The 57,671-nt window shown below is 40.9% G+C and carries 54 protein-coding genes (2 of these 54 cut by a window edge); 33 read left to right on the forward strand and 21 right to left on the reverse strand.

The window, feature by feature from the left end; translation table 11 throughout:
* Positions 1-537: the 3' portion of an exodeoxyribonuclease V subunit alpha gene (gene recD / locus EHQ64_RS17065; protein WP_135651006.1), read on the forward strand. It extends 1,242 nt beyond the left edge of the window; 537 of the gene's 1,779 nt are visible here — the last part of the coding sequence; the start codon falls outside the window, past its left edge; it ends in the stop codon at positions 535-537.
* Between the two features lie 72 nt (positions 538-609).
* Positions 610-1,200 (forward strand): hypothetical protein, encoded by a 591-nt coding sequence (locus EHQ64_RS17070; protein ID WP_135651007.1) that lies wholly within the window; start codon positions 610-612, stop codon positions 1,198-1,200.
* A gap of 11 nt (positions 1,201-1,211) precedes the next feature.
* Here the strand turns inward: EHQ64_RS17070 and EHQ64_RS17075 are convergent, their stop codons facing one another.
* The gene (locus tag EHQ64_RS17075; RefSeq protein WP_135651008.1) at positions 1,212-4,052 is read right to left on the reverse strand and encodes an adenylate/guanylate cyclase domain-containing protein; all 2,841 of its coding nucleotides are present in this window, start codon (positions 4,050-4,052) and stop codon (positions 1,212-1,214) included.
* Between the two features lie 69 nt (positions 4,053-4,121).
* A complete protein-coding gene (locus tag EHQ64_RS17080; RefSeq protein WP_135651009.1) occupies positions 4,122-4,598 on the reverse strand; it encodes an STAS domain-containing protein in 477 nt (158 codons plus the stop codon).
* A gap of 105 nt (positions 4,599-4,703) precedes the next feature.
* Here EHQ64_RS17080 and EHQ64_RS17085 point away from each other — a divergent pair, with 105 nt between their 5' ends.
* The 9 genes from EHQ64_RS17085 to EHQ64_RS17125 all read left to right on the forward strand — a co-directional run bounded on the left by EHQ64_RS17085 (position 4,704) and on the right by EHQ64_RS17125 (position 14,487).
* Complete coding sequence (locus tag EHQ64_RS17085; RefSeq protein ID WP_135651010.1) at positions 4,704-6,590, forward strand: polysaccharide biosynthesis protein; 1,887 nt, start codon at positions 4,704-4,706, stop codon at positions 6,588-6,590.
* Positions 6,583-7,059 (forward strand): ClpXP protease specificity-enhancing factor SspB, encoded by a 477-nt coding sequence (locus EHQ64_RS17090; RefSeq protein ID WP_135651234.1) that lies wholly within the window; start codon positions 6,583-6,585, stop codon positions 7,057-7,059. The genes EHQ64_RS17085 and EHQ64_RS17090 overlap by 8 nt, the downstream gene beginning before the upstream one ends.
* Positions 7,056-8,663 (forward strand): NCS2 family permease, encoded by a 1,608-nt coding sequence (locus EHQ64_RS17095; protein ID WP_135651011.1) that lies wholly within the window; start codon positions 7,056-7,058, stop codon positions 8,661-8,663. The genes EHQ64_RS17090 and EHQ64_RS17095 overlap by 4 nt, the downstream gene beginning before the upstream one ends.
* A gap of 81 nt (positions 8,664-8,744) precedes the next feature.
* Positions 8,745-9,650 carry a protease HtpX gene (htpX, locus tag EHQ64_RS17100; RefSeq protein ID WP_135651012.1) on the forward strand — a complete coding sequence of 302 codons (906 nt, stop codon included), beginning with the start codon at positions 8,745-8,747 and terminating at the stop codon, positions 9,648-9,650.
* A 103-nt stretch (positions 9,651-9,753) separates the two neighbouring features.
* On the forward strand, positions 9,754-10,287 hold the full coding sequence (locus EHQ64_RS17105) for an adenine phosphoribosyltransferase (protein WP_135651013.1): 534 nt from the start codon (positions 9,754-9,756) through the stop codon (positions 10,285-10,287).
* A gap of 7 nt (positions 10,288-10,294) precedes the next feature.
* Positions 10,295-11,755: a S1C family serine protease gene (locus EHQ64_RS17110; protein WP_135651014.1), complete on the forward strand. Its 1,461-nt coding sequence runs from the start codon at positions 10,295-10,297 to the stop codon at positions 11,753-11,755.
* 3 nt (positions 11,756-11,758) lie between these two features.
* Positions 11,759-13,282, forward strand: a complete 1,524-nt coding sequence (locus EHQ64_RS17115; protein WP_135651015.1) for a S1C family serine protease — start codon at positions 11,759-11,761, stop codon at positions 13,280-13,282.
* 297 nt (positions 13,283-13,579) lie between these two features.
* Entirely contained in the window at positions 13,580-13,933 is a 354-nt protein-coding gene (locus tag EHQ64_RS17120) for an LB_289 family protein (protein ID WP_135651016.1), read from the forward strand.
* A gap of 65 nt (positions 13,934-13,998) precedes the next feature.
* The gene (locus EHQ64_RS17125) at positions 13,999-14,487 is read left to right on the forward strand and encodes a DUF4269 domain-containing protein (RefSeq protein ID WP_135651017.1); all 489 of its coding nucleotides are present in this window, start codon (positions 13,999-14,001) and stop codon (positions 14,485-14,487) included.
* Positions 14,488-14,530: 43 nt separating this feature from the next.
* Here EHQ64_RS17125 and EHQ64_RS17130 read toward each other — a convergent pair whose 3' ends face one another.
* From EHQ64_RS17130 to EHQ64_RS17145, 4 genes are all read right to left on the reverse strand, one after another.
* A complete protein-coding gene (locus EHQ64_RS17130) occupies positions 14,531-14,788 on the reverse strand; it encodes an RNA recognition motif domain-containing protein (RefSeq protein ID WP_135651018.1) in 258 nt (85 codons plus the stop codon).
* A gap of 297 nt (positions 14,789-15,085) precedes the next feature.
* Positions 15,086-16,294 (reverse strand): AZOBR_p60025 family cell surface glycopolymer formation protein, encoded by a 1,209-nt coding sequence (locus EHQ64_RS17135; protein ID WP_135651019.1) that lies wholly within the window; start codon positions 16,292-16,294, stop codon positions 15,086-15,088.
* 1 nt (position 16,295) lies between these two features.
* Positions 16,296-17,888, reverse strand: a complete 1,593-nt coding sequence (locus tag EHQ64_RS17140; RefSeq protein WP_135651020.1) for a hypothetical protein — start codon at positions 17,886-17,888, stop codon at positions 16,296-16,298.
* Positions 17,885-18,283: a Fur family transcriptional regulator gene (locus EHQ64_RS17145; RefSeq protein WP_135651021.1), complete on the reverse strand. Its 399-nt coding sequence runs from the start codon at positions 18,281-18,283 to the stop codon at positions 17,885-17,887. The genes EHQ64_RS17140 and EHQ64_RS17145 overlap by 4 nt, the downstream gene beginning before the upstream one ends.
* 164 nt (positions 18,284-18,447) lie before the next feature.
* On the opposite strand from EHQ64_RS17145, the gene EHQ64_RS17150 reads away from it, so the two are divergent.
* Positions 18,448-19,152, forward strand: a complete 705-nt coding sequence (locus EHQ64_RS17150; RefSeq protein ID WP_135651022.1) for a leucine-rich repeat domain-containing protein — start codon at positions 18,448-18,450, stop codon at positions 19,150-19,152.
* A 1-nt stretch (position 19,153) separates the two neighbouring features.
* Here EHQ64_RS17150 and EHQ64_RS17155 read toward each other — a convergent pair whose 3' ends face one another.
* Entirely contained in the window at positions 19,154-19,837 is a 684-nt protein-coding gene (locus tag EHQ64_RS17155) for a hypothetical protein (protein WP_246048824.1), read from the reverse strand.
* A 191-nt stretch (positions 19,838-20,028) separates the two neighbouring features.
* On the opposite strand from EHQ64_RS17155, the gene EHQ64_RS17160 reads away from it, so the two are divergent.
* Positions 20,029-21,639, forward strand: a complete 1,611-nt coding sequence (locus EHQ64_RS17160; protein ID WP_135651024.1) for a peptidase M30 — start codon at positions 20,029-20,031, stop codon at positions 21,637-21,639.
* Here the strand turns inward: EHQ64_RS17160 and EHQ64_RS17165 are convergent.
* From EHQ64_RS17165 to queA, 4 genes are all read right to left on the reverse strand, one after another.
* Complete coding sequence (locus EHQ64_RS17165) at positions 21,636-21,944, reverse strand: YbaB/EbfC family nucleoid-associated protein (protein WP_135651025.1); 309 nt, start codon at positions 21,942-21,944, stop codon at positions 21,636-21,638. The genes EHQ64_RS17160 and EHQ64_RS17165 overlap by 4 nt on opposite strands.
* Positions 21,945-22,038: 94 nt before the next feature.
* Positions 22,039-22,269 carry a hypothetical protein gene (locus EHQ64_RS17170; RefSeq protein ID WP_135651026.1) on the reverse strand — a complete coding sequence of 77 codons (231 nt, stop codon included), beginning with the start codon at positions 22,267-22,269 and terminating at the stop codon, positions 22,039-22,041.
* A gap of 88 nt (positions 22,270-22,357) precedes the next feature.
* Positions 22,358-23,977, reverse strand: coding sequence for a S16 family serine protease (locus tag EHQ64_RS17175; protein ID WP_135651235.1), 1,620 nt, complete (start codon positions 23,975-23,977; stop codon positions 22,358-22,360).
* A 45-nt stretch (positions 23,978-24,022) separates the two neighbouring features.
* Positions 24,023-25,084 carry a tRNA preQ1(34) S-adenosylmethionine ribosyltransferase-isomerase QueA gene (gene queA, locus EHQ64_RS17180; protein WP_135651027.1) on the reverse strand — a complete coding sequence of 354 codons (1,062 nt, stop codon included), beginning with the start codon at positions 25,082-25,084 and terminating at the stop codon, positions 24,023-24,025.
* 138 nt (positions 25,085-25,222) lie between these two features.
* Here queA and EHQ64_RS17185 point away from each other — a divergent pair, with 138 nt between their 5' ends.
* From EHQ64_RS17185 to EHQ64_RS17225, 9 genes are all read left to right on the forward strand, one after another.
* A complete protein-coding gene (locus EHQ64_RS17185; protein WP_135651028.1) occupies positions 25,223-26,533 on the forward strand; it encodes a glycosyltransferase family 87 protein in 1,311 nt (436 codons plus the stop codon).
* A 15-nt stretch (positions 26,534-26,548) separates the two neighbouring features.
* Positions 26,549-27,676, forward strand: a complete 1,128-nt coding sequence (locus EHQ64_RS17190) for a glycosyltransferase family 4 protein (protein WP_135651029.1) — start codon at positions 26,549-26,551, stop codon at positions 27,674-27,676.
* A gap of 15 nt (positions 27,677-27,691) precedes the next feature.
* Positions 27,692-28,300, forward strand: a complete 609-nt coding sequence (locus tag EHQ64_RS17195; RefSeq protein WP_135651030.1) for an LIC20162 family protein — start codon at positions 27,692-27,694, stop codon at positions 28,298-28,300.
* Positions 28,301-29,686: a hypothetical protein gene (locus tag EHQ64_RS17200; RefSeq protein WP_135651031.1), complete on the forward strand. Its 1,386-nt coding sequence runs from the start codon at positions 28,301-28,303 to the stop codon at positions 29,684-29,686. It begins immediately after the preceding gene.
* An 89-nt stretch (positions 29,687-29,775) separates the two neighbouring features.
* The gene (locus tag EHQ64_RS17205) at positions 29,776-31,284 is read left to right on the forward strand and encodes an MBOAT family O-acyltransferase (protein WP_135651032.1); all 1,509 of its coding nucleotides are present in this window, start codon (positions 29,776-29,778) and stop codon (positions 31,282-31,284) included.
* A 7-nt stretch (positions 31,285-31,291) separates the two neighbouring features.
* Positions 31,292-32,452: an SGNH/GDSL hydrolase family protein gene (locus EHQ64_RS17210; protein ID WP_135651033.1), complete on the forward strand. Its 1,161-nt coding sequence runs from the start codon at positions 31,292-31,294 to the stop codon at positions 32,450-32,452.
* Between the two features lie 2 nt (positions 32,453-32,454).
* A complete protein-coding gene (locus EHQ64_RS17215) occupies positions 32,455-33,852 on the forward strand; it encodes an MBOAT family O-acyltransferase (protein ID WP_135651034.1) in 1,398 nt (465 codons plus the stop codon).
* Positions 33,853-33,854: 2 nt separating this feature from the next.
* A complete protein-coding gene (locus EHQ64_RS17220) occupies positions 33,855-34,925 on the forward strand; it encodes a DUF1574 family protein (RefSeq protein WP_135651035.1) in 1,071 nt (356 codons plus the stop codon).
* Entirely contained in the window at positions 34,922-35,254 is a 333-nt protein-coding gene (locus EHQ64_RS17225; protein WP_135651036.1) for a nucleotide pyrophosphohydrolase, read from the forward strand. The genes EHQ64_RS17220 and EHQ64_RS17225 overlap by 4 nt, the downstream gene beginning before the upstream one ends.
* Before the next feature lie 2 nt (positions 35,255-35,256).
* Here the strand turns inward: EHQ64_RS17225 and EHQ64_RS17230 are convergent, their stop codons facing one another.
* A complete protein-coding gene (locus tag EHQ64_RS17230) occupies positions 35,257-35,655 on the reverse strand; it encodes an ExbD/TolR family protein (RefSeq protein ID WP_135651037.1) in 399 nt (132 codons plus the stop codon).
* Positions 35,656-35,658: 3 nt separating this feature from the next.
* Entirely contained in the window at positions 35,659-36,135 is a 477-nt protein-coding gene (locus EHQ64_RS17235) for a MotA/TolQ/ExbB proton channel family protein (protein WP_135651038.1), read from the reverse strand.
* A 96-nt stretch (positions 36,136-36,231) separates the two neighbouring features.
* Here EHQ64_RS17235 and EHQ64_RS17240 point away from each other — a divergent pair, with 96 nt between their 5' ends.
* The 3 genes from EHQ64_RS17240 (at position 36,232) to EHQ64_RS17250 (ending at position 40,564) form a co-directional block, all read left to right on the forward strand.
* Positions 36,232-36,978 (forward strand): ubiquinone/menaquinone biosynthesis methyltransferase, encoded by a 747-nt coding sequence (locus EHQ64_RS17240; RefSeq protein ID WP_135651039.1) that lies wholly within the window; start codon positions 36,232-36,234, stop codon positions 36,976-36,978.
* A gap of 58 nt (positions 36,979-37,036) precedes the next feature.
* Positions 37,037-39,127, forward strand: a complete 2,091-nt coding sequence (locus EHQ64_RS17245) for an LruC domain-containing protein (protein WP_135651040.1) — start codon at positions 37,037-37,039, stop codon at positions 39,125-39,127.
* 75 nt (positions 39,128-39,202) lie between these two features.
* Complete coding sequence (locus tag EHQ64_RS17250; protein ID WP_135651041.1) at positions 39,203-40,564, forward strand: PrsW family glutamic-type intramembrane protease; 1,362 nt, start codon at positions 39,203-39,205, stop codon at positions 40,562-40,564.
* Here the strand turns inward: EHQ64_RS17250 and EHQ64_RS17255 are convergent.
* From EHQ64_RS17255 to EHQ64_RS17290, 8 genes are all read right to left on the reverse strand, one after another.
* Positions 40,547-41,221, reverse strand: a complete 675-nt coding sequence (locus tag EHQ64_RS17255; RefSeq protein WP_135651042.1) for an HAD family hydrolase — start codon at positions 41,219-41,221, stop codon at positions 40,547-40,549. The two genes, EHQ64_RS17250 and EHQ64_RS17255, sit on opposite strands and share 18 nt — an antisense overlap.
* An 8-nt stretch (positions 41,222-41,229) precedes the next feature.
* Entirely contained in the window at positions 41,230-43,218 is a 1,989-nt protein-coding gene (locus EHQ64_RS17260; RefSeq protein WP_246048825.1) for a hypothetical protein, read from the reverse strand.
* A gap of 133 nt (positions 43,219-43,351) precedes the next feature.
* Entirely contained in the window at positions 43,352-43,801 is a 450-nt protein-coding gene (locus EHQ64_RS17265; protein WP_135651043.1) for a TraR/DksA family transcriptional regulator, read from the reverse strand.
* 12 nt (positions 43,802-43,813) lie between these two features.
* Positions 43,814-43,966: a 50S ribosomal protein L33 gene (rpmG, locus tag EHQ64_RS17270; RefSeq protein ID WP_010514486.1), complete on the reverse strand. Its 153-nt coding sequence runs from the start codon at positions 43,964-43,966 to the stop codon at positions 43,814-43,816.
* 139 nt (positions 43,967-44,105) lie between these two features.
* Positions 44,106-45,056 (reverse strand): bile acid:sodium symporter family protein, encoded by a 951-nt coding sequence (locus tag EHQ64_RS17275; protein ID WP_135651044.1) that lies wholly within the window; start codon positions 45,054-45,056, stop codon positions 44,106-44,108.
* A gap of 5 nt (positions 45,057-45,061) precedes the next feature.
* Complete coding sequence (locus tag EHQ64_RS17280) at positions 45,062-46,207, reverse strand: aminotransferase class V-fold PLP-dependent enzyme (protein WP_135651045.1); 1,146 nt, start codon at positions 46,205-46,207, stop codon at positions 45,062-45,064.
* 89 nt (positions 46,208-46,296) lie between these two features.
* Positions 46,297-47,031 (reverse strand): ferritin-like domain-containing protein, encoded by a 735-nt coding sequence (locus tag EHQ64_RS17285; RefSeq protein ID WP_135651046.1) that lies wholly within the window; start codon positions 47,029-47,031, stop codon positions 46,297-46,299.
* 66 nt (positions 47,032-47,097) lie between these two features.
* Positions 47,098-47,727, reverse strand: coding sequence for a lysoplasmalogenase (locus EHQ64_RS17290; RefSeq protein WP_135651047.1), 630 nt, complete (start codon positions 47,725-47,727; stop codon positions 47,098-47,100).
* Between the two features lie 104 nt (positions 47,728-47,831).
* Here EHQ64_RS17290 and EHQ64_RS17295 point away from each other — a divergent pair, with 104 nt between their 5' ends.
* The 8 genes from EHQ64_RS17295 to EHQ64_RS17330 all read left to right on the forward strand — a co-directional run.
* Entirely contained in the window at positions 47,832-48,824 is a 993-nt protein-coding gene (locus EHQ64_RS17295) for a TerC family protein (RefSeq protein ID WP_135651048.1), read from the forward strand.
* A 12-nt stretch (positions 48,825-48,836) separates the two neighbouring features.
* A complete protein-coding gene (locus EHQ64_RS17300) occupies positions 48,837-50,714 on the forward strand; it encodes a methylmalonyl-CoA mutase family protein (protein ID WP_135651049.1) in 1,878 nt (625 codons plus the stop codon).
* Positions 50,711-52,888 (forward strand): methylmalonyl-CoA mutase, encoded by a 2,178-nt coding sequence (scpA, locus tag EHQ64_RS17305; RefSeq protein ID WP_135651050.1) that lies wholly within the window; start codon positions 50,711-50,713, stop codon positions 52,886-52,888. The genes EHQ64_RS17300 and scpA overlap by 4 nt, the downstream gene beginning before the upstream one ends.
* 7 nt (positions 52,889-52,895) lie before the next feature.
* Entirely contained in the window at positions 52,896-53,930 is a 1,035-nt protein-coding gene (meaB, locus tag EHQ64_RS17310) for a methylmalonyl Co-A mutase-associated GTPase MeaB (RefSeq protein WP_135651051.1), read from the forward strand.
* A gap of 240 nt (positions 53,931-54,170) precedes the next feature.
* A complete protein-coding gene (locus tag EHQ64_RS17315) occupies positions 54,171-54,551 on the forward strand; it encodes an LIC20211 family lipoprotein (protein WP_135651052.1) in 381 nt (126 codons plus the stop codon).
* Between the two features lie 12 nt (positions 54,552-54,563).
* A complete protein-coding gene (locus EHQ64_RS17320) occupies positions 54,564-54,971 on the forward strand; it encodes a hypothetical protein (RefSeq protein ID WP_135651053.1) in 408 nt (135 codons plus the stop codon).
* Complete coding sequence (locus EHQ64_RS17325; RefSeq protein WP_135651054.1) at positions 54,968-55,309, forward strand: hypothetical protein; 342 nt, start codon at positions 54,968-54,970, stop codon at positions 55,307-55,309. The genes EHQ64_RS17320 and EHQ64_RS17325 overlap by 4 nt, the downstream gene beginning before the upstream one ends.
* On the forward strand, positions 55,306-57,671 hold the 5' portion of the coding sequence (locus tag EHQ64_RS17330; RefSeq protein WP_135651055.1) for a TonB-dependent receptor plug domain-containing protein. It continues 172 nt past the right edge of the window; only the first 2,366 of its 2,538 coding nucleotides appear in the window; the start codon lies at positions 55,306-55,308; the stop codon falls past the right edge of the window. Before EHQ64_RS17325 ends, EHQ64_RS17330 begins: the two co-directional genes overlap by 4 nt.

Genomic DNA, 57,671 nt, shown 5'->3' on the forward strand with positions numbered 1-57,671 from the left:
CTTACGATCCTTAGAAACGGGATCTACGGTAGCGAATTCATAAATAAAGAATTAACCGAACTTGTTCTTTCCCAAAAGAAAGGAAATCTGGTACAAATCGGTTCTAGAGTATATTTTCCAGGGCTTCCAATACTTATCACCAAAAACGATCGAGTAAGAGGAGTGTATAACGGAGATACTGGTCTTGTGTTGGAACTCCAAACCCCGAATGGAAATACTGAACTTCGGGCATTATTTTTTATAGATGGTGAGATCCGAGACTTTGCATTGGACACACTTCCTCCCCATGAACCGGCATTTGCAATTACCGTCCACAAATCGCAAGGATCGGAATACGATTCTGTATTCATCGTATACCCTCCCGACCCTTCTGAAAAAAACTCGGAAGAGATCTCTCTAGAATTATTTCGTAAGGAAATCTTATATACTGCGATCACCCGGGCGAAACGATCCGTTGTTCTGATCTCTGAAGAAAAACTATTAGAGTATTCTCTTCAGAATCGTTTCGAAAGGATCACCGGGTTTACTCTGGATTGATTTTTTTATAAATATTTAATTGTAAACTGTCCGTATCTCCATCGAATATACCTTCTATTCAAAAGAGGTATTATGGATTTTGCGTTTGGCGCTTCTCAAGAGGAAAAATCGGATCAGGTTCTACAAGAGGAAAGCAAAGTTTATTTTCCCATTCCTACTACAAAATTAATCCTTCTGATCCTTGGTACACTAGGTTTTTATACGATCTATTGGTTCTATAAGAATTGGAAATATATAAAAGTCCGAGAATCAGACCGATCGATTATGCCTTTTTGGAGAGGAGTATTTGCGATCTTTTTTACCCATAGGCTTTTCGGAGATATTGAAAGGGAAGCAAGTAAGCAAGGATTGTTGAAAGATTGGAACGCGGAAACAAATGCAACTATTTATGTTATCGTTGCGATTGTGGGAAGGATCATTGATCGTATTTCCTGGCGTTTCCCGGAAAATAAAATATTAAGCATTGCATCTATAGTGTTTTTGATCTTCACTATTTTTCCAATTCATTCGGTACAAAGAACGATCAACGAGTTGAATAAGAACTATTTCGAAGAAGTAAAACCTAAATTTCACCCATTCGAAATAGCAATCATTGTCATTGGTTCTATTTTTTGGCTCTTAATAGCGATTGGACTCTTTCTGCCAGAAGTTCCAGCCGAATAAATATACTTCAATTACTTATGAGTTCTAGTATAAACTCCGTCCCAATCTACAGGTGGCGGAGTTTTTTTGTATTCATTACATCTTTCTACTAGAGCCTGGACCGCCTTATCGTCGGAGCCTTTCGCTTTTTCGGATTCTTTGAACTTTTTGATCGCGGCTTCCCATTTTCTATCCACGTAAAGAGCAAGCCCTTCTTCATACAGACCTGTGATCTCCTTTTTGGTAGAATGTACTCCTTTCAATTCGGAAATTGCCTCGTATAAAATTACTGGTTCATTCTTTCCCTTAACTCTTACTAGATCTAGTTTTCTTGTAAAAATATAATCTTTGATCTCTGAGTGTACCGCGTCGGAAACCAATATAGAAACTCCGTAATCTTTTCCTGCCGCTTCCAAACGAGCCGCTAAATTTACAGTGTCCCCCATCATTGTATAAGAAGCTAAGGCGTCCGTTCCCATGAATCCAACTTTTGCAAGACCGGTATTCAAACCGATACGGATCTGCATATCCCTTGCCTCAGGAATATAACGATGAGCTTTCTTCCAACCGGATCTTAATTCTTCTAATTTTGCCAACATTTTGATAGAAGCTCTTGTAGCTTTCAAACAATGGCCTTCTACGTCTACAGGGGCATTAAAGATCCCTACGATCGCATCCCCAATGTATTTATCCAAAACACCGTCATGTTCTTTCAAGATCAGGGTCATCGCGGAAAGATATTCGTTCAGAAGTTCCGCAAGTTCGACAGAACTTAATTTTTCACTAATATTAGAAAATCCTGCTACGTCTGAGAAGAATGCAGTTACCCTTTTTTCGGTACCGCGTTTGAGGGCCGCAAGATCCTTCATTGCCTCTCCGATCACGACAGGATCGATCATACTTCCTAGGATACCCTTGATCTTCTCCCTTTCTCGTAATCCTGTCACCATCGTATTTAATGCGATGGAAAGATTTCCGAATTCGTCACTGCCTCCAGGCTCGAACTCTACGTTCAAATCTCCTCTTCCTACTTGTTCTGCGTTCCGGATCAAACGTTTGATCTTTTGGACCACAAATCCTGAGATGAATACCGCTAAGAAGATAGAAAATCCGCAGATCCCAAGCGCGGATAGAACGGCTCTGTCCCTATTTCTACGGATAGATTCCAAACCTTCGGTTCTATCCACAACGGTTCGGATCACTCCTGAAAAATTGGAGGCAAGCACAACTGTAGGAAGATCATCCAAAGTTTCGGACAATAAAGGAGCAGAGTCCAATTTCCATAAGATCTGCTCAGCTTCGGTTCTACTATTTCCTATGATCCCATCCGGAAATAGAGCTTTCAATTTTGCTGTCGGAGTTTCGCTCTCTCCTGAATAGATCCATTCTCTTAACGAATTCCAACGTTTATGAAATACTTCTTTTCCTTCTTCCGATTGTACGGATCGACTATAATCGGAACCGTCCGGTCTGAACCTGAGTAAGATCTGGTCTTCCAATGCGGAATCACGGATGGAACCGAATGATTCTACTTCCAGTTCCTCCTCTTCTTTTGGAGGATTGTTCCTTAAATAGGTTGCGTATAATAGATTTCTTTTACGTACAAGTGCTGCATATTTAGCATACTGTGACTTGAACTCTTTATCTTTAAAAGGAGGGACAGGCGGTTTTTTCTCTCTCAATTCTTTGAGCCTGGCTTCTAAGATAGGAGGTATTTTAGAAAGTTCTGATATGATTTCCAGTTCTTCTTTTAAATATCCGTTCCAGGCACCAAGAGTAATCCTTCTGGACTCTAATAATTTGGCTCTTTCGGTAGATGCAGGATTTCTAAAATGAGGAGAATATAATGCCTGCAATTCCAATCCATTTTGTTGGAAAGAGCTGGGTTGGATCTCTGCAAGCACTCCTCCACTTTCGAGTAGAGAACTTAAAGCGGATTTTAATCCTTCTTCCAAATTCTCTTCCATTGGAGTTTGGTTTAATGTGGATTCTGAATCGAAAATTTTAGTATCTAAAGTAGGCTCGGAAGCTTCTCCCGGAATGATACCGGAAACTGGAAATGTCTGGATCCTAAATCTGCCAGTATCTAATCCTAATTCTTTGATCTTCCTCTTTCTTGAATCGGCTAGTATAGAAACAATTGCCTCGTCCAAATCCGATCTAAGCTTTCTTGCGAGTAATGATTTTTTGCGTAATTCTTCTTCAGAGGCGGAGATCTCTGTTTGGTCAGGCTTCTCTTGATTTTCTTTTAATTCGGCAATACGTTTTCGGATGAGGCCCGCTTCTCTATCTATAAATACGAATTTTTTAGCCATTCCTTGGAGTTTGGCGAATTCTTTATCACTAACTGCTTCTTCTCCTCCTTGTTGGAGTTGAGAGCGAATATTTTTTTCTAATACTTGGATATCGTCTTTGGATAAATACGCCGAATAATAAGTATCCAATGTTTTACGGATCTTATTCTGCCCCAAGGCACCGAACAAACTTGTCTTGATCCCGAAAAAGGAGACCTTATTCTCCTGAACCACAGTTTTAGTCGTTTTATATTTTTTTAATGCTTCCGTCTGTTTGCTGACCCTGTCCCTAAATTCCTCGATCCGGATCAAACTCTGAGAAATATTATCTAATTCCAGAACGAGAGAAGAGATATATTTTCTAGAAATCGCGGCTTCTCTATCGTAACTTTCGGTTAGGATCTCTGTTTGTTGTCGAACGTAAATTATGGAAAGAATGAGGATCGTCAAAACGATCAAACTTCCGGTGAACCATGCGAGTTTTGCTCGTATTCCGGAATAAAAAAGCCTCGGAATGATAAGAGATAGATCTAATAATTTTTGTCCGAAAGCCGGTCTTTCAGAAGACTGTATGCCCATTTAGAAACAGCACCAGCCAGATTTCTTCCTGGCAAGCATATAAAAGAAGGAAATTTATTTCCGAACGTGTTAGAAAAGTTTCTCGTAACTCGCGGTTCTATAGTCTGCGGTCAGGTAGAAAGTATGAGAACATTCAGGACAGCGATAGTTTCCTTTTCCCTGCACTCTTAAAATTTGCAAACAAGCAGGACAAGCCGCAGTACTCTCGTTAGGTTCCGAAAAATGTTCCGAACTTTGACCGGAGACTAAATAAAATTTAGCTTCTTCTCTAGTCTTAAAATACGGGATCTTTTCCCGAAGGCCCAGACGATTCCAATCCCCGATCAAAGTTTCAGATAATCCGCAAGCTGCATATTGGGAACTAGGGTGGGAAAGAGAAGAATTTTTGAGAGAGAGCAAACCCTTCTCGTCCCAAACCTGGAGGTCTCTCGCGTCCAAAAGAATTTTATGAGGTTCGATGCGGAGAAGTGGATCCGTTTTATCTCGAAATGTATTTCCGAGTAGAGAATCCAATTTGCCTTGTAGATTGACGATCAATTCTTTCACGAAAAATAAAGGCCCTATAAAGTTTCAAATGCGATCGGCTTTTTAAGCAACCGAAAAAACTCAAAAAGATTGGACTTTTCCTCTTTCCGGCATTTTTTTTACTTAATGGGTCAATGGAATCGTCGAAGCCTTCTTTTCCCTTTGGATTTGAGCTTCATGGTTCTGTCCTATTTTTTGGCCCACCTGATCCGTTTTGAATCTACCGCTTTCTTACTGGAGCCTAACGACTTTCTAATCTCCCTACTCATCGTAGTGAGTTGCCGGTCCCTAGTATTTCTATTTTCGAATATTTACAGATCGATCTGGGCGTACGCTTCCATCCATGATCTGGTCGAAATCATCAAAACTACGATCCTTTCTTCCCTGATCTCCAATACTGCACTTCTATTTTATAACGGATTCGAACATCTTTCTAGGATGATCCCTGTCTTAGATACTCTTCTACTTCTTGGATTTTTATGCATTCGTAGCCTTTCTTGGAGATTAGTTCGGGACCAGTACATTCTGCGCAAAAAACAAGGAGAAGGAATTCCTACACTCATTCTTGGAGCGGGAAAGACCGGGGCCACACTTCTGACGGAACTCAGAAGGCATAACGATCTCAATCTTCTACCCTTAGGACTTTTGGACGATGACGAGTCTAAATTGGGCGCTCATATCCAAGGAGTTCCTGTACTCGGAAAAATAGACCAGGCAGAATCTTTGATCCGTTCTATGCAGATCAAAAAGGTGCTCATCGCATTCAGTAATCCGGATGGGAAACTGATCGGAAAACTTATCAAAAGTTTTGAATCGGAGAATGTGGATTTCAAGATCCTACCTTCCCTCGGATCCTTATTCTTTGATCCGCCAAAAGTACAACAGCTCAGGGAAATCCGGGTAGAAGACGTATTGGGTCGCCCAGTCGTAGACTTGGAAATCGAATCCATCCGATCCTATATCGCAGGAAAAACAGTACTCATCACTGGTGCAGGCGGCTCTATTGGAAGCGAACTTTGCAGACAAATTGCAGTTTTTCATCCCGCAAAAATGATCCTACTCGACTCTGCAGAAACCCCACTGTACGAAATCGACTATGAACTCAGAAAAGTTTTTAAAGAAAGCGGGATCCAATTCAGAGCAGTGATCGCGGATATTAAAAATCCTTCCAGGATCCGTTCGGTTTTCGAAACGGATCGTCCACAAGTAGTCTTCCATTCTGCTGCGTACAAACATGTTCCGATGATGGAGATCAATCCTTCGGAAGCCGTTTTAAATAATGTACTCGGAACTAAAAACTTAGCCGATATCTCCGTAATTTATGGTGCGGAACGTTTTGTTTTAATTTCAACAGACAAGGCAGTCAATCCTGTGAACATCATGGGTGCTTCCAAAAGAGTCGCTGAATTATATTTACAAGCGATCTCTCCGGAAACAAAAACCAAGTTCATCACTGTCAGATTCGGGAACGTTTTAGGCTCCAGCGGTTCTGTAATTCCTAGATTTAGAGAACAGATCAGTAACGGAGGTCCAGTCACTGTCACTCATCCGGACATCATTCGCTACTTCATGACGATCCCGGAAGCAACTCAATTGGTATTACAAGCTTCTGCAATGGGTGAGAAGGAGGAGATCTTTCTTTTAGACATGGGAGAACCGATCCGGATCGTCCATCTTGCAGAAGATATGATCCGACTCTCCGGTTTCAGACCATACACTGATATTCCGATCGTGTTTACAGGCCTTCGTCCAGGAGAAAAACTCTTCGAAGAACTGTTGTTAGATCTAGAAGGGATCAAAAAAACACATCATCCTAAAATCAGGATTGCAGCTCCTTTAGAGGACAGAGATCCTAGCAGCTTTCAGGCAAGATTTAATTCCTTATTGGAAGCCGCAAAATTAGATCGAGAAGATGAGATCTTCTCTTCTTTCAAAACTTTAGTTCCTGAATATAAAATGCATAAAGAGTATATTAGCGAAGAAACTTCGCGTAAGATGAAAAATGATGGATAGTCCGAATTTAGAAGATATACAAGCACTTCGTGAATTCAAAAAACAACTTTTCTCCGTGTATTGGGAAAGGTTCGGGACCTTTTATGTACACGCAATGCCTCATCCGGATCTAAAGATCGGAAAAAGAGGACTCGTGGGAGAAGAACCCGAATCAGGTATCATCTTAGTCATCGGACCTAGAGCCGCAAGAGATATCAGAATAGAAGAAGAATGGGTATATGCCGAACTCCAATTCGGATACACATGGGAAGAAGTCTTCCTACCTTGGGACGCAATTTTCAGATACTTTGATAAGTCCCAACAAACAGTCACCCAAATGAGAATTTATTTAGGTAAACCGGACATCCCTTCTCAAAAAGAAGAGGTGGCATCGGAAACCAAGGAAGAAGTTTCGGATCCAGGATCCAAATCTTCAAAACGAAAAGATAATGTAATCCAAGTAGACTTCGGGAGTAAAACAAAGAAATGAGCAAATACAAATGGTTTGTTGCCGGAGATCTAGACGGATTTTTCGGCTTAATGATCGATAACCTGATCCAAATATTGGTTCTGGTCGCTTTATGCATCGGATTCTGCGGAATGCCTCAGGACTTCGTATTCAGAGTAGTCATCCCTGGTGCCGCAATCTCACTTTTAGTTGGAAATCTTTTTTATGCATGGCAGGCAAGACAACTTGCAATCGCGGAAAATAGAAGCGATGTGACTGCGCTTCCTTACGGGATCAATACTGTTTCCTTGTTTGCATTCATCTTCTTCGTAATGTTCCCTGTTTATCAAAAAACAAACAGTTATAAAGCGGCTTGGTCTATAGGACTTCTTGCGAGTTTTCTTTCCGGTTTGATCGAATTTTTCGGAGCATTTATAGCGGAGAAGATCCGAAAGGCAACTCCAAGAGCAGCACTTCTCTCCGCATTAGCAGGGATCGCACTTACGTTTATTTCAATGGATTTTTTAGTGCGCACATTCTTAAATCCATTAGTCGCATTCGTCCCATTCGGAATTATTCTACTACAATATTTTGGGAGAGTGGTATTCCCATTCAAGATCCCTGGCGGGCTTATCTCCGTGATCGTAGGGACCTTACTCGCATGGTATCTTCCTCATTTTACCGGAAAACAAATGATGGATCCAGCAGTATTAAACTCATCTATTGATTTCGGATTTTATTTCCCGGTCTGGAGTGGATCCGAATTATTCGAGGCTTGGAGCCAGATCGGAATTAAGGAATATTTATCCGTAATTCTCCCGATGGGAATTTTTAATGTGATCGGTTCCCTGCAAAATATAGAATCCGCAGAAGCAGCTGGAGATAAATTTAATACACGCAATTCACTCATGATGAATGGTGTGGGAACGATCGTTGGTTCTCTTTTCGGATCTCCCTTCCCTACTACGATCTATATAGGACACCCTGGATGGAAAGCACTCGGAGCAAGATCCGGTTACTCTAGCCTAAACGGAATCTTCATGACGCTGATCGCATTTTTCGGTTTAGTCAGTTTTGTTTGTGCTTTAATCCCTGTAGAAGCTGGAATGGCGATCGTACTTTGGATCGGGATCGTGATCGGTGCCCAAGCATTCGAAGCAACTCCTACTAGACATGCACCTGCAGTAGTGATCGGACTTCTTCCCGCACTTGCAGGTTGGGGAGTACTTCTCATTCAGAGTGCGTTCAATTATGCTGCTCCAATCCTATCAAAAGCGATCGAAGGAACGGAAGCAGCTTCTAGGACCCAAAATATTTGGTTGTCCACAGTTCCTTTGGATCAACCGATCTTTCCATATTCACTTGGAGGATTACTCAGTTTATCCCAAGGATTTTTACTTTCTTCCATGGTTTGGGCAGCAATCGCAACTTTTGTGATTGATCGTGATTTCAAAAAAGCGATTATCGCGAGTTTAATTGGTGCAATTCTTGCCGGAACAGGATTTATACATTCCTATTCTTTGGCCGGAAACGCAATTTTGAACTCTTTTCAGCTAAACTTGGGTCCGTTTGTATGGGCATATTTATTACTTTCGGGACTTTTTCTGTTAGCTTCTTTCTTAAAGAAGGAACCTAGGGCGGTCTAACACTTACCGGTTATTAGAAGACCGGGAAACCTAGGAAATTCCTGAGGTTTAAAAAACTTCTAAGAGGAGAATTTTTCGCCTATGGCGCTTTTTCGAAGATTTGGGTTATTCGCACTCACCAATATTGCGGTAATCTTTACGATCTCGTTGATCATCCGTTATTCAGGACTAGAGGCTTATCTAACCAGATCCGGAATTTCTTATCCTGGTATGCTTCTACTCTTCACAATTTGGGGTATGGGAGGAGCGTTTATCTCTCTTCTACTTTCCAAGTTTATGGTGAAGGCGTCTATGGGAGTCAAAGTGATTGACCCCAGAAATGCTTCAGGATGGCAAAGAGATCTATTATCTAGAGTGCAAAGGCTTTCTAGTGCCGCAGGACTTCCGATGCCGGAAGTAGGATATTATGAATCTCCAGAGATCAACGCATTCGCAACAGGACCGAGCAGAAATAGCGCATTAGTTGCAGTTTCCACAGGCCTATTGAATGGAATGGACAGTGCGGAATTGGATGGAGTACTCGGACACGAACTTTCTCACGTTGCAAACGGAGACATGGTAACCATGACCCTAGTGCAAGGTGTAGTGAACTCTTTCGTTTTCTTCTTCTCCTGGATCGTAAGTAAGATCATCGTTTCTCAGATGAGTCGCGATAGAGATTCCGGTGGGAACTTCTGGATGGAGTTCATGATCCGCCAATTACTAGTAGTCGTATTCGGACTTTTAGGCTCTATCGTAGTAGCATATGTGTCTAGAGCGAGAGAATTCCGTGCAGACGCAGGTGGTGCTAAACTTGCCGGAAGACAGAGTATGATCTCTGCTTTGGAAAGATTGAAAGTCGCATTCAACCGAGATCCGGTGGATCAAAGAGGAGAAGCGATCGCTGCTCTAAAAATTTCCAACAGAGCCGGAGGACTTGCTTCCTTATTTGCAACCCACCCTCCTTTAGAAGAAAGAATTGCCGCTCTCAGAGCGAAAGCATATTGATCTAACCTGAAAATCGCGACCCTCATTCGAGGGTCGCCCTTTAACTCGCTTGAAAAAAGAATTGTTTGTTCCCTTCCGGAAAATGGAATTGGACTTCGAGCCCATGTCCATAGTCAAAAGCAAAATTCGCACGATCCCGGATTATCCCCGTAAAGGAATCCTATTCAGAGATATCACTTCCCTATTATTAGATCCGGAAGGCCTTGCACTTACCATCGGTACCTTTGTAGATAGATATACAGGCAAAGGGATCACCAAAGTAGCAGGGATAGAAGCAAGAGGATTCATTATCGGAGCCCCTCTCGCCTTCCAATTAGGAGTAGGATTTATCCCTATCCGAAAAAAAGGAAAACTACCTTCCGAAACTGTCTCACAAGAGTACGATTTGGAATATGGTAAAGACGTGATCGAAGTACATAAAGACTCCGTCGTCCCGGGAGATAGGATCCTTCTAATGGACGATCTAATTGCAACAGGAGGGACCATGATCGCTGCAGTTCAATTATTGCAAAAATTGGGTGCAGAAGTTCCGGAAGCGGGAGTCATCATTGATTTACCGGATCTAGGTGGGGCAGCAAGAATGAATAAAGATTTAGGTGTGAACGTATTCTCTATTTGCGAATTCGAAGGACATTAAATCTTCCATGCGGATCCTGAAATCGTTTCTATTCGTACTAGTCCTTTCTATAGTTTCCCCGATCCTTTCGGAAGAAAGAAGCGATTTCGATCATGTAAGAAAAGCAGTCGTTCAGATCAAAGTTTATTCCCAAGCATTTAGTGCATTCAACCCTTGGGCGACCGATGGTGTCCGTGCAAGTTCAGGTACCGGATTTCTGATCGGGAATAAAAGAATATTAACGAATGCTCACGTAGTTTCCAACGCAAAATACGTCCAAGTCCAAAGATACAATCAAACAGAATGGTATCGAGTAAAGATCCTACATGTAGCGCATGATTGTGATCTTGCGGTTTTAGAAGCGGAAGATCCTGAATTTTATAAGGACTCCACGGAACTAAGCCTGGGAGAGATCCCTGAACTAAATTCTTCCCTGATCGTTGTAGGATATCCTATCGGAGGAAACAAAGTCTCCGTAACTAGAGGTATCGTTTCCAGAAAGGAACAATCCAAATACGAACATTCTTCCGTGGATAGTCATCTAGTCCTACAAGTAGACGCTGCGATCAACCCCGGAAACTCTGGCGGACCAGCAATCCAAAATAATAAGGTCGTGGGAGTTGCATTCCAGGTCGCCACTAAGGGAGAAAATATAGGTTACCTAATCCCCACTAAGGTTATCCAACATTTTCTAAAAGATATAGAAGATGGAAAATACGACGGATACGTAGAACTCGGAATAGCAACATTCAATTCTTTTAATCCTGCACTTAGAAAAGCGAAAGGTATTCCAGACGGACTGGAAGGAGTATTCGTAACCAGAATTTTACCGAACGGATCCGCAGACGGATACCTCCAAGAAGGAGATTATTTGACTGAAATCGACGGTTTAGCGATCGGTCGCAACGGCACGATCACCTTAGACAAAGACGCTAGGGTAGATTTTACCGAAACAGTGGATGATAAGTACGCAGGAGAACCGATCCGATTCAAGGTATTCCGAAAAGGCAAGATTGTCGATGTGCAATTCAAAGCCAAAAGAATGCCCGATTTCGATTTTATGCGAAACAGATACGATTCTCCTTTCGATTATTCCATGATCGGAGGTCTTTTATTCCAGGAAATGACTAGGGACCTATTAGGCGCCTGGAGTAGAAATGGAAATACTTCCGGGGGAAGCCAGTTCTTATACAGATACGATTATTTTATAGAAGATGGGATCGGAAGGACAAAAAAGGCGGATGTGGTTTTATATAGAAAACTCGCTCATCCGGTAAATTCTTCCTCAGATTATTTCCTGAACCTAGTTTTGGAATCGGTAAACGGAGAACCTGTAAACAGTCTTTCTGACCTTAAAAAGATACTTTCAGGATCCAAAAATAAATTCCTAAAATTAAAATTTTTGAATATAGATCTTCCATTGATCTTGGACCGAGACGAGGCCCAGAAAGCGGATATTCAGATCAGAAGCACCTACGGTTTGGAGTAATACGTGAAGTTTAGGATCATTTTTTCGATTTTCATTCTTACCGTTTTTTCTTCCGGACTTTCCGCAAAAAAAACAAAGCCTAAGACTTCTGCTTCTAACGAATTAGCCTCTACTGCGAAAACGGAAGAAGAATACAAAAAGAGTATCGTTCAAGTCAAGATCTCCTACCAAGAACCTGATTATTTCAATCCTTGGAAAAAGAAAAACCCGAAAGTCCGAAGAGGAGTTGGGATCGTGGTTCAGGGAGAAAAGATCCTAATACCTGCACATCTACTCACCCACTCTACTCTCATCGAAGTCAAAAAATATTCTTCTTACTCAGAGACCAAAGCGACCGTTTTTAGATCGGACGCCGAATCAGATCTTGCGCTTCTGAAAGTGGAAGAAGAGAATTTTTATAAGGATCTAAGCCCTTTCGAATTCCAAAACGAGATCAATTATCCGAAACAAGTATCCATTTACCAATTGGACAATTCTGGTTCCATACAATCCGCTACGGGCGCTCTCATCAGTATGGATCTGGATCAATATCCCCAAGGAATGGTGGAACTTCCTGTTTTGGATGTAAACTCCACGGAAACATTGAATGGGAACGGGGAAGTCCTATTAGAAAACGGTAAAGTAAGCGGTATACTATTCGAGTTTTCCGGAGACAAAAATTCGGGCAGAGCGATCCCTTCTTTTTTGATTCGAAAATTTTTGGGAGCATTTGGTAAAACCGAGATCCCTTTCAAAGGATTTCGTTACAGACCGATCATAGACAAGGCTACCAAAGACTTCTATTCTATCAAAACGAAAGACCAAGGAATTTTGGTCGCTGAGATCCTTCCGGACAGCTCCGCAGACGGAGTATTAAAGATCGGTGATGTGATCCTGGAATTCGGAGGAAAAAAAATAGACTCCAAAGGATATTTCCAGCATCCAAAATACGGGAAACAGGTCCTGTCCTATATTGCACATATAGGGGACGAATTCGATTTTCAGATCGGTAAAAAAATTCCCTTAAAAATCTTGCGCGACGGGAACCAGATGGATATCGACCTTCCTTTAAAGCAGTTCCCTTATTCTTCGATCCGTATCCCTCACAGAAATTCAAATTCTAGATCCGAATATTATTTCGACGGCGGGTTCCTATTCGTAGAACTGTCGGAAGGATATCTATTGGAATGGGGAAAAGACTGGAGATCCAAGGTAGATCGAAAACTTCTTTATACATTCGATTACGATAAGTTCAGCACGGGCGATAAGAAAGAAGGTAGATTCGTTCTTCTCTCCCAAGTCATCCCTGACGAATCCAACCAAGGATATCATGAGGTTTCCGGAAGGCTCGTAAATCAGGTAAACGGTAAAGATGTCCGTTCGGTCAAAGATATCTCAAACGAAATTAAGGAATCCAAATCCAGGTATATTACGATTTTATTAGATGATGGGATCGAAGTAGTTTTGGATAAGGAAAACCTGAATTCTGCAAACCTTAGGATCCAAAAAGAATATAGGATCCCCGCTTCTTCCATGGGGCCTAAATAATTTAAGGACCATTTCCTTCTAATTTTTACAAACGATCGTCCAAAAATAAGGCCTAAATCGGATTTCTTCGGAAAGAATTTTCAATTGGAACAGGTCTAATTCTATAGAATAGAAAGTTTGGCCTGATTTTCAGGGTTTAACCGGTTTCCGGAACAGATTTTCTGAGAATCAAACCGAAACTTCCGCCAGATCGACAGCATTTACCGATATTTCTTACTCTATTTTCCTAGGGTTTTTTCTTTGCCCGAAAGCTGGGTTCGAAAATATGGCAGGTATAGCCGATAAGAGAGGGTTCTTATGAAACGGACCGAATTGGAGAGACGAGAAAGAGATCTCCGCAAAGCGCAAAAAAAACAAGAAGCCCTGGATAACCGTTCCGGAAGTGGAAATAGCGTCGGCGATTTTATCGACCAGCTTTCCGGATTATTCCGTTACGACGTTACTGAGATTTTTAATACGAAGGACGATATCAATATTCTTGAAGTTTTGGAAGAGATGCAGGCGATCCTGCCTCAGAAAAAATGGGATGATGTTCTGAAAAAAGCGATTAAGAAGACCGGTGTAGTTGAAAAAGAAAGAGCTTACAAAGAACTGCAAGAACTCCTAACTTTCGAGGAGAACGAAGAAGCAGAGGAAGAAGTAGGAGTTTAATTTAACTCCTACCAAAGGTAAGAGATTAGTCCCCTCTTACCTTTTACTCCATTATTTGATTCCTTATGTCGAATCGATTCTCGGACTGTCTTATCCTTTTAGAAAATCACAATATACTTTCTATCCTTGCTGAATTCTCTCCCGAATTCGTTGGATCCATTCCGATTCGAGTGGATCTACCTGGGTCCGATATAGATATCATCTGCGAGTCCAAACCTTCTTTACCTGAGGTTTTGAGATCTTTTTCTAAATATCCGGATTTCCATATCTCTGAGAAAGTTCTGGGAGGAATTTCTTCCCTCATTTGCAGATTCAAATTAGATACCGAAAAATTAGAGATCGTAGCTCAACGGGTCCCTAGTAAACGACAAGTCGCGTATCTTCATATGATCATAGAAGAAAGGATCCTTTTGCAAAAAGGGGAAAACTTTCGAGTTTCAGTATTGGAACTTAAGAAAAAGGGAAAAACGACGGAAGAGGCTTTTGCGGAACTTTTGAATTTAGAAGGGAATCCGTATTCCGCTTTGCTAAAGTACGGAAGAACTGGTGTTTAGGAAATGAAAGGAACTCGGGGAAGTTCATTCCCCGAGATTCATTTTAATGTCTTCTAGGCTTGTTGAAAGTCTGAGGTTTTGCGATATCGATATTCAAAGTTCTACCTTTGAATTCAGTACCGTTTAGGCTGTTTTTTGCGTTTTCAGCCTGCTCCTCACTTGCCATTTCTACGAAGCCGAATCCTTTACCTTCAATGATTTTTGCGTAAGAAACTTCTCCATAATTAGAGAATAATTCACTGATCTCCTGTTGGCGAACGGAGTAATTAAGATTTCCTACAAAGAGTTTGCGATTCTGCATGCTTTCCTCGAACTAAAAATTTAGGCAGCTTCCGACTCGCAAACGGGAGACCAATTCGCCTTCCATTAAGACCTTTTAAACTCTCTAAGAACAGCGGGATTGATTTGAACGATCGTTAAATTCGCGTTGCATGGATCCTGAGGGAAGCGAGCGAGGAATTTGACCGATCCAATTACTATGACACGTGCGGATTTCTGAACAGCGGACCTACAATAAGACCATTCTAATTCTTTTATAAGAAGAATCAAGTCTAAGAAAATTTTTACAGTCTCGTTTGAGAAAAAACGTCCGACTCGATTACCAAATTATATGACGAAGTGGTTTCGATACGAAGGCCAATTTTATCAAAAATGAAACTAGAATTAGACCTCCGAGAACCCAATAAGGGGAGCTAGGAAGGGTTTCGTCTTCTTTTTCCCATAAAAGTAGTAAAGGAACACTTAAAGTAAACATTCTGGAAACGTTCTCGTAAGTCGCCCAATAGAGAACGTAGCCCCCGACATAAACAGTCAATAAAAGAATTCCAAACCCTAATCTAAAGGCCAGGCCCTTCTTCCAGTCCCCTTTGAATACCAAGTATGTCCCGTATAGGAGTAATAGAACTAAAGGAAATCTGGAAAACTTTTTAATCAAAAGGATCAGGTTCCATTCTCCCGAGGCCAAAACCTGTTTTAACTCTCCATAATAGCCGAATAGGCCTCCGAAAGGATCGAAAAAATTGCCTAAACTTCCAGGACTCCATTCCGGGAATTGGGTCCTTAAATACAGGCTCCAAGCTGTAGGGAGGATCAAAGAAGAAGCTACCCAAACGCTATTTCGGAACTCCTTTTTGTATAGGGTTTCTAGGCCCAAGGGGAAAAGGAAAAAGAAGGCCTGTTCCTTAGTGAGTATGGAAATCCCTGCAAGAATGGAGAAGAGTAAGTACCTCTGGCGGAAAAAGGCCCAATATGCTCCTACAACCAAGCCCATCATGACTGTGTCGGAGACGAGTAGTATATAACTCCCCAATGCAAAAGGAGAAAGTAGATAGAATGCACTTAGGTATTTTTGTGAGTCGGGCAACAGATCTCGGACTCCAAGATATGAGAGATATAGAATTCCTAGATTCAAAATATACATCCCAAAAATCGTTCCGTACGTTCCGAACCAACCGAAAGGTGAAGTTAAAAGAGGATATCCGATCCTAGGCGCTCGGAAGCTAGTCTCAAAACCCTTTGGCCAATCCAAACTAAACCCGGATAACATTCTAGAATAATAATAGAAGATCTGCCCGTCGTATCCGGCTCCTAGGTTCCCCTCTTCCCCCAAAAATACGATTGCGCCTTTGGGAGTTTCTTCCTTGTTTTGGTCTGCAAATTCCTTTCCGAAATTCACCTGAGAACTCGGATGCCAGGCGTATTTTTTCCAAACTGAGGCGGAAGAAAAAGAATATAAGAATACGAATAGAACCGTAACTATTTTCAGATTTCCTAAAATGTCCCTGAAAGAGGATAATAATTTAGACATCTTATTTCTCGGCCAAAACTTCTAAGATCCAATCAGAATATAGGTCGGAGGATTTTTCAGAGGCCTGATAAGTCAAATGATGAGGATCCAAAAAAGACTGAATGTCTCTGAACTCAGGAATTGCATTCTTAAATGTATAATTTTTCTGACCGAGTTTTTCCAAATAAGAAATATATCCTTTATACCAAGGGCTTTCTTCGTATACGGATCTTTCTATAGGATTCTCCGGAGAATTTACGATCATTACTTTGATTCCCTTGGATTCTAGATACTCTACTCCCTTCTTTAAATAATCCAGTTCGGACCAAAGGAAAAATTGGGGAGAGGATGCGAGTTTGATCTTCGCCATTCTAAGAGTAACTAATCTAGACATCTTGGAACTTTCTCCCTTATATCCGTAGATCCTCTCGGTATAATCCTTTACGTAAGCATCATCATCCATTTGAGAAAGTCTAGAATCGTCTATACCGGATATTCTAAGATAAGATATATTCTTTCGAATTTCTTTTCTGCAAAAATTTTGGGAAAGCCTGATCCCGTAGATCTCTTCCGTCCCAAAAATCCTAGAGTCCACTTGTAGGGAGGAAATTTTTTTATCCGTAGCAATTCTAAGTTTTGTTTGTTCCGGTTTTTCAGGTACGTCAAATCGGATCGTATGCCATCCGGACTTTGCAAAAGTTTTATCGAAAAGGATCGGCTTTCCTTCTCCCCAAACTCTTAGAGTAGTTCCTTTTTCTTGAAAGAATACGCTCTCTTCGAAGACACCATTCTTTAATTCACAACGAATACTGAATTCCGGTTTCGCCCACCCTCTTAAATAGATACCTTCTTCGGGTTGGATCCCAGTATAATAATGGTAGGATCTCCCACTTCTTAAATGATTTTCGATCCAAGCATCCATAGGGTCATACAGAAAACTTCTATAACGTACGACTAAGAATAAGGACCTGGAGAGTAAGGATAAAACGGTGGATTTTCCTATTTTAAGTACTTCGGAAAATTTTTCCCTTAGATACAAAGCAGGATAGATCATCCTGTTTTGATGCCTCGTTTTAGCGGAAACATCCGCCAAAGCCGCCTCGGAATATTTTAGATCCTGGAAGTTGATGATCGATTTTTCCTGATAGAGTTCGTTTCGTCTGTATTGTTCTAATCTTTTCTCGCTCTCTTCTTCATTGATCAAAAAATCCAATTGCAGGTCCGCAGGATTTAAAACGAAAAATACAAGCTTAGGATTCTTAGAGGCAATATCTTCCTTATAAAAATAAAAATCGGAAGGGGTTAAGGCAGGATGGGAATAAAATTCCGTTCTGATCGATCCCGGGGCTTTTTTTAGATTTTCGTTCATTCTTTCCGGAAGGGAAGAATAAAGAGCAACACTACTCCCTACGATCAATGTTCCTTTTTCTTCCGGAGAAAATTGGATCCTTCTTCTTTTCTCCAAAAAATTGAACCAAGGAGATGTGTCCCATTCCAATTCATTCGGAAATCCAAAGAGCAAATTGTCTAGAACAACTCGATCAAAAAAAGCGAATATTGAAATGAATAATAGGCTTAGATAAACGATTTTAAATTTCGGATTTTTTTCTTTCATTTTTGTGATGTATTACACTCGGAACAAACGCCGTATAAAATTATTTCATGAGAATCTAAAGTGAAACCTTTAGGTAAATTTTCCATTGGGAATGGGCAAATACCCACATCGAACACCCGGTCACATACTTTGCAATGGAAATGATGATGATGATCTAAATGACTGATCTCGAAACGGGAAGATTCTCCGGGTAATTGGATCTCATGGATATGTCCTGATTCCAAAAGATGGTTCACTGAACGATATACCGTTGCGATCCCGATATTCTGTATGGACTTTTTGGATATATCGTGGATTTCCTTTACGGAAAGAGGACCTTTTGCGTCACGGATCACTCTTAGGATCTCGCCCTTTTGTTTGGTATTTCGCGAGGCGGATTTTTTATCTTCTTCCATCCGGTAATCCGAGGGATTTAAAAACCTTTCCGTTCGGATCGGCTTCGAATAGATCTTGCGCCGGGTATGAGGCATATGTCAACCCGATTCTAATCGGATCCTTCTTCCGGTCCAATCCGGATTTTTAGCTTTCTTCCCAATACTAAGCCGGTATGTTTGATCTTATGAGGAAATTTTTTCCGATCCTCTTGCTTATATGGAGTTGTGCCGAACAGACACATCTCATTTCTGTACGAAATCCGGAAGGACAAATATTAGGAAAATATCCGAAAGAAACTAGATGGATCGGTTTCCCGGATACTCCGATTTGGAATGATCTTCGCGAATTCAATCAACTAGAAATCTTGGAAATAAACTCCAAAAACTTAAAGTCCTTAGAAGGGATCCCTAACCTTCCGAAATTGAGATACATACTTTTATCAGGATCTTCCGTGAGAGATCTTTCTTCCTTAAATCGTTTTTCAAAATTGGACAGTTTGATCCTGAATCAAACGGAACTTACTGATCAAGACCTAGAAAAATATTTATATTGGGACAGGCTAACGAGGTTAGAACTTACGGATTCCAAGATCTCTCATTTGGGATTTTTAGGATCAGGTTGCAGCGTGCGACATTTACAATTAAAAAGAACGAAAATAACAGACCTAAAGCCCTTAGCTAATTGTAGAAATCTGATGGAATTATATCTGGGCGATACTCAGGTAAAAGATCTCAGTCCCTTGTACAGATTAACGAATTTAGTACACCTTCAATTGGATGGATCAGAAGTGTCTGCTAAGGAAATTTCGGACTTTAGAAAGATCCAACCTTACGTTAAAATTATGCCTGGATTACGAAAGATCCTAGACTCTGAAACGGGATTAGACTAAATTATAAAGCTAAAGGCCTTGCTTCTCCAGGATTGGTGTATAAGATCATGTCCCCCGGTTCTGCAGGATGAGTCTTTTCAGACTTTATTTCTCCCGTGGTTTCCACGGTTTTTAAGGAACTAAGTTCTACTTTTTGTCCATTCTGCTTTTCTAATATTGCTTTGGCGCCCTTTCTAACCCTAGACAAACGTATTCCCCAAATACTAGTGATCTGTGGATCCGCTTTCAAAATAATTGCGGAGATCTGAGAAATAGAAGCGGATCTTGACTTTCTAAATCTGATCCCTTCCTCTTCTCCCTCCGGTCCAGGAGTTAATCTTATTTCCTCAGGACCTGATTTCCATATTAGAAATTCGAAATGATCGCATTCATATGCTCTAGTTAAAGTCCAACGATCTCCTGGGTTCTTGCTTGTGAACATTCTGCATAATTTAGGACGGAATCTAAAAAATTTTCCTGTTTCGTCTAATTCCAATTTTCCTTCGAATCTTGTTTCTTCCCAATTTTTAGATTCTGTCACTGTCAATTGGCTGATCAACATTTCCTTCTTATTAGAATTGTTTAAATAGATTTGTCTGATATAAAATCCAACGGGGATTTTTTGGATCTCTGAAAAATATTCCCCGCTCTGAGGAATAGAATCGAATGCAGGAATTTCAGGACCTGTTGAGGGATTTCTATTCAAAGGAGAAGGACGAAATCCGCAATTACATCCTAACGAAAAAAGTATGATAAAATAAAAATTTTTGGAAAAAAATTTCCAAATAATCTGCGTCACTTTAAGCAATGATTCTTGCTCCTAAAAGACCTAGGCTAATTATTGACCTTAATAAAAAGGAGCCGGCAGTAAAGCTAGTTTCCTTTTTGGAAGAGATCATGAAGGTTCCGACCGGAGATTATTTTTCGAAGTTCCTTTCAAAACCGCTGGGTTTATCCTTCCGTATCCTCTTCTTCTCCCTTCATTTGTCATTTATCTCTAGTTGTGTGAGTTCCAACGCATTCGGAACAGAAGATAATCCCGAACCTAATCTAAATGATATACTTTCATTAGCTAAAGTATCTAGCTCTTGCGACGGTAATGGTACTTTCTGGATTCGTAATTTAGTTAAAAACAGTTCTAATTGTGTGCAGACTCATAAGGTTGCTTCCGGAGCTCATGTAAATATTTATGCAACTTCCGGTTTAGAATCCGCTCTAGACTATCAATTTGTAGCTCAAGAGTTCGATACTAAAATTTATCCCAAATTAGGAGAGGCTTTCGGTTATTCGGACGATCTAGACGGGGATGGTAAAGTAGCAGTGATCGTCTCCGATATCCATGACGGTAGCAAAGCAGGTTCGTCTTTTGTAGCCGGATTCTTTGATCCTGTGGATTATTTTCCAGATAACTCCGATTATGCGGTCCGTTCTAATTATTCCAACATAGTATATATGGACGGAGTGGAGTTATTAACCGTTCGTAATTCCGACCTTTCTCAAGGAAAACCTGATACATTTCTAGCTACATTAGCCCATGAATATCAACATTTGATCCGTTTTCAATATGAAGCCAGGATCATGGCCCAAGGAGGAGGCAGGGACGAGGCTTGGATCAACGAAGGAACAAGCGAAGTTGCTGCGGATATCGCGGGTTATTCTCCACAGATCAATCGGATCAATTGTTATAGAGGTAGGAATTCCAACTCTTGCTCTAGAGGCGCGAATGGAAATAGTGTATTCGGTAGTTCCAAATTCAACTCTTTGGTAGATTATGCTTTCGCGTATTCTTTTATAAAATATATATATGTCGTTTCCGGGAATGACGCAGCTTCCAGAAATTCCTTATTTAGAGCGGGAGTCCAAGGGCCGAAAGGATACAGGGCATCCGATGCAAACGGATTATTTCAATTATTTAAAACGAATGCGGCTAACTATCAAAACGCATCCCAAGAAATTAAGAATGCAATCGGAACCGATCCTAACGAGATCTTTTTGAAAATGTATCCTGCGTTCTTATGGCAATCTTTAGGAGATGTTTCTCCAGAGTTTGCTCAACTAGGAACGGATACTAACGGGTCTTCCCAATTTTTGCAGGAAATTTCTAAGACTATTCAACATTTCCCTTTCCCAGCTTCAGGGAACGAAGGAGATGTTCTTAGAAAACTATATGATCCTTTAAGAATTCCAGAGATCACTCCTATGGGACAATTGGTACCTGGGCAGATCCAATTCGTAAAAGCGGATCGTTCCAATACGAATTCAATCTCCAAAATGGTATTATTAAAAAAGAATTTGGATGGGGCTTTATACTCTCTGCAAATCAACGCGGATACGAGAAGATCCGGTGATGTTTCGATCTCTTTAGGAATTGCAGAGAATGATGACGAAGGTCAGGAAGCGATAGTTCTTCCGGAATCGGACGATTCTCGTCCGGTATGCCCTCATGAATTTTTTAAATTATCCAGAAGCCGGACGAAACAGAAAATTTTTCAGGAATATAAACCTTAAGGCATTCCTGAAAGTAGCCCTTTAAATTCTCCCATTCTTTCTTCCGCTACTTTCTGTGCAGCTTCCATAGATTGGTTCACGGCTTGTTTTATACTTTTTTGAAGTAATTTTTTGTCGTTCTTAGCAAGTAAAGAATCTTCTATTTTGATTTCCTGAACGACTTGTTTTCCATCCGTTATGCAGACCACTAATTCGTTCTTGGATTTTCCTTCGAAGGACATAGCCTCCAATTCTTTCTCCAGACGTTTCATTCGAACCCGCATCTGGTTCATTTGTTTTAGATTATCTAAACTTTTACCGAACATCTCTAACTCCTAGGATTTCAAATATGCCAATTGATAGGATTTTCGAAACGGACGCCCGAGCAAGAAATAAAGAAAGGAATATTTGTTTTGGAAATTAAACTAGGCTTGGACCGGTTTCTGCGGTTCTTTCCGGAAGGTCCCGGATCTGTTCGGAACTTGGCTCCCAGGAAAATTGGTCCTGGATCAGTTCTCTTAAAACCGGCTCGTCCGTAACGAAACCTCCGGTTTTCACGGGGGCAATCCCCAAACTGAATAAAAATCCAAGGCTTGCCACAATAGTGACTAACAAAGAAGACTCGATGTTTATGTTTGCCTTAGGCTTCATGACTCTATATAGAGTATCGGCCGTTTTGGGGGAGACTGATTAGAGGAAATCTGAGAAAAAAGACAGGTTTTCTTAATTTAGAATCGACCTAGTTCTCTTCCCCGTCCCTTTTTCGATCTATTCTCTCCTCGATGATCCGAAAAAGTGTCCCGTTCGGATATTTACCCGATTTAGAGATCTTTCCCGCCGAGATCCCAAAAATATCCGGGATCAGATCCTCTACATGAGAACAGGAGAAGATCTGAAAATTCCCTTTTTTCATCATCTCCCGGATTTCCCTCGGAAGATTCAAATCCCTCATATTATCTTTTGGAATATAGATCTTGTATTTTTCCCGAGTAGATCCTGTAAGTCGGATCACATCGAACCAGGCCTGGATCTTAGTATTTACCGACCCGACAGGAAGAATATCACCGTACTGGGAGAGGGCTCCAGTCACTGCAATATTGCAAGGGATCTCTAATCCGGATAGTGCGGAAAGAAGAGCGAGTAATTCCGCGCAACTTGCAGAATCTCCATCAATCGGAGAACTATTCTGTTCGAATAGAATAGACGCGTCCAAACCGAATGATTGGGTATGAGAAAACATTCCTTTGATATAAGCTTGTAGGATGAAAACTCCCTTATCATGCAAACTTCCGGAAAGATTCACTTCCCTTTCTATATTGATCAGATTTCCGGAACCTAAAGAAACCCTTGCGGACACTTGATTCACTTGTCCGAAATCCAATAGAGAGGATTGTAATAGAATTACCGAAAGCCCGTTGATCCTCCCTGTTTTTTTCCCTTTGAGGGGAACCGAGATCAGACCTTCTTTAATATTCTCAATATATTTTCTTTTATGGATCGCTGTCCTTTTTTGGATCAGTGCCGGGCCAGCTTCTATTTCCGCACGACTAACGGATTTTTTACCTTTATTATTAAATGCTAATATTTCTCTAACAAAGGATCTAAGTTCAGAAAGATGTAGAGAAAGTCTATTTTGACTATCATTCCATCTTAGCGCGAGTTCCAATAAAGAGTCGAGTGCGGCCTGATCCAAAGGAGGATATCCGGGTTTCTCCCAGGATTTGACTAATCCAGAAAAAACGGGAAGCCATGATTTTTCCAAACTGATCTCATACGGCATATGGATCTTAAAATCAAAACCACCGTAAAAGTCTGCATCGATCTGAGAGATTGAATCCACTTCTGTTTCTTCTCCGACGAGTATAAGCCTAAATCTAGATCCGATACTCGGATGGAATCGGTTGATATTCGTAGAATCGGAGCCTTCCGGAAGTGATAAAAAATCTATCTTACCTGTGAGAAGTACACCTTTTAAAAAATAATATAAGTCCGGATCTTCTACAAACGGTTTGATAGGGAGGAGTAATAATCCTCCGTTAGCCTCGGAAATTTTGCCGGGCCTGTATTTATTTTCAAAAGGAAATCCGGCGAGAGATAATAACGTAGGATTCGGTTCTGCGACTACAGGTTGGTTCTTTACAAGTTCTTCTAGATATTGACCAAATTGAAGAAGATTAGATTCTATCTCTGGGCCAGTGATTAGGATATGTCGGAAAAGTCCCGGATTTTCAAGTGCTTGTCTAAAAGTCCTTACCTCTTCCTTATGAAATACTAGAAAGTCCGGCAAGCCGTTCAGTTTTGCAGGCTTGGCTGCTTTAAATCTAATTTCTGTTTGAGAAGGAAGAACCTTGCGTAACACCTTTCCCATTCTGCTTAGAGCCTGAGAATTTCACAATTAAATAAGTTAGGTAGAATCCGGATCCGGATCTAAAATTAGCATCGAATCTCCGTAAGAAAAAAATCTAAATTTTCTATCTATGGCGTATTTATATGCATTTAGGATTTTTTGTTTTTCTGCAAAAGCGCTCACGAGCAGAAGAAGACTACTCTGAGGAAGATGGAAATTCGTAATCAAACCATCGCAGCTCAAGATTGAATCTTCCGGTTGTAGGAACAAATTCGTATTTCCGCTTCCTGCTTTAAATTTTTCGATATCCGGATCGTAAGAAGATTCCAAAGCTCTTAATGTAGTAGTTCCAACAGAGATGATCCTACTTTTACCTTGTTTGGCGGAGTTTAGAATTTGAGCGGTCTCTTCCGGAATATAGTATTCTTCTTCATGTAGTTTTTTATTCGAAAAATGATCCTGGCTCAAAGATTGGAATGTTCCGTAACCTACTTTTAATTCTAACTCTAAAAACCCGATCCCAATTGTTTTTAGTTTGTCCAATAATTCCGGAGTGAAATGTAAACCTGCGGTGGGAGCTGCAACAGAACCTAAATTTTTAGAATATACGGTTTGATATCGTAAATCGTCTTCGGATGTACTTTCTCTTTTGAAATAAGGAGGGATCGGAGTATTACCGATCAGTTCGAATTTGTTCTCATCCAATTCCGATCCTGATCTAAGGATCGTGAATTCTTCTTCTTTATCTAAAACCGAAAATCCGAATGTCCCGGTCTTTTCATCTAAAAGTCTGTCCCCGATTTTTAACTTCTTAGAATTTCTAATTAAGGTCTTCCAAATGCCGGGACTAGTTTCGGAGAGAAACATCGCCTCATGTCTTCTCTCTGTTTTAGAGAGTAAAAACACTCTTCGTTTGGAAACTCTTGTGGCATTTGCAACTAATAGGTCTCCGGGTTTTAGATACTCCAGGATCCTTGCAAACTCAGGCTCTTCTTTTAGGAATTCGGATTTCCTCCCTAATACGAGTAATCTACTTCGATCTCTTTGAGCTGCCGGAAATTTTGCGATCTGTTCCTCGGGAAGATCGAAATCAAAATCGGATAGATCCTGGAATTCCATTCTTCCAAAGAATACGATCCGAATTATTCGGGAATCGATTTTTAATCGGTTGGAATTCCTACTAAGAATGAAGGGCCGTCTTGGAGGGCATCGGAATTATTTCTTGGCTTTTTGAGGCAGAAGTAAAAGAGTACCTGAATGCGGATCGACCTAAAAAAGTCCGGCCCTATCTTCATATTTATCCTATTTTTAGGGATCCTTTTTGCAAACGGATTCAGCCGGACCGGCCAATCCTCCGATTTTTCAGACTATTACGAGGCTTCTCGCAATTTCAAATTAGGAAAGGACCTATATAGTTTGGATGCACTTTCCGAGGTAGTCAAAGACTTCGAAAGCGGCAAACTTAAGATAGATCAGATCTTCGATCCTGAAGTTTTTTTTAGGATCAAAGCAAAAGTGGAGAATGTAGGATCTTATATTTATCCTCCTACTTTTGCATTCCTGCTTATTCCAATCTCCCATTTCGAATTTGAAACTGCGTCTGCGATCTTTTTTACGATCAATTTTTTTGCACTGATCGGAAGTTTATTCCTGATTGGGAGACTTTTAGGAAAAGAGAAGGCCTTTCTTTTCCTTTCAGCAGTTTTACTTCTATGCTTAAGGTTTGTCGAGAATCATCAGAACAATAACCAAGTAGGATTTTTATTATTATTCCTGATCTTGATCTCTATTTCCGTTCAAAAAGACTGGTTGTCCGGTTTAGTTTTGTCGTTAGCGATCGTTATCAAGATCACACCCGCAGCTTTCTTATTTTATTTTTTATATAAAAAGAGACCAATGGTCATCCTTTATACGATCTTATTTGCGATGGGATGGATCGCTCTTCCTGCTCTATACGATCCTGAGTTTACATGGAAGATGAATCAAACTTGGTATGATCTAGTTTTAGACAAGTATATGAAATCTCCGGCATTAAGAGCTTGGAAGAATAACCAAAGTTTAAATTCTACGTTATCCAAGTATTTCCTGCCCTACTCGGATCTACTCAATCAAGGAAGATTTGGAATGCCTTTTATTAGCCTGACAGTAAATCAGGTTAAGGCAATTTCTGCGATCTTGAGTTTAGGGATCGCTGGCCCTTATTTATATAAAGTTTATAAAGGTGCATCCGAAGGTTTCGTTCTATCCGGACTATTTTTCTTTTCCATAATATTCAGTGGTATCTCCTGGATCCACGCTTTTGTTTTCCTATTATTTCCTACGGCGTTTGCTCTCTCTAAACTTTGGCCAAAAGAAGAAGAGCCTTTTGTCCAATGGAATTTATGGAAGGAAAAGTTTTTGGAGCATAGGTCTTCTACGATCTTTGTTCTAGTTTCGTTTTTAGTGCTTATTATGAACAGAAGTTTCATCGGGAATATTGCGGAAGAAGCAATTCTAATGTTTTCATTCTTACTTTATACTTCTTTAATACAATATTTCAGCCTATTCCGTTCAGATCGAGCAGTATAAACCTTCTGAAATGCCATGCTAAAAAAAGAAAATCTAAAATATAAACCCAGGGTCGCAGTAGACGCAAGACCTCTGTCCTACGGGATCACAGGAAATTCCAGATACTTAGCAGAGGTATTGCAAAGATTATTGAGGTCTGATTCCCCTCTTGAATATTATCTGTATTCCAATAAACCGATCCATCCGGTATTCCATCATTTAATACGTCTTGCTCCTACTTTTATACCGAATAAGTTACCCGGATTTTTATGGCTGAATTTTATAATGCCTTCGATCATAAAAAAACATAGGATCGATCTCTTTTGGGGTACTTTACAATTACTTCCCGCATTCGGAGTAAAAGTTCCTACATTAGTCAACTACCACGATCTTAATTTTAGATCCGCTCCGGAGACAATGACATCCGCTAATTATTGGCAACATAAGATACTATCTCCGATCACATTAAAAAAAGCGGATAAAGTCCTATGCCTTTCCCAAAATACGAAACGTGATATTATTGATTTTTTACCAGACCTGGAACCGAAATTAGAAATCGTATATCCTGGAGTGCAAGGTTTCGGATCAGTATCTGCGCCAGAAAAGATACTCCCGAAAAATTTCCTATTCTCTGTAGGAACATTAGAGCCTAGAAAAAATCTAAGTACTCTTGTAGACGCATATCTTTCCCTGAAGAAAGAAGAACCTAATTTTCCTTTTCCTCTAGTTTTAGCCGGAAGGCTTGGCTGGAAATCGGAAGGACTCACAGCTCTTTTGAAAGCTGGCGAGTTGGAAAAAGACGGTGTATATTTTATAGAAAATCCTGCGGATCCGCAACTTGGCTGGCTTTATAAGAATTGTTCCTACTTCGTGTTTCCTTCCTTACACGAAGGTTTTGGTTTACCTCTACTGGAAGCGATCCGAGAGAATAAACCTTGTATTGTTTCGGATATTCCGGTATTTCACGAGGTTCTAGACGAACTTACTGATTCTTTTGTTTCACCCAAGAATACGGAAGAATGGAAAAACGCACTTTCCTTGGCAGGTAAAAAAGGGATCTATGGCAGAAAGCCAAGCAATCATACTTGGTCCTGGGATTCTACAGCAAAACTAGTCGAAGACTCACTCGTAGAACTTTGGAAATCAAGAAAGAAAAATCCTTAATCCTGTAAGATGTATATGGACCGTCCTAAAAAAGAATCCGTTTGGTGGAGTTGGGAGATTTCTCAGCCAGAAACTAAAAAAAGAAAAACTTCCAAAAGTAAATTAAAAATAAATTATATACCTCCGGTATTGGCCTTACTTTTGTACGGGGTCTTTTTAGCCTATCTGCTCCCTTTTAGAGCTACCGTTTCCGGATGGATCTTTAAATTTGTGGAACTCCTACAGATCACAAAAGTGCTAAAACTTTCCCTTCTCACGGACAAAAGGCTCTACGATTATACCGCTTTATTCATAGTTTCTTATATAGCTTTTGCATTTTTTCTCGATCTAGTTAGATTTTTGAAAAAGAACTTATTCCAGATCTTTGTTACGGAAGAAAGCAGATTGATCGTAACAAAATGGGGATTTTTAGGCAAGGAAACGATCCGTTGGAATCCCGATCAAACAGGCTTACAGATCCATCATAAGACAGGATGGATCCGCTCTATTTTAGGGCTCGAAAAACTTTCTTTTCGGATCCATATTACGGAAACTGAAAATTCGATCCTTGCAGAATCCCCTTATTTTTTTTCAAGATCCAATAGCCCATTTTTATCCTCAGTTTTTAGATCTATTGAATCCTAAATGCTGAAACGCAGCTTAGAAAGCCTAGAGTTTTTAAAAAAGATCGAGAATGTTTTTCGATCTCCTTCAATTTGGATCGGCTTTCTATTTCTTTCCATTCTGAGTGTAGCACTTTTTCTTTTCGATCTTAGATTCTTATCCAGGCATTACGATTGGGATTCTATAGTATATACACATAATATAGTTACGAATAGATATTGGAAGGTATTCTTTAATCCCCATCATATAGGCTTTGAAAGTACGGGATTATTGTATTTAAAGTTTTGGTATTGGTTCCATGGTCAAGACTCCGCGATGTTCGGATTAAGACTCCGAGTTTTAATAGTCGCGACTCTTTTTATATTCGTTCTCATGTTAGCTTATTGGAGATTGTATAAGGATCTTTTAGGAGCGGTCCTCTTGGGGATCGCCGTGCATTGCTCCCAAGGATTTTGGTTTTACGCACAACATAATGATACTCCTCTGATCCATTCCTGTTTTACTGCGGGACTATTCTTATTATGTGTTTGGAATTCTAAAAACGGTTGGTCTCCCGGAAAGTTATATATCGCCGGGTTCTTACAGATCTGGAATGTCTACTACCATCAATCAGATACGATTTTTTTGACATTCGTGCCTGTTTCCATATTTTTAGCGAGTAGATGGAGAGGAAAAGGTTTTGAATTTTCTTATAAACTTAAGCTCATATTCATCTATCTTTTTTCCGTAATATTCATACTTACGGTTTCCTATCTTTACATAGGATTTATTATTTTAGATAGAAATTTGACAGCTCCTCCTGAAAGTGAAAAAAATTTCGCGAATTGGCTATTCTTATACGCATCCCAAGAGAAATGGGGAGCGGCTCCTGGGCCTAAAAACTATATTATGAATTTTTATAGAGGGATCGGAGATGCGTTCCTGAATTTCGAAGGAGTAAAGAACGGTTTAAGGATCAATGCGAATGAATTCACTTCTTTTAGGAGTTTTCCTTACAATTTGAATCTTGGGTTTTGGATCGGGATCTTATTTTTGACATTCATAAATATTAGAAAACTTTGGAATTCCTACAAGATCGAATTGATCCTTTTATTTTTTTGGCTGATCCCCTCCTTCGTATTTTACACTTGGTGGGAAGGTTATTTTTTCGAGTTTTGGGTATCTTCAGTGATCGGGCTCTTGATCTTCGCTTTTATAGTTTTACGTTCCATTGAGTTCGAAAATTTCAAATTCGGAATACGCTCCATCTCACATATAATTTTATTCTCTTATGCCTGCTTACTTTTCCTAGTGAATTTCACTTATTCCACTTTTCCCAGATCGGAAAGATCCAAGGCTAGTTTTATTGAAGGGATAGAAGATAAATACCAAGCGATTACACCCGAGCCTGTATATAAAAACGAGTGAGTTTTAGGCGCTTCCATCCTACCTAATAAAACGCTTGTGGGTTTCTCTCACTCCAAAAAACTGCACAGGAGTCGAGGATAAGCTAACGAATGCTGTTTAATTCAGCCCATTTTCTAGTATTTTTGCCGATCGTTTTGATCCTTGCGAAAATCCTAAAGGGAACATATCAAAAAGTTTTCCTTCTTCTTGCCAGTCTCTACTTTTATAATGCCTGGCACCCTGCTTCCATCAATTGTAGCGAGTTAAGAACATCTACTTGGTACGAAAATTGGATCGATCTTTCTTTCTGTAATTATAATATTAATCTCTACATCATCATACTGGTCGTATCGATGATCGTGGACTACGTCGCCGGAAGGTTGATGAGTAAGGAAGGAATTACTGAGAGTTTCAGAAAGCTCTGCTTAGTCGCCTCCCTCATCACAAACTTAGGGATCTTGGCCTATTTCAAATATACCAATTTCCTATTGGAAGTATTCGCAGACGTTTATAATAGTCTGATCTTAGGCCAAGAAGTCAAGATAGAACATTTGAAGATCATCTTGCCTGTCGGGATATCGTTCTATACGTTCCAATCCATGAGTTATACGATAGATGTGTATCGTAGGAATTTAGAGGCTCGCAAATCCTTCTTAGATTTCGCATTATATGTTTCATTCTTCCCTCAATTAGTTGCAGGGCCTATCGTTCGTGCTCATACTTTTTTCAGGGATTTGGATGATACTCCTAGAGTCACTGCAAAGGATGTGGAACTTGCATTTGCTCAGATCATCATGGGATTTACTCGTAAGATCGTCTTTGCAGATAACCTAGCCAAGGTCGTAGATTTCACATTCAATAATTATAAAATTTTAAACCCTGTAGAAATTTGGGTCGGAGCAATGGCGTTCGGCTGGCAGATCTATTTCGACTTCGCAGGATATACTGATATTGCAATCGGAACTGCGAGATTATTCGGCTATAAATTCGATCCGAACTTCAATTTCCCGATGGTCGCAAGAAATATCGCAGACCATTGGTCCCGTTGGCATATTTCCTTCTCCACTTGGATCCGAGATTATATTTATATTCCTCTCGGAGGTTCTAGGGTCGGAGTCTTAAAAGGATACAGAAACCTTTTCATTACCTGGCTATTCGCTGGAATATGGCATGGAGCAGCTTATCATTTCGTAAGCTGGGGACTTTGGCAAGGAGTGATGCTCGGGATCCATAGAGAATATTCCAAGACAAAACTTGCCATTTGGTTGAATGAAAAAGGCGGATTAAGCTACGACATAGGCGCAAGGGTGTTCACAATGTTCTGCCTATCCTTCGGATTTATCATGTTCCGAGCAAAAACCATGAAAGCTGCATGGGCAATGATGAAATCCCTTGTATTCGTAGTTCCAGGATGGATTTATTCAGTTAAATCTTTCGTAAATTACGATTACGGAATACTTCTAGTGATCTGTTTTATCCTATCCTATTATTTTTCCAGAAACCCGTTAGAAACAATCGTGGAGAATAAAAGAAAGTTCGGCTTATTCTTCTTAGGAAATATTTTCGTTATTCTGTTCTTCGGAGCAGGAGGTCAAAACTTCCTGTACTTCGATTTCTGAGGTCAAAGTGAATCCATATATTAGTTTGATACGCCAGAAAAACTTTTGGATCCCGGTCCTTGTATTGGTCCTATTCGACCTTTGTCTCCAAACCGGAGTATACAGGCCTTATCTCAAAAAAGGATCCTTCGCAGCAAACGTTATCCGAAATACAGATTATATCCTGGAGAAAAAACCGGAATTCGAACCGACTATTCTCGTTTTAGGGACGTCTGTAGCTCACCAAGGTCTTTCCTTAAAAACTTTAAACGAGACCTTGGAGCCTTACGGAGAAAAAGTCCAATCTATCGCGATGGAAGGGACCGAGCTTGTAGTACAAGATTCTCTTGTTCGAAATCTTCTCCCAAAATTTCCAAAAGTACATACGGTCCTTCATATTTTAGAAATTTCTACTCCTTGGGTAGATCAAGAAGAACTTCAGATCCACACACTTGCGATGCTTGGAGAATTGGACAGAAGACTAGCTTTCAAACTGATCTATGAATTCAATTACGATGTCCATTATGATGATCTAGGATATTTGGCGTTCAAGAGTATTGCATATAGAAGAGATATCCGTGACTTTATCTTAGATCCTTCCAAACGTTTGAAAGATATAGGAAGAAGAAAGAAGGAACCGAAACTTACTCCTTGGCCTCATGAAAATACGAATCTCCCTAGTATCAGTATGTTCCCGGATGTGAAGGACATCAAGTCCTGTCTTAAGATCACAAATCCAGGCAACGGAAATCCTGCACCTGCTGGCTCGGATCAATTCCATAAAAAAGCGATTTGGGACACATGTGGTCTCGGGGACAAGACCCCGATCAAAGTGGAAAGAACCAAACAAGTAACGAATTATTTTCATAGATTAAAAATTCTTCATAATGATATCCGCCAAGTGGGACTTGAAAACGGGCAGAAGATAAAAATTATCGGAGTGATCGCTCCTTATAGCGAGATCATTAAGAATTGGAGAAGCCCGGATAGAAATCGTATCTGGGAAGAAGAGATCCGTAAAATTGATCCGGAAACTCCTGTGTTAGATTATCAGGCAAGTTTAGACGGAGAAAACAACGGGGATTATTATTACGATCTAATCCATTTGAATAAGGCGGGGATGGATAAATTCTCCGCAATATTCTCTAAAGACCTTCCATCCATTTTAGGGCTCGATCGGAAAAAATAAAGATGATCTTTACCTCCACTTTATTTTTCGTATTCTTCCTGATCGTTTACGTTCTCTATTGGTCTTGGGAAAGTCGCAAGTATAGAGAATGGATCTTGATGATCGCTTCTCTCGTATTCTACGCTTCCTGGAACCCACCCTTTCTCTTACATTTGTTGGGAATCGTTCTAGTAAATTATCTTTTTCTAAAACCCCTCGCAAGAACTAAGAGTAAAAAATTACTTCTAATCATCGTTTTGATCGACCTGATCAATCTAGGGATCTTCAAGTATTTTTATTTCGTTTCGGATAATCTTTTCTACGTAACTCATTGGTCATTATTCGATACGAGCACATTCTCTTTTAGGATCATACTTCCTCTTGCGATCAGCTTTTATACATTCCAAGTAATGGCTTTCGTGATCGACGTTTACAGAGGAAAGGTGGACGAGATCCCGAATTTTTTTCATTTCACCCTGTTCCTACTCTTCTTCCCTCAGTTAGTGGCCGGGCCGATCATGAGAGCGGCGGACTTTTTCCCCAGATTAGAGAATCTAAGAATTCATAAAACGGCGATCTATACCGGTCTTTTTTTGATCGGGCTCGGGGCTTGTAAGAAGATATTGATCGCAGATAATTTGGGAACATTGATCGATCCTGTATTTTTAAGGCCTAGAGAATATGGAAGCGGATCCTTACTACTTGCTACAATCGGATTTACCTGGCAGGTCTATTCCGACTTTTCTGGATATACTGATGTGGCAAGAGGTTGTGCTTTATTATTCGGATTTAATATACCAAGGAACTTTAACGCTCCTTTCTTCAGCAAAAACATACACGAACTCTGGAGAAAATGGCATATCACACTCGGGACTTGGTTAAAGGATTATATTTATATTCCTCTGGGAGGAAGTAAAGTTTCCGAAGTTAGGACCAATGTTAATCAGACAATCACATTTGCGTTAGGTGGTCTTTGGCATGGAGCAAATTGGACATTCCTTGCCTGGGGACTTTCTCACGGTCTATTTTTATTTGTAGAAAGGTCCTTACAAAGAAAAGGAATTAGGATCCTGCCGGAAGGTGGAAAGTTTTGGACAGGGGTCCGGATCTTTTGGACCTATTCACTCTTTATGTTTGCCGCAGTCTTTTTCAGATCCCTCAATATTCAGGATTCGTTCTTCTTTTTCCAAAGTTGGTTTTATCAGATCCGTCCTGAACAGACCGCTACACTTTCTTTCAATTTAGCGATCCCTTATATTATCGGCGGGGTCATCTTCCATGCAGCGGAAGCTCCGAAACAATATCCTAGATGGTTCCAAAGAAATAGAGTAAAACTTTTACTTGCCTTCCTGATTATCGGGGCCCTAATTTTTGGGAATTACGCAGGTAAGGGCCAAGACTTTATTTACTTCGCATTTTAATTATGAAAAGAATCCCGCTCTTACATCGTAAAATCCTTTGGATACCGCTTGGAATAGCGGCTCTTTTAATCGTATGGGATCGGATCTTATCCTCGGAAAAAGTCAGACCTTATACGGAAACAGGCGCAGAATATTATTTTTATAATATGAAAGATAAAGTCCTTTCCACTATGAAAACGGAAACGGATTCAAAAACTCCTGAACAAAAAGTCCTGACATTTTTCGGGACTTCTCATATGGGCGAGTTCTCCCTTACTGAATTTGAAAAACAAAGCCCTGGGCTCATTGTATACAATCTTTCAGGACCTTCTGCACCTTATTCTTTCCATAATTTCACTTTCGAAAAATTACTCGCAAAGAAGATCCCTTTAGATTATGCGATTTTAGAATATTATCCTGATTCCGGAACCGACTTCGCCAATAGATATCCATTACGTTATTCTTATGATTTCCCTTTTTTCCTAAGATACTGGGATATATTCTCAACGAACGAATGGGACAGTTTTTTAAAGGCGAGAGTATTTCGCACTTCCGTATTCCCTCCTAGATTCAAGGAAGCGATGTCCAGGATCAAAAATCCGTGGGAAGTCCAACAACTTATATTTGTTCGAGATATACTTATCAACGAGTCGGATAAATTTAAGGGAGGGATCCCGAACGGACTTTTAGCAAATACTCCGGAAGATAAATTGGGAGTAGAATCCGAAAGGATCTTTAACGAATCTTATAAATATTTCAAAAGTTCAAAAGTCCAAGAATACTTCCTAAGGAATTTTTTGAAAACTGCAAGAGAGAATCATGTTAAAGTGGTTTTATGGACCCCTCTCTTATATTCCACATTCTCTGAAAAAGTAAGATCCGCTCCTTTCTTCCAAGAATGGATCAGTCTCCGAGACAAACTAATCCAAGAATATCCAGAAACATTAGTATTGGATATGGAAGATTATCGGAATAAGATGAAATGCCAAAAATTCATCGATCCTCATCATCTAAGCGGCGGATGTTACGAAGAACCTACCAGGTTCCTTGTGGAGTTCTTAGAAGAAAAAGGAAATCTTCCTAAAAAACGATGAACTTCGACGAAGCACAAAAAACGGTTGATGATTGGATCAAAACGATCGGAGTAAAATATTTTTCCGAGCTCACCAACCTAGCCATCTTAATGGAAGAAGTAGGAGAATTTTCCAGATTAGTCGCAAGAAAATACGGAGACCAATCTTTTAAAAAGGGAGAAGATCCGGAAGGATTATCCAAAGAGTTCGGAGATATTTTATTCGTATTGACCTGTCTTGCAAATCAAATGGGAATTTCCATGGAAGATGCTTTTAAGGCGACTTTGGAAAAGAACACAAATCGAGACAAAGACAGACACAAAAATAATCCTAAGTTAAAGGATCCTTAATATTATTTTTTACCTTGAACCGCGAGTTCTAAAGAGTCGGCTCCCGATCTACCCAAAAGATCCAATGTTCTTACAATCTCTTCGTAATTAGCGGTCTTATCCGCAAAGAACCGGACTTCTTTTCCTTTTACGAGACCTTGTTTCAGTTTTTCTTCCAGAATATTTTTAGGAATCGTCTCTTCTCCGATACGATAGTTCCCGTCTTGTAACAGAACGAATTCTATCCTTTCCCCCTTAGGGTCCTGGCCCTGCCCTACTTTAGGAAGTTCCAAAGGAATAGATCGGATCTCTTTCCTAAAACTTACGGCAAGCATTACAAAAACGAGAAGTATGAAGACCACGTCTATAAAACTGGTTAGGTCTATCCCCGGATCTTCTTCTTTTAAGATCGATTTTCTCATCGTTTATTTAGGAGGGATCTTTAACCAAGAAAGAGCTTCTCTTTCCAGATCTAATAATCTATGTTTTAAGAATTGAAATCCGAATAAAGAAGGGATTGCTACGAACAAACCTAAGATCGTAGTCACAAGTGCGAGCTGGATCCCGCCTGCAAAAGCGTCCAGGCTTACAGTTCCTGCTTCTTGCAAGGAAGAGAATGCCTTAGAGATCCCAAGCACGGTTCCCAAAAGACCGAGCATAGTGGATATTCCTGCAAGATGTTTCATCCAAGAAAGTTTGGTTTCGATCGGAAATAAAACCTCTGAGAGTTTTTCTTCCCAAATAGAAGGATTGTTTTCTGATAAAAAGTCCTGCTTTAAGGAATCCTTTCTTTTAGGAAGAATTGTCCATACATGGATAAACGTTCCTAAATTCCAAATGGAAAGTATAAGGATAAGTCCTGAGACCCAATCCAATCCTTGTAAAAAACCGAACTCTTTCATCGTTTTTCCAAATTATGAGGATCAGCAAGTTCTGTCATCTGAACAAAAATCCAAATCCCTCTTGCACTTGTAAGAATCGAAAGAATCCTGATGGAAATGGCCGCTTTCCAAATGCCTTCTTCCGATACGAAGGCCGATTTTGTCAGGGAAAACTTCAATAAGATCGCTTCTAAGTATGATCGTTTCAACGATTGGAGCAGTCTTTTTATGCATAAATCCTGGAAGAATCGATTGGTAAAAGAGATCGAAAAAGAAACCACAGGGCAGATCAAAGTTTTGGACCTTTGTTGTGGAACAGGTGATATCTCCGTACTATTGGAAAGATCTCCCAGAGTAGGATCTTTATTAAGCCTAGACTTTTCAGAACAAATGTTGGAAGTCGCAAAAAATAGACTCGAGGGCCCCAGAGCAAAAGGTAGAGCAACCGTAGAATGGGGAGACGCTACAAATCTTTCCCAAGTAAAAAACCAAAGCCTGGACGCAGTAAGCATAGGTTTCGGTTTAAGAAATGTAAATCATCTAGATAAGGCGATCTCCGAGATCTATAGGGTCTTAAAACCTGGCGGAGTATTCGTGAATCTTGACGTTGGAAAGGTAAAAAATCCTTTTATAAAAGCATTCGCTGATTTCTATTTTTTTAAAATAGTCCCCCTATTCGGTTATATTCTATGGGGAGGAAAGAACGAAATGTTCGATTATCTTCCGGTTTCCTCTTTATATTATCCTGATCAGGAGGGCTTAAAAGCCCAATTGGAGAAGAATGGATTCGAAAGCGTACGTTATAAAAACTTTGTATTCGGAAACTCTGTTCTTCATATAGCAAAAAAGCCTAATAGACCGTAGTACCAATCCTTTTCCCCCCGTCTCCTAAGGTAAAGAGATTAGAGTGGGGTACCCCATCATGAAAAAGTTCATAGCCCTGGCAGTGATCGTCGGGTTTATTATTAATTGTCACCATAAGAAAAAAGGTCTTTTACTTCCATTTTTCTTCTTAGGTAGCCAACATACTGCAACCGGAGGAGTTCCGGGAAATAGCGGTAGCCCCGGAGTAGTATTTGTTCCGGGTGATGGGTCCGGAAATCCGGCAACCCCTCCGGAAACCCCATCCAATTCTGGAAACACGGGATCTACTCCTTCCGATTCTGGATCCAACTCAAACAGCGGAAATAATTCAGGTTCCAATAGCGGTTCAGATACTTCTTCAGGATCCTCCGGATCTTCGAGTGGTAGCGGGTCTTCCAATTCAGGTTCTTCAGACACCTCAAGCAACGGTTCCGGATCAGGAGGTTCTTCCAACAGCGGAAGTGGATCTTCTTCAAACTCGGGTTCTGATTCTACTGCAAATAACGGCTCTGGATCTTCTTCCGGTGGTTCCTCTTCTGGAGATTCGGGAAATTCTAATTCTGGCTCTAACGACACCTCAAGTAATACTTCCGGATCAGGTAGTTCTTCCAGTGGAAGCGGCTCCTCTAATTCAGGTTCTTCTAGTTCCGGTTCTGATTCCACTGCGAATAGTGGATCGAATGGCTCTTCGTCCGGATCAAATTCTTCCTCAGGATCAGGTTCTGGATCTTCTTCCGGTGATTCTACAGCGTCTAACGGAGGAAATTCAGGCTCCAATAATAGTGGGAATTCCAACTCAGGATCTAATTCCGGAAATAACGGCTCTGGATCTTCCGGTTCAGGAGATTCTGGAGGTACTCCTCCAATCGTAGCAGTAGTTGTAGTAGAAGATCCGAAAGGAACTCCTACATTTAATTTTAATACCACGATCAATATCCCTTTGAACTTAACTGTAGTGGATAATCAATCCAAAGTAGTAGCTGGAGCAACAGTTCTAGTATATGATGAAAACAGTAATATACTCTTCCAAGGTGTGTCTGATTCTTCCGGAAAAGTTACCGGGACCTTAACAGTTCCGACTTCAGTTGGAAATATCACTATCGATATTTCGATCGGTGGAGAGTCTATTTCCCAATACATCAGCCTCGAATCCGTTTTAGGGATCAATCGTACTATCCGTTATGAGATCAATCTTCCTCCGGTTGCACATATTGCAGACTCTGACGGGGATGGGATTCCTGACGATACCGACATTTATCCGAACGATGCAACTCGTTCCACAGAGATTTCTTATCCTTCCGAAGGAGTATTCACTGTAGCATACGAAGACCTATATCCTTCTGCGGGCGATGCGGACTTGAACGACTACGTGATCCAATTTAAAAATGAAGAAGATCTAAACTCCGCAGGGAAAATCGTACGCCTCCGAGGAGTTTACCAACACGTAGCAAGAGGTGCTGGTTATAGACATCAACTCTATATCAAACTTCCGGTAGAAGTTGGAGCTTCAGTAACTTATAAACTTACTCAGGCAGACGGGTCAATAGTTGCAGACACAAGCACCGTATCTTTAAGTGCTTGGAATTTAAAATCGGGATACAGGATCTTTGATGATTCCAGTAAAACGATCGGTAGTCAAAATGCAAACCCGGGAGAAGTATTCAAACCAGGTTATATCGCAACAATTGAGATCGTATTTAATGCTCCTGTAGAAAGGGCAAAATTAGGATCCTTCCCTTACGATCTATATGCGTATGTGATCAATACTAAACAAGAAGTACATTTCCCTGGATTGTATAAAACCTTGCTCGGAACTGATAAGTATCTAGATGTCACCGGTTTCCCTTGGGCTATCTTGGTTCCAGGGGCTTGGAAATATCCGTATGAAAGGAATGATATTAGAAATCCTTTATTAACTGGATATTCCGAGTTTAATATCTGGGTAGCAACTGGTGGAAAAGAATATAAAACCTGGTACTTCGATGTAACCAACGAATCCAAAGTATTCCCTGTTCCAACAAATAGTAGTCTACTTGGATATTTATTCCTTTCTGTGAAAAAATTCGCGATCTTCTATGCTCTTGGGCTTGTGATCGCAGGTGGAATTGCGGTTTATTTCCTCCGGAAAAAACATAGTTTAACCGCTTAGAAACCTAGTTTCCAACTTATGAAAAGTTGAAAAAGGAGAGGCGTCGCCTAAACTTGTCGGGCGGCGCCTTTTTTTATGAGCGGATTCCAAGACTGGCTTTTTTTAGGTAAACCGATCTCTGCGATATTTGCCGCTTGGTTCTATTGGGATTTTTATCGTAGGACCTACTACTCAGGACAAGGAAAATCATTCACTACACTCTCTTTCTTCTATGGAATGATCGCTACCGGATTCGCTCTCGCCTGGGAAATCATCGTATTCGATCTATTCGAAAATTCTCCGATCTTCTTCAAAGCATTAATGATCGGCGCAATCCCGGAAGAAACTTCCAAAGCGATCCTGATCCTTCTGTTCTTAAAGCAGTTCAAATCAAGTTCGAACCTAGCGGACGGTTTATATTTCGGGCTTACTTTGGGAGCGTCTTTCGGATGTATAGAAAACGTATTTTATTCCTTTAAATTGGATTTTTGGCAAGGGCTTTTGAGAGCCGGAACTTCTCTTCCGTTACATACATTTTCAGGAGGTATATTAGGATTTTTTATTTTAAAAAAGCTGCAATCCAGAAAGGGAAATTTATCCTACTTGGATCTTGTCTCCGTATTTTTACTTTTAACAGGACTGCACGGACTTTATAATTTCCTTTTGATACAGGGAGGTCTTGGCACGGTTTACATTCCTTTACTTCTAGGACTTTCCTTTTTGATCTTGGAACTATTAGTGGTTCAGGCGGAAGTGACTCTTCCTTTTGAATTATTGCAGGCGGAAAATTTATTCGTAGATGATTATTCAATGATCCGAAAATTTTCTAGGTACGATTCCTGGTTAAGAGCCGCTCAATCCAAGGAAAATATAAAAGAAATTCCTTTATTACGAGATCTTTCTACTATCAGATCGTTTGTATCCGTTCTTCTTTTCGGGGTCCCTATCTTTTGTTTGAACTTCTATCTTTTTGTTCCGGAGTGGATCCCCTACTATCTGGCAAATATCAGCACATTAGAATTTATCACTCTTTTCATGGAGTATCCTGCCTGGCTTGGATTTTTATTTCTATTAAGAGGTATGATCAACCCTTCTTTCTTCAGAGAAAGAATACTAAAGATCCCATTATTTCTTTCTGTAAATTTGGGAAAAGAAGGAGAAGAAGAACCTAGTCTCGCCTACTCCTTATCTAGAAAAGGTTTTTATTCTCCTGTGATTAGAGAACCTGAATTAAACAAAGAAACGGAGGTTTCCTTCTATATCGCAGGGAAAAACTTCGAAAAGATCCCGGTAGTCCCTGTTTGGAAGAACTTTCGACCAGAAGATCCTGAGCATGAAAGCGGGGCATTGTACAGATTCCCAAAAATTCCTTGGGCACTTCTTACATGGAGATGGTTTATCCGCTTAAAACAACAATATAGAAATACGTTAGATGCTTTTTCAGGGATAAAAACTTGAAACTGCAGAAAGAATTAAAAATTCATCCGAATAATCCCGAAATACATGTAATATATTCTGATCCTTCCATTCGGAAAGAAGATTTGGATCTTCGGTAATACCTATAAATTCCAAGCCTAAATTTTTGGCCGTCTTGGAATCCCAGATCCCATCCCCAAAACAAATCGTCTTTGAAAATTGTTTGGAGTATTTTTTACTAGACTCCTCTATCGCAGATTGAACGATCGATTCCCTTTCATAAAAAGAAGAAGCTGTTGCGAGAGGCACATCCAAAGGAAGGCCACAATCTTTTAATTTTAAGAACGCAGGCTCGTAAAAAGATCCGGTTGCATAAGCAAACGGGATCCCTTCCGATCTTAATCTTTCTAAAAAAAATTTCGCTCCCGAAATTTCAGAAATTCCATTTTGAAATTTGTCTTTTATATTTAGAGCCAACTCTTTCTCGAATTTTTTAGAGATCTCCTCTGTCCAATCAGCTCTAAAAGAAGTATAAATCTCTTTGAATATATTAGAATCCGTATGATGTTTGTATTCTTTTACTTCGGGGCTTAAACCTGGCAAACCGAAAGAGACCAGAACTTCATGGAAAGCTTTTCTGTGTAAGGAAACAGTGTCCGTTAAGGTTCCATCTATATCGAATACGACTAGGACAGACATCTACAATTTTAACGGATCCGATTCAATCCGTCAAAATCATCCGTAGCGATATAAAAATCGGAAGGACCAGCTTGGTACCAAGAAATTCTCATTGTTTTTGCAGTCAGGGTTTTCGCTCCCGCAGGAACAGCCAAACCTACTTGGGTAGTGATCGTATTCAAAGGAGTGCTTCTGGATTGTAATTCCACTCCATTCTGATCAAAAAAGATCCAACGAATATAAACCGGTTTATTCGGTTTAGGAGCTTCTTCTAAACCAACCCGAATGCTAATATTTCCTTTATCACCAAGCATCCAGGAAGTCCCCGAACTGAATAAATGAAATCTTCCCCCAAGTTTATCCTGGGATTTTGCCTTTGCCGAAAGTTGGTAGGTCTTTCTTTCTTCGTATCTGAATTCGGGCCCCTGCAATTGGGAAGATTGCCTTACGAATGCTTTTACAGTAAGAGCCAAACCGAATAACAAACAAACTAAATTAAAAGCGGGAATCATCCACCATTTAGGCAAAGTTCTTGTAGAAGGTCCTGAAGAACTTAAGAACCATATTAAAAGAAATCCTAATATTCCCGCTCCACTCGTCCAAGGTTCGAAAAATGTGACCGGAAAAAATAGAAGAGGCAAGAACCAATAAGAAGATCTGGTATAAGATTCTAGACCGACCCAAACAAAGAACAATAGGAAGAATAAGATCCCACCTTCTGAAAGTAAGAATACCCAAGAACTAAGAGCAAAATCCTGGATCCCGTTTGGAGGATAAGCTCCTCTAGGTCCTGACTCGATCCAATGTAACGCAAATCCTCCGAATCCTTGTCCGAAAACCGGAGCCTCTTTGAACCAATTCCAAGCGGAAAGGGTTTGGATCCATCCATCTTTCCAGAAAATCTCTAACATTTTAGAGAATGTTTTTCCTTTAGTCCATGCAGAGGAGAAATCTTCTCGGATCATTTGCCATGAGGTAAAAGACCAATCCATTCCACCGATGAAGTACACTCCGACTAAAACGGAAATGGTCCCTAAGATCACGAATGGAATAAAAGAATATTTCCAGATCGGATTTCTAAATCCTCTTTGATACGCGAGCCCTACTACGAGTGCAGTTTGGAAAATAATCAAAAGCCAATATCCGCTACTTTGATATCTTCCCGCAAGCCCAAGAGCCAAAAACACCGCAGCACTTAAAATAGCTCTGGAGCTGATCCTCCAGTTCCGACTATGGATCTGGTAGAAGAATAAACCGAAAAGGATGGGCATTCCGATCCCGAAAGAAGCCGCATCCGGAAAGAATGCGGACACACCGAAAGTTTCCGCATTTCCTGCAGTAAAAGGAAAATCAGTTTCAGGAGCTATACCTTGGATCGCACCTAAAATTAAGTTCGCAGTAAAACCTGCTGTGATCCCTGTTCTCCAATGTTTACCAGGAGGATCAGTATCATGTGAACTTGTTTCTTCCGCAAAAAAATATAAGAACGCAGATAACCAAGAACCTATACTATCCAAACTAAGTGCAAATGCATACTTGGAAGAGATTCCGGCAGAATATTCCAAATCCTTTAACATCCAGGAAGTCAAAGGATCGGTTCCGAAATATGCAAGTAGCCTATCTAATAGTAAAAATACTGCTAAAATTAAGAAAGCAGTCCTTGGGTTATTCGTAAACTCAAGAGAGTTTTTATAAGGCCTGTTAATATAAAAGTATCTTAATATAGGATCGTCGTCATTTGCAGGATGCCCGTAAAAAGTGGAAATGTACTGTCTTAAGAAGACCCCAAAAATCGCCCCCGCAAACAAAGCCGATAAGTATAAATACCCACCCTCTCCGTATAACAGCAAACCTGGAGAAAGTAAGGCAAATGCAGCGGTAAACATACGCCCTGATTTTCTATGATGAAGATTCGGGAGAAGCCCTGCTAAAAACTGGATCCAAACAATCCCCAAGTTCCCATCGGGATCTCTGACTACAAGCGTCCAACGTAACAAAACGTAGGACAATAGTACCATTGCAATTAGGCTAAGAAAGGTAGGAGTTCGAAGAGGCCGGAGTCTGGCGAAAAGATTTGGCACGAATTGGAAATGCTCGCCGAAAACGAGTAGATTTCAATCCAAAAAAATAGAACGGATCGTTTAGTGGGGATTAATCGTCGGAATCCGGATCGGACGGAATTTTATAGGTTCCGGTCAGAGTCGCGGATAATGGACCTTTTTTGCCGGAAGCTCTATGTTTGGAAACAGCTTCGGCGTATTCTACAGTGTAACGAGTCCAAGGGATGGCTTTGAGTCGAGCCAGGGGAATTTTTTTACCAGTCCCCTCGCAGATCCCGTAAGATCCGTCCTCGATTTTCTCAAGAGCCACATCGATCTCTCGAATAGTCTCGATCTCAGACTCGGTTAGAACGGAACTCAACATCTCTTCGTTGATTTCCGAGGCGATATCTGCGATATCTCCCATTTCCTTAAGGCCGGAAGGTTTGCTATTATCTTCCCATTTCGCATACTTCTCCAATAGAGAGTTTTTTCTCTCTAAGAGAAGGTCAGAGATTTCGCTCAGGACCTTTTTATCGTATGCAGCTTTTTTAGTCACCATTTGGATTCGGAATTATACCTTAGATTCCTTATGTTCGACGTGGGCACGGCAAAATTTACAGAATTTTTTCGTTACCAACTTCTCGGATTTCGCCTTTTTATTCTTTGTTTGGAAGTAAGAATTTTTCTTACATACCTGGCAAGAAAGCTTAATGATCTCTCTCATGACGAATAGTTCTCTTAGCTAAGATTGGCCTGAACCAGGATCCTAAGGTTTAGACCAAAATTATGGCCGCCCAGTTTACCAGATCAGACTCGATTATGCTATAAAAAAAAAGGATAGCCAAAAATCAAGGAAGAACGGCCTAAACTCGCGATTTTTCCCCTTCTTCGCCCGGAATCGCCCTTCTCCATATCCCCGCCAGAATACTTCCGATCAGGGAATGCACAAAACTGGAAATAGCTGCCGGGATTGCGACCAATGGGTCGGAAAAATTATTTCGGGATAAAACTGCTCCGAGCCCGCTATTTTGCATCCCGACTTCTATCGAAACTGTTCTGGCTATGATAAAGGATTTGGTTCCGAAAAAGGCCACCCAGTACCCGAAAAAGTATCCGGAGATATGAAGAAGGAACACTGCGGAGATCAAACGTAAACCGGAACTCACCACAGCTTCTTTACCGGAACCTATAATGGAAGAAACGATCAATGTGATGAGAATCACTGCGATCAATGGAGAAACGATCTTCACTTTTTCGGCAAATTTAGGTGTATAACGATTTAGTAAAATTCCTAGGATCACTGGCAAGATCACTACTTGCACAGTATCGAAAAATAATCCGGAGGCGTTAGCTCCTACGCTATTTCCCACCAAAAACAAAGTAAGAAGTGGGGTCATGAGAACGGACAATACCGTGGAGATTGCAGTCATTGTAACTGATAAAGCAAGATCTCCTCTCGCTAAAAAAGATACGACATTGGATGCGACTCCTCCGGGGCAACATGAAACTACGATGATCCCGACTGCGAGAGGTGGTGGAAGTTGGAAAAAATTTCCGAGAGCCCAGCCGGTCAAAGGCATGATCGTATATTGACCGATCACTCCGATAAGGATGGGTTTAGGTGCCTTAAAAACCCTGGTGAAGTCTTCCGTTTTTAAACTGATCCCCATTCCGAGCATGGTCAGCCCTAAACTATAAGTGATCCAAGGACCCTTGAATCCATGTAGAATAGAAGGGAAAAACCAACTGATCGTGACCCCACAGATCACCCAAAGAGGAAATAATAAAGCTGCCTTTTCAAAGATAGAAGCCACGGATCTTACCTGGAAACGAATTCTACAACTTTATCCAATTGTTCTTTGGCAATATAGATATGAGGAGAAAAACGAACTCTTCCCAAACGAAGAGCACACATGACCCCGTTCTTTTTCAGATCGGAGACCACATTCTCCATGGACAATCCTTCTTTTTCTGCGACCACGATCCCTGTTTTAAAATCAGGAAAATGGTCGGAGGCGAGTTTCCAACCTGCGTCCCTAAGTTTGTCGGAAAGATAATCCGCGAGTTCATAGATCCTTTCCATGGAATTATGAAATCCTACTTTATGAAGCATTTCTAAAGTAGATTGGAAATACACCCAGTCGATAAAGTTCACTGTGGAGATCTCATAACGATCTGTACTTTTTAATTCCTCTCTGTACGGTAAATACACTTCGTCGTTTACTACGGAGCCTGTACCTTTGAATGGAAAATATAGATTGTCCAACTTCTCCTTAGCAATATAAAGAACTCCAAGACCCAAAGGTCCGAGTAACCATTTCCAAGCAGGAAATGCCATATAAGAAATTCCCATTTCACGAGGTTTTACAGGAAGAAGTCCTACTCCTTGGGCTCCGTCCAGTACGAACTCGATCCCTTTTTCCTTCAGAAGATTCCCGATGTCTTCCAAAGGGAAAGGCATTCCTGTGCACCAATGTACTGCGGAAAGGCTGACTACTTTTACATCCGGAGTAATCGCAGATCTTAAATTTTCTAAAAAGCCATCAGGAGTTTCTGCCATAGGCACAAAAGAAATGGAAACTCCCTTATCCTTCCAATGTTCCCAAGGATAAATATTAGAAGGATATTCGTTCTCTAAAAGTAGGATCTTATCCCCTGCTTTGAGTTTTAAACCTAGGGAAATAAAACCGATCCCTTCGTTGGTATGATGAATGAGAGAAAGTTCATCCGCATCTACTCCGAGTAATTCCGCGAGAATATTTCGAATTACTTTTTTAACACTCGGGTATCTGCGCACATCCGTTTGGCCCCCATGAGTGGAGTAGCCGTGTAGATAATCATTTACTGCTTTGAGAGTATCAGTATTCGCAGGAGTGGTCCCGCAATTATTCAACCAGATCATTTCCCGGTTTACCGGGTACAAATGTTGGATTTTGGTCCAATCAGGACTAGGATTCGTTTTCATCTCGGGGCCAGCTTGGATCTATCTATCCGAGGGAAAACTTCTTTTTTGAATTTTCACCGGGAAACGAAAGTTTCCCGGTTTTTTAGTTCTTACTTTTTCTTCTTAGCTGCTTTCTTTTTAGGTGCCGCTTTTTTGGCAGCAGGCTTCTTCTTAGCGACCGCCTTGGCTTTTTTAGGAGCCGCCTTTTTAACTACTTTCTTTGCCGCAGCTTTTTTGACAGGCTTAGTAGGTTTTAATGATTTTGCTGCCTTAGAATTCGTTTTTGTTCCGACTGCCTTTGCAACTTCCTCAGCCTGCTCGTCCCAGAAATATGCACCTCTTCCTGAGCTAGTCTGATCGAATGTGTTTAACTCTGCTTCCAGTAAGGACTGATAATTTTTACTATAGTCCATTAGTTTGGAAAACAAAAGTTTAATATTCGAATCTTCGAATTTTGTGGTGAGTTTTTCGTAGAATGCTACTGAGTTCTCCGCCTCTCGGATCGCGAGCTCCAATGCCTCGTGAGCATCCTTGGATCCGGAACCTGTGATGGTACGTTCCACCTTGTTCATGATCTTTTGGAGAGTACTCTGATGGAATTTATGAATTGCGGCCAATTGTTTCAGGTTCGGAAGTTCCGCACCTTCCGCGACCTGATAGATCTCGGTAATAAATTTGATATGTTCGTCCACTTCTTCCGCGAGTCTTTCGAATAATTCCCTAGTTCTTCCCGGAGGGAGTTTTTCGTACGTATCCATATAAAATTCGAAGTAATCCTTCTCATGTTGGATCGCAGCCGCGACGGCTTCTAAAAATGTAGTTTCTTTTAAAGGTTTAATACTCATTCTGCATACTCCGGTCGCGACAATTCTAGAGGATTTTCGGACCCGTTCAATAATATTTTTTCTATTTTATTCCTCTTCCTCTTGAGAAAGATAGATTAAAAACTGAGCCAAATAATACGTCGCCATCACCCAAACTCCGTGAAGAGGAAGTTTAATCGTAGTGAATTGCCCAAGTGCGATGATAGAATCCGAAATGATAAAACTAAGAGCCCCGAAAATCCCGAGCCATCTGTCTCTGGAAGAAACTTCTCTCGCAGCAGATCTCCAACCCATGACGCAGATCGCTGAAACGTAAACCGCTACCGGGATTTTTAAAGCACCACCAATACCTGGAAGAAGCCAGTAATAGTAGGCCGCTCCGAAAAGAATGTATGGAATTAACCTTAGGAAATGAACTGGATTCCCTACAGAGAAACTAACGGAATACGCTACCTGAGCGATCAGAAAACTTCCTAAACCGAAGACAAAATATTCTGCAGGGAATGCGAGAATCGTATCTCCGCCTAATGAAAAGACCAAACCGATCCCGAGCCAGATCCCTGCCTTCGTTTTCCATTTTCCTTCTCCTACACTTAACGCGATTAAATATAAAATAGGAATAATTTTGGAGAATAATTTGAGTAAAAATATCTCCGACCCGAAAACGAGAACTCCCAAATGAACAATCGCCAAAATTGGGAAGATAATATAGATCATGTATAGCTCCTAATCTGCAAGCACCCGGCCGATTTGGGATTGTCTTCCTGATCGAACCGAGGAACCTGTCTTTCAAAGGCCCAAATAGGGCCTCGGAAGCTGCGATGATCTCGTTTAGCCAAAAAGATTCTACACTTTTTCTAATTTTTTCCGTTGTAGTAGGCCTTTTGATTTATTTGGACCTATTCGTAATGAATAAAAGAGCCCATAAACTCTCCCTCAGAGAGTCGGGATACTGGACATTATTCTGGGTAACTCTTGCATTCAGTTTTTCTCTACTAGTTTATATCTTCCACGAAGATCCTACAAATCCGGGAATCGCAAAACAAAAGACCCTGGAATTCTTAGCAGGTTATCTTTTGGAATATTCCCTTTCAGTAGATAATCTTTTCGTATTTATCATGATCTTCGGAAAGTTCAGGATCCAATCCCAGTACCAACCAATGATCTTAAAATGGGGAATCATAGGTGCGCTGATTTTCAGAGCGATCATGATCTTTTCCGGAGCAGAACTCGTTTCCAGATTCGAATGGATCCTGTATCTATTCGGATTTTTACTCCTCTACTCCGCTTGGAAAATGTTCTTCCATGACGAAGAGGAAAATTTCGATCCGGAAGAAATGAAACTTCTTAAATACGCTAGAAAAGTTTTACCGATGAGTAAAACCTTTCATCCGGAAAAGTTTGTGGTGAAGGAACATGGCAAAACTCTTTTCACTTCCACATTTCTGATCTTGATCGTAGTGGAGTTCAGTGATATATTATTCGCGATCGATTCTATTCCCGCGATCTTCTCCATTACCCAAGACAGTTTTATCATCTATACTTCCAATGTGTTCGCGATCTTAGGACTTAGATCTCTCTTCTTCCTACTGGGAGGAGTGATGGAACTTTTCATTTATCTGAAAAAGGGAGTCGCTCTTCTTCTCGCATTTGTAGGAGTAAAACTTCTTCTTCCTGCATTTTCTGGGTACGTATTCGGAAAAGTGATCCATGTCTCTATAGAGATCTCTTTACTCGTAATTGTAGGAGCTCTTACAATTTCGATACTCGCTTCGATTCCTCATTATCTTAAAACGAAAAAAGAAGGAGCCTGACGGCAGAATCCGATGGCATCAGAAAAACTTTTCTCCGAATTTCCACCTGTCTCAACCGAAGAATGGACCAAGTTGATCCAAAAGGATCTAAAAGGTGCGGACTTCGATAAAAAACTGGTTTGGGAAACCCAGGAAGGATTTAAGATCCAACCATTTTATCGAAAAGAAAACTTAAAAGGAAAGGAATGGCTCCTTTCCAATCTGCCCGGAAAATTTCCTTATCTCAGATCCACTCGCAAACTTACTAACGATTGGAGTATTCGCCAAGACATAGATGCTCCTGATATCAAAACCGCAAAAGAACTGGCGATAGAAGCTGTCTCTAACGGGGTTTCCGCATTGGGGCTCGTGATCGCTGATGTAGGTTCCGGAAGAAAAGGGATCCAAATCAAAGACGAAAAAGATCTCTCTTCTTTGTTGGAAGATCTTCCTTTAAGCGAAATCACTCTTCATTTCATTGCGGAAGAAAAATCTCCAGAAATATATTCCTGGCTTCCTAAAAACAAAACTCTCGTAGGAGGACTCGGCTACGACCCATATCGAATTCTTGCAAGACAGGGGCATTCTGCGGGACATGGACCGGAAAGTCTAAAGCCAATCCTTACTGAACTTGCAGGGAAATGGAAACATTTCAGAGCACTTACAGTTCACTCATCCACATTCAGAGATAGCGGCTCCACGATCGTTCAGGAACTTGCTTATACTCTCGCACTCGGTTCGGAATATCTGTATCGTTTGGGAGAATTGGGAGTTTCTCCTGAACTGGTAAACTCTCAGACAATTTTCCAATTCACTGTTGGTCCTGATTATTTCTTAGAGATCGCAAAATTCAGAGCGGCCAGGACTCTTTGGGCGGAAATTTTCTCTTCTTATTCTTCTGAAAAAGGAGAAGCCTCTCTACCATTCATCTCCGCAGAAACAGCAAGATACAATTATGGGATCTACGATCTTCATAATAATATTCTAAGAGGAACTACTGAAGCGATTTCGGCAGCGATTGGAGGAGCGGAGATCATTAACGTTCTTCCATTCGACCATTTATTACAACCTGCAGATTCCTTCTCTCTTAGGATCGCAAGAAATGTGCAGTTGCTTCTGAAACATGAATCTTATTTGGATAAGGTTGCAGATCCTTCTTCCGGTTCTTATTATATAGAAACGATTACGGATCAAATTACCGAGCAGGCTTGGAAATTATTTACTGAAGTGGAGAAAGACGGAGGATTCTTAGAATGCCTAAAATCCGGAAAGATCCAATCTTCCATTTTAGAATCCAGAAAGAAGAAGGAAGAAAATTATTCCACTCGTAAAGAGATCTTCTTAGGAACAAACCAATATCCGAACTCTAAAGACAGGATCCAAAATAAAGATCTAAATAAGAACTTAAAACTTTCTTCTCTTGCTCCAAGCTCCGGAGAAACAAAAGTCCAGGCTCTTCCCGAATTTTTCGCAGGAGATGCGATCGAAGAGATCCGAATGGCTACGGAGAACTGGGAGAGTAAAAACAAAACTTCCGCAAAAGTTTTACTTCTTCCCTTGGGCGATCTAAAGATGAAGAAAGCAAGAGCGATCTTCTCTCTCAACTTTTTAGGATGTGCTGGATTTAATGTAATCGATCCCGGAAGTTACGAGACTTCCGAAGAAGCGATCGCTGGGATCGAAAAAGAAAAACCTCAGATGATCGTTTTCTGTAGTTCGGACGAAGAAGTAAGTTTCTACATTAAAGATATTCTTCCTAAACTAAAACAAAAACCTATTACTTTCGTGGCTGGATATCCTAAGGAGATTCTTCCAGAATTGGAATCCTTAGGTGCGGACGGATTTATACATGTCCGATCCAATCTATTAGAAACACTTTCCGATCTTCAAAAAAGGCTGGGAATCAAATGAAACGACCTACTTTCTCTTCCAATCGAACTCCTGTAAACGGAGACGTAAAATTCGAATCCTGGTCCAAAGAAGCTTTGGATGAATTAGGACTTTCTAAATTAGAAGAAACGATATGGAATACTCCTGAAAAAGTTCCCGTCAAACCTGTATATGTTCCGAAAGACGTGGAGTCCTTGGAACATCTGGATTACGCTGCTGGAATTCCTCCATTTTTACGCGGGCCTTATTCTACAATGTATGTCCAACAACCTTGGACCATCCGTCAGTACGCAGGTTTTTCAACTGCGGAAGAATCAAACGCATTCTATCGTAGGAACTTAGCGGCGGGACAAAAAGGTCTATCTGTTGCATTCGACTTAGCAACTCATAGAGGTTACGATTCAGATCACGAAAGAGTTCTAGGAGATGTTGGAAAAGCGGGAGTCGCGATCGATTCCGTTCTGGACATGAAGATACTCTTCGACCAGATCCCTCTAGATCAAATGTCCGTTTCCATGACTATGAATGGTGCGGTTATTCCTACACTTGCATTTTATATCGTAGCAGCGGAAGAACAGGGAGTAAAACCGGAACAACTTTCAGGTACAATCCAGAATGATATCTTAAAAGAGTTCATGGTACGAAATACCTACATTTATCCTCCGGAACCTTCTATGAGGATCATCGCGGATATTTTCAAATATACCACTGACTTCATGCCTAAGTTCAATTCGATCTCCATCTCCGGCTATCATATGCAGGAAGCGGGAGCAACTGCGGATATTGAACTCGCCTACACTCTCGCAGACGGGTTGGAATACCTACGCACAGGGATCAAGGCAGGAATGGATGTGGATAGTTTTGCTCCTCGTCTTTCTTTCTTCTGGGCGATCGGAATGAACCATTTTATGGAAATCGCGAAGATGAGAGCAGGAAGACTTCTTTGGGCGAAGCTTGTAAAAACATTCAACCCTAAGAATAACAAATCTCTCGCACTCAGAACTCATTGCCAAACTTCAGGTTGGAGCTTAACAGAGCAGGATCCTTTCAATAATGTAGGAAGGACTTGTATAGAAGCATTGGCCGCAGCCCTCGGACATACACAATCCTTGCATACGAATGCACTCGACGAAGCGATTGCACTTCCTACGGACTTCTCCGCAAGGATCGCAAGAAATACCCAGATCTATATACAAGAAGAAACCAATATCCATAGAGTCGTGGACCCTTGGGGGGGTTCCTTCTATATAGAATCTCTTACTGCAGAACTTGCAGGGAGAGCCTGGGAACTCATCGAAGAAGTGGAAAAACTAGGCGGGATCGCAAAAGCGATCGAGACCGGAATTCCTAAGATGAGGATAGAAGAAGCGGCCGCCCGTAAACAGGCAAGGATCGATTCGGGAAGAGATGTGATCGTAGGGATCAATCGTTATCGTCCTACAAAGGAAAATCCTTTGGATATTCTGGATATCGACAACACTGCGGTTAGAGAATCACAGATCCGTAGACTAAACGAACTTAAAAAGAATCGTGATAATGCAGCGGTTACTGCCGCCTTGGATGCAATTACAGAATCTGCAAAAACTGGGAACGGAAACCTGCTTGCACTTGCGGTAGACGCAGCTAGAAAAAGAGCAACTCTAGGCGAGATCTCTTTCGCAATGGAGAAAATTTTCGGAAGATATAAATCCGTCACTCATATGATCAAAGGAGTGTACTCGGAGGAAATCATGGACGATCCGGATTTCAAGAAGGCAAAAGAACTTTCCGCCAAATTTGCAAAATTGGAAGGAAGACAGCCTAGGATCATGGTCGCAAAAATGGGCCAGGACGGACATGATAGAGGTGCAAAAGTAATCTCTACAAGTTTTGCAGATATGGGATTCGACGTTGATATAGGTCCTCTATTCCAAACTCCCGGAGAAGCTGCAAAACAAGCGATAGAAAACGACGTGCATGTGCTCGGAGTTTCCAGTCTTGCAGCAGGTCATAAAACCTTAGTTCCACAAGTCATCCAAGAGCTCAAAAAACTCGGAAGGGAAGATATTTTAGTCATCGCAGGCGGGGTCATCCCTCAGCAAGATTATGATTTCTTGTATAAGGCTGGAGTGAACGGGATCTTCGGACCTGGAACCAAGATCTCCAAAGCTGGTGCAGAAATTTTAGAACTTCTGATCAAGAGCGTAGAGGCTTAATTTACGTATGCCCGGAGCCGAGGGAAAAGAAGATACCCAGATCCGGGGTTCTATTAAAAAGAAAAATCTTCCGGACGCGGAAACTTTTTCCCAAGGGATCTTATCCGGGGATATAGTTCTATTAAGTAGAGCGATCACACTTGTAGAAAGCACTCTTCCTTCTCACCAAGAACTTGCGGAAGCTATATTAGAAAAATGTTTACCACATACCGGAAAAAGTATTCGGGTCGGGATTACCGGAATTCCGGGTGTAGGCAAGAGTACTTTTATAGAATCTTTCGGAAATCATCTCATTGAACAAGGAAGAAAGATCGCAGTACTCGCTGTGGATCCAACTTCTCAATTATCCAAAGGTTCCATCCTGGGAGACAAGACCAGAATGGAAACTCTCTCTCGTAAGAAAGAAGCATTCATCCGCCCTTCTCCTTCCGGTGATTCATTAGGTGGTGTCGCTCGCAAAACAAGAGAAACAATCTTTCTTTGTGAAGCGGCAGGCTTCGACACAATCCTTGTAGAAACGGTTGGTGTAGGACAATCCGAAACTGCTGTAAATTCTATGGTGGATCTTTTTCTTCTTCTGCTCATCGCGGGTGCAGGAGATGAATTGCAAGGGATCAAACGTGGGATCATGGAGATGGCAGATCTGATCGCGATCACGAAAGCGGATGGAGATAATACTGCGAGAGCCAACCGCGCAAAAGCAGAAACAATCTCCGCAGTTCATTTTCTTCCTGCTCATGAATCCGGGATCAAAACCGAGGTTAGAACATGCTCGGCAGTCACTGGAGAAGGGATCGGAGAAATTTGGACAGAGATTCTAAATTTTATCGAAGCCATCCAAAAGAACGGATACTTGGACATAAAAAGAAAAGACCAGGCCAAACATTGGTTATATGAATCCGTTCAATCCATGCTCTTGGATGATTTCTACTCTAAACTTGGAACAAACATACAAAAGGCGGAAGAACTTGTAACCAAAGGATTGGCAGGCTCTTACCAAACCGCTCGTAGACTTGTGAAGTCTTATAAGAACGAAGAGTAGATCCTTAAATTCTCGAACGAAACTAAAGAATCATAGTTTTGTAATATATACTACCTAATCAACGCCATTCGTCATGACCGAATCAGGTCGATTCCAGTTCCGAATGGAATTTTTTTTCTTGGAAAATATGTCTTTTAGACGTTTGATGGTGGATAAATAAAGATCGAACCTCGATCGTGAACCTTCTTAGTCTTGGCAATAAATTGTTTAGACCCGAGTCGGTTCCGAAAAGGAAAAAATATGAAAACTCGTATTTACGGGCTAGTCTTATCCATCATACTTTCAACCGTTTTAGCATCTTGCGCTACATCCAGTGCAGGGCTCGCTACAAGCACGGTCCCGGTAGCAGACAAAAAATACAAAGTCGTCTCACCGGTGGAAGGTATGAAATACTGGTTCACTTTTGATATAGCTATAATTGGAATTCCTTTAGGAGAACCTCCGATCGATCAACTATTGGAGGAGCTCAAAAAGGAAAAGGAAGCGGATGCTTTGGTAAACGTCAGATACTGGACAGACAAAACCATCCTACTCTTCTTCACGATCAATCGCATCCATATCTCGGCGGAAGCGATTAAGTTCGAAGAGGATACCCCTGACCCGAGAAAAAAAGGCCGTTAATTCGGGCTTACTATGATTCGAATTCAAATCTGTCTTCTGCTTTCGTTTATTTTTATAACGGCAGAAACATGCTCCGGATCCTTCAATCGTGCAGATGTGGGAGGAAGAGTGACTAGTACCCAAGTCATCGATTCCGCAACAATCATTCGTTCGAAAGATTATTTGGAACTCGGAGTTTCTAGCGGAGAAAGTTCCGTATTCTTTTTGTTCGGAATTATCCCGGTCACCAATCCTTTAAATATGGATTATGCTTTAAGTGAAGCAGTTCAAAAGATACCGGGAGGAAAAAGTTTGATCAAGATCAAATACTGGCATGAGACTCATCTTTTCTTTCCTGTTGGAACTATTAGTGTTTTAAAAGTAAAGGGAACTGTTATAGGTTCTCCCACTCAAGCTCCGAGCGAGGCGGGTAAAAAATGAAGACCCGTATTTTTGTTTTAGGATTCTTTTGTATATTCCTAACGGATTGTGTTCGTGAAGATACAGTTCCTCAAGGGGATGCGAATAGCCAGATCTACGCAGCTACAGAATATCTTTCTAAAAAATGTGGCGATCCTATCCCGCCTCATTTTCCGGTTGCGATCGGAGATGTGCAAAGAAGGAATTTAGATCTTTGTAGTATCGCGATCACAAAGGCAGAATGCCCTTTCGTATCTTATCCTGTTGTTTGCCTTTGGATCTATTATGATAAACCTGCGGGAGAGATCCCTTGGTACCTGAACTTTAAAGACGTGTTTGTGGACCCGAAACTGCCATGAAGTTAAAACGAGTACTCATAAAAATCGCCTTTCTCGCGGCAATCGCTCCTATGGATGTTTTTGCCGAAGTTACCTTCAAGGCCAGATTATTCTCCCGCCAAAAAAATCAGGGAGAGCCAAAGGCCCAGGTATTATTATTCGAGACCAAAAAGATCTATAGAACGGATGCAGACGGATATTTCGATGCAGTTGTCCCTGCTCCTGGAATTTATACATTTCGTATCTTAAAGATAGAAGATATGCAGGATATCAAAGGTAGCGTTGACGCTTCCGGACAAACTGTAACTCTCTATCTGGATGAAGGCGAAGACGGTTCCGTAAGTTCTCCTAAATCCAAAGTACCTAAAGGAACGATCACGGTTGCTGCAGAGAGAGATAAACCTATCCTCTCCAGAACAACGATCAAATACGAAGAGATCAAACGTATGCCTGGAACTTTCGGGGAACCTTTACGCGCCTTAGAAACGATCCCTGGTGTGGTACCTTCTGCAGCATTTGGTGGTGGTGCAAATAACTATGTGATCCGTGGTTCTGATCCGAACTCGAACTTATATTTAGTGGATGATCTTCCGATCCTCTACCCTTTCCACTTTGATGGATTGAGTGCTGTTGTAAACGCGAACCTGATCAAATCCATCGACGTATATACAGGTGTTTTCCCCGCAAACTTCAATAACGCACTCGGTGGTGTGATCCATATTGATACGGTGGACAAAGTGGATAAGTCCCAGAAGAACTTAATCATTTCAGCTTGGTCCAGTAGTATTAGTTATATGGCTCCAACTTTCGGAGGAAAAGGATATCTAATCGCATCTGCAAGGGTCGGTTATTTGGACAGATTCGTCCAAGGTCTGACTTCTGCGTTAGGCGCAGATTTCCCGGAAGGATTAAGACTTCCTAGATTCGTGGATTCTCAGGTGAAGTTCGTTCATAATTTTAACGAGCATCATCAAATCTCATTTCATTCCTTTTACTCTAAAGATGATTTTGCAGCAAATCTTCCTGCGAAATATCAGAATGACCCGGCGAATGATTCCACTGCTGCATTTGCAGGTGCAAGTATTTCCTCGGGACAAGGATTCAGAACACAAGCTGTACGTTATACTTGGAAGCCGATCGATACATTCTCTAACCGAGTCACATTGATCAGCTATGATCCTTTTACGGACTTCAATGTTTCCTTCGGTTCCATCCAAGGAAAGAACAGGGCCAGCGGCGCATACAATGGTGTACGTCAGGATGCATTCTGGGATCCGAGTAAATATTTCAGCGCTGAATTCGGAACAGAATACAGACAATTAAATTACTATTCTACAGGTTCCAATATCATTCAAACGGATCCGAATAATTTAAGTCCGAACCCTTATGATACTCAGAACCCAGCCTTTACTACGATCCCAACCGATATCAAAGCAAATGGCGCTTATTATAACGGATACTTGACTACTAAGATCAAACTAGGCGGTCTGCAGATCGAACCTGGGATGAGATACGATTATATTCCATACGTGAATAATAGTGCATTCGGTCCTCGAGCCCAGGCTTCCTATAAGTTCGGACAAGGAACTACCATCTTCGGAGGTGGAGGTAATTTCTTCCGCTTCCCTCTGGACACTAGATTCAATAAGGATAGTGGGAACCCTCATTTAGATTTTGAAAAAGTATTCAAATACGGCGGTGGTGTCGAACAACTTCTAGCGGGAGATTATCAGATCAAAGGGGAGATCTTCAAACAAGAATACTCCAGTCTGATAGTTGATGATCCTTATATCACCGATCCGATCGGTACAAATCCGGATCCTTACGGTAGAATAGCTCAACCGTTCATCGCGAATAAAAAACTGAACTATTCGAATAGCGGGACCGGTTGGTCTAGGGGTTACGAATTAGTTCTTCGAAAAAATTCTCGTCCTGGGACAAGGAACTGGTTCGGTTGGATCACCTACACTTGGTCCCAAACATTCAGAAATAATAATATATTCACTCCTGACCCAGGATCGGCTCCTCTAAGCGCACAAGAGACCCAGATTGCCGCACAGTTTTATAAGAACTCTAAAGAGACATTATACGACTATGACCGGACCCATGTGATCAATATGGTATTCGGTTGGAGATGGAGCCAAGAATGGCAGTTCGGTGCAAGATGGTCCTATTTGACAAGCAGACCGTTTACACCGATCGTAGGAGACGATGGGGGCCAATTCAGTAACCCTGCAAACGGGCAAACCTATTGGGTTCCTCAATATGCCAATAACCCGGCACTTGGAGAATATATCAATAGTCGTAGATTAAAGCCTTATCATCGACTTGACATTCGATTCGATAGATTTTTCAATTATGAATGGGGGTATGTAAATACCTT

Source organism: Leptospira sarikeiensis (genome assembly GCF_004769615.1).
In the GTDB taxonomy this organism is placed as follows: Bacteria; Spirochaetota; Leptospiria; order Leptospirales; family Leptospiraceae; genus Leptospira_B; species Leptospira_B sarikeiensis.

Bases quoted from the DNA above. Each gene is read 5' to 3' on its own strand.
- EHQ64_RS17135 (WP_135651019.1), bottom strand. From the start codon at position 16,294: ATGTCTAAATTATTATCCTCTTTCAGGGACATTTTAGGAAATCTGAAA.
- EHQ64_RS17125 (WP_135651017.1), top strand. From the start codon at position 13,999: ATGTCGAATCGATTCTCGGACTGTCTTATCCTTTTAGAAAATCACAAT.
- rpmG (WP_010514486.1), bottom strand. From the start codon at position 43,966: ATGAGAGAGATCATTAAGCTTTCTTGCCAGGTATGTAAGAAAAATTCT.
- EHQ64_RS17185 (WP_135651028.1), top strand. From the start codon at position 25,223: ATGCGGATCGACCTAAAAAAGTCCGGCCCTATCTTCATATTTATCCTA.
- EHQ64_RS17285 (WP_135651046.1), bottom strand. From the start codon at position 47,031: ATGAGTATTAAACCTTTAAAAGAAACTACATTTTTAGAAGCCGTCGCG.
- EHQ64_RS17095 (WP_135651011.1), top strand. From the start codon at position 7,056: ATGAGCAAATACAAATGGTTTGTTGCCGGAGATCTAGACGGATTTTTC.
- EHQ64_RS17150 (WP_135651022.1), top strand. From the start codon at position 18,448: ATGAGGAAATTTTTTCCGATCCTCTTGCTTATATGGAGTTGTGCCGAA.
- EHQ64_RS17145 (WP_135651021.1), bottom strand. From the start codon at position 18,283: ATGGAAGAAGATAAAAAATCCGCCTCGCGAAATACCAAACAAAAGGGC.
- EHQ64_RS17250 (WP_135651041.1), top strand. From the start codon at position 39,203: ATGAGCGGATTCCAAGACTGGCTTTTTTTAGGTAAACCGATCTCTGCG.
- EHQ64_RS17075 (WP_135651008.1), bottom strand. From the start codon at position 4,052: ATGGGCATACAGTCTTCTGAAAGACCGGCTTTCGGACAAAAATTATTA.
- EHQ64_RS17070 (WP_135651007.1), top strand. From the start codon at position 610: ATGGATTTTGCGTTTGGCGCTTCTCAAGAGGAAAAATCGGATCAGGTT.
- EHQ64_RS17300 (WP_135651049.1), top strand. From the start codon at position 48,837: ATGGCATCAGAAAAACTTTTCTCCGAATTTCCACCTGTCTCAACCGAA.
- EHQ64_RS17085 (WP_135651010.1), top strand. From the start codon at position 4,704: ATGGGTCAATGGAATCGTCGAAGCCTTCTTTTCCCTTTGGATTTGAGC.
- EHQ64_RS17260 (WP_246048825.1), bottom strand. From the start codon at position 43,218: ATGGTACTATTGTCCTACGTTTTGTTACGTTGGACGCTTGTAGTCAGA.
- EHQ64_RS17320 (WP_135651053.1), top strand. From the start codon at position 54,564: ATGATTCGAATTCAAATCTGTCTTCTGCTTTCGTTTATTTTTATAACG.
- EHQ64_RS17160 (WP_135651024.1), top strand. From the start codon at position 20,029: ATGAAGGTTCCGACCGGAGATTATTTTTCGAAGTTCCTTTCAAAACCG.
- EHQ64_RS17225 (WP_135651036.1), top strand. From the start codon at position 34,922: ATGAACTTCGACGAAGCACAAAAAACGGTTGATGATTGGATCAAAACG.
- meaB (WP_135651051.1), top strand. From the start codon at position 52,896: ATGCCCGGAGCCGAGGGAAAAGAAGATACCCAGATCCGGGGTTCTATT.
- EHQ64_RS17200 (WP_135651031.1), top strand. From the start codon at position 28,301: ATGCTGAAACGCAGCTTAGAAAGCCTAGAGTTTTTAAAAAAGATCGAG.
- EHQ64_RS17165 (WP_135651025.1), bottom strand. From the start codon at position 21,944: ATGTTCGGTAAAAGTTTAGATAATCTAAAACAAATGAACCAGATGCGG.
- EHQ64_RS17120 (WP_135651016.1), top strand. From the start codon at position 13,580: ATGAAACGGACCGAATTGGAGAGACGAGAAAGAGATCTCCGCAAAGCG.
- EHQ64_RS17280 (WP_135651045.1), bottom strand. From the start codon at position 46,207: ATGAAAACGAATCCTAGTCCTGATTGGACCAAAATCCAACATTTGTAC.
- EHQ64_RS17240 (WP_135651039.1), top strand. From the start codon at position 36,232: ATGGCCGCTTTCCAAATGCCTTCTTCCGATACGAAGGCCGATTTTGTC.
- EHQ64_RS17230 (WP_135651037.1), bottom strand. From the start codon at position 35,655: ATGAGAAAATCGATCTTAAAAGAAGAAGATCCGGGGATAGACCTAACC.
- EHQ64_RS17090 (WP_135651234.1), top strand. From the start codon at position 6,583: ATGGATAGTCCGAATTTAGAAGATATACAAGCACTTCGTGAATTCAAA.
- EHQ64_RS17325 (WP_135651054.1), top strand. From the start codon at position 54,968: ATGAAGACCCGTATTTTTGTTTTAGGATTCTTTTGTATATTCCTAACG.
- EHQ64_RS17215 (WP_135651034.1), top strand. From the start codon at position 32,455: ATGATCTTTACCTCCACTTTATTTTTCGTATTCTTCCTGATCGTTTAC.
- EHQ64_RS17255 (WP_135651042.1), bottom strand. From the start codon at position 41,221: ATGTCTGTCCTAGTCGTATTCGATATAGATGGAACCTTAACGGACACT.
- EHQ64_RS17220 (WP_135651035.1), top strand. From the start codon at position 33,855: ATGAAAAGAATCCCGCTCTTACATCGTAAAATCCTTTGGATACCGCTT.
- EHQ64_RS17245 (WP_135651040.1), top strand. From the start codon at position 37,037: ATGAAAAAGTTCATAGCCCTGGCAGTGATCGTCGGGTTTATTATTAAT.
- EHQ64_RS17235 (WP_135651038.1), bottom strand. From the start codon at position 36,135: ATGAAAGAGTTCGGTTTTTTACAAGGATTGGATTGGGTCTCAGGACTT.
- EHQ64_RS17195 (WP_135651030.1), top strand. From the start codon at position 27,692: ATGGACCGTCCTAAAAAAGAATCCGTTTGGTGGAGTTGGGAGATTTCT.
- htpX (WP_135651012.1), top strand. From the start codon at position 8,745: ATGGCGCTTTTTCGAAGATTTGGGTTATTCGCACTCACCAATATTGCG.
- EHQ64_RS17130 (WP_135651018.1), bottom strand. From the start codon at position 14,788: ATGCAGAATCGCAAACTCTTTGTAGGAAATCTTAATTACTCCGTTCGC.
- EHQ64_RS17110 (WP_135651014.1), top strand. From the start codon at position 10,295: ATGCGGATCCTGAAATCGTTTCTATTCGTACTAGTCCTTTCTATAGTT.
- EHQ64_RS17315 (WP_135651052.1), top strand. From the start codon at position 54,171: ATGAAAACTCGTATTTACGGGCTAGTCTTATCCATCATACTTTCAACC.
- EHQ64_RS17105 (WP_135651013.1), top strand. From the start codon at position 9,754: ATGTCCATAGTCAAAAGCAAAATTCGCACGATCCCGGATTATCCCCGT.
- scpA (WP_135651050.1), top strand. From the start codon at position 50,711: ATGAAACGACCTACTTTCTCTTCCAATCGAACTCCTGTAAACGGAGAC.
- EHQ64_RS17295 (WP_135651048.1), top strand. From the start codon at position 47,832: ATGATCTCGTTTAGCCAAAAAGATTCTACACTTTTTCTAATTTTTTCC.
- EHQ64_RS17190 (WP_135651029.1), top strand. From the start codon at position 26,549: ATGCTAAAAAAAGAAAATCTAAAATATAAACCCAGGGTCGCAGTAGAC.
- EHQ64_RS17140 (WP_135651020.1), bottom strand. From the start codon at position 17,888: ATGAAAGAAAAAAATCCGAAATTTAAAATCGTTTATCTAAGCCTATTA.
- EHQ64_RS17170 (WP_135651026.1), bottom strand. From the start codon at position 22,269: ATGAAGCCTAAGGCAAACATAAACATCGAGTCTTCTTTGTTAGTCACT.
- EHQ64_RS17290 (WP_135651047.1), bottom strand. From the start codon at position 47,727: ATGATCTATATTATCTTCCCAATTTTGGCGATTGTTCATTTGGGAGTT.
- EHQ64_RS17205 (WP_135651032.1), top strand. From the start codon at position 29,776: ATGCTGTTTAATTCAGCCCATTTTCTAGTATTTTTGCCGATCGTTTTG.
- queA (WP_135651027.1), bottom strand. From the start codon at position 25,084: ATGGAATTCCAGGATCTATCCGATTTTGATTTCGATCTTCCCGAGGAA.
- EHQ64_RS17265 (WP_135651043.1), bottom strand. From the start codon at position 43,801: ATGGTGACTAAAAAAGCTGCATACGATAAAAAGGTCCTGAGCGAAATC.